A 56,455-nucleotide genomic window follows, 5' to 3' on the forward strand; every position below is an offset into this window, starting at 1 on the left:
GCGACAGCGTGCGGATCTGGGGTCCGGCGGTGGCGACCACGACCGGCGCGGTGGTCGCGGTGTCGGTGTTGCCGCTGCCCGGCCCGCTGGCGCTGTACGTGCTCGCGCTGGCCGCGTTCGCGTGGTGGCACTGCGCCGGACGCCCCGGCGCCATCGAAACCGTCCGCATGCTCGCCTACGCCCTGGCCGACACCGGGGCCAGGATCCGCCGTCACGTCGAGCAGCTGGCCCGCCGCCGCGCCGCGATGGAGACCCGCCGCACGACAAACAACCCCATCAAGAAGGAGAAGTGACCATGTCCGACACCAACACCACCCCGGGGCACGTCACGAAAGCAGAGATCACCGTCGCCCGCGGCTACCTGCGGGCCTGCGTCGAGTACGTCAGCGCCGATCCCGAACGCAGCGCCCGCATCGAGGCCCTGGACTCCGATGCTGTCTACCAGCGAATCCTGCGAGTGTGGCCCGAAGGCTGGGATCACTTCCGCGAGGTCTTCGCCAACGACATCGCCGACGCCGAGGCTGACGAGCGCGCGGCGTGGTTCGCCGAAGCCTCCCAGGCCGCCCGCGGGCACCTGTTCGCCTCCCGGCTTCCTGCCGCCGCGCTGAGGTGGGGCCGCTGCTCGCTCACCGCCACCGAAGCAGTGACCACGCTCGGCGCCGATATCGCCGAGAACCGTCGCGAGGCCGCCGAATGGCACTGGATCGCCGAAATCCTCGGCGTCCCAGTCCCGGTCGCGATGGCCTGGGCCGTCGAGGGCCGCACCCGCCAGCTCGCCGCCGCCATCTTCCGCCCGTTCCACACCACCGAGAAGGAGAACTGATCATGTCCGACACCAACTACGGTCCCGCTGTCGAAGACGAGATCGTCGCGCAAGCACGCCAGTTCAGTGCCGCGATGCGCACGGCGATGCAGCGTCATGCCCAGGCCGCGAACTGGCTGGAACGGCGCCGGGCCCGTAAGGAGATCAGCCGCCTGGTCCGCGCCGAGCGCCGCGAGCAGCAGAAGTCCCGCACCAACCACCTGACCTGGACCAATCAGGCCGTCGACCGCTACCGCGTGCACGCCCAGGCCGTCGCGGCCCGCGCGAACGATCCGCGGGTGGATCACGACCGCCGCGCCCGCGACGCCCGCGCCTTGGCCGAGCACCGCGACCGGCTGGCCGTGCAGTTCATCGGCAACGAGCATCTGACCCGCACCGAGCAGGGCATCGCCCTGGACGGTCTGGACGCCGCGACTGTGTTCCCGGAGTACAAGACCGGCAACCTGTTCGCCCGCGCCCACAAGGTCAAGGGCCTGGAAGCGCTGCACTACCGCGCCCGCGTCGCCCGCGAGACGGTCAATATCAACCGCTACGCCGACTGGGAACGGGCGGAGTGGCAGCAGGGCCTGGACGCCGCGCACCGCGCCAACGCCGAGGACGCGCTGCTCGCTCGCATCGACGCCGCCCAGACCGATCGTCACCGCTACACCGCGCAGATGACGTGGACCGATCCGGACGGCGGGAAACTCACCGAATCCCGGTCGTTCGCCACCGAGCACACTGCCACCGAATGGTTGCAGCGCAACATCGGCCGCACGTCGTGGTCGGACGGCACCACCCTGGCGGTGCAGACCCGCGACACCCTCAACACCGCCAAGCAGTACGTCGACCACGGCCGCCCCGAAACCGTCGCCGACCAGCTGGCCGCCCGGGAGGCGGTGCTGCGGGAGCGGACGCTGGCCGGGCAGGTGCACCACGAACAGGCCACCATGGAGCAGGCCCTCCAGGCCGAGCAGCAGCAGGAGGCGCTGCCGTTCGGCAGCACGATCACCTACCTGCCGGAAAACGCCAACCAGGTGGTGCACGAGCGCGGTGAGCACGCCACCGAGGCGGACTCGGCGCGCTGGACCGCGCAGCAGCTGACCGAAATTCGGCCGGCACCCGGCACGACCGTGCATGTGGCTGCCTCGGAGACCTCCAGCGAGGGCCACGAAGATCCGGTGTTCCGCGCCGAGGGCGGCCGATCGATGGTCACCGACGAAGTGACCCAGTGGTGCGAGAGCATCGAGCGCGCCTCCTCCGCACCCGAGCGCGATGCGCAGCAGCCGCCCGTGTCGGTGGTGCAGATCGTGGCCGAGCGACACCGGCTCGCCGAGGATCTCGCGCAGCGCGGTCGCGAAATCGCGCAGCTGTCCGGCGATCTGGTCGACGCCACCGAACGCAACAACCAGCTGGCCCGGCAGCTCACCGCGCGGGACAAGAAGCTCGCCGAACTCACCGCCCGGCACGGGCTGTCGATCGAGCACAACAACCAGCTGACCGAGGCCAACGCCCGACTCACCCAGCAGCTGACCGCGATCACCGCCGAGCGCGACCAACTGCGCGGCGAACGCGACGAGGCGGTGCAGAAACTCGCCGAGCGCACCCCCGCCGACCAGCGCTACGGCAGCCCCGAACGCCGAGCCGAGCAGGCTCGCCAGGCCGCAGGACGGGATCGGTTCGGCGGTGGCCTGTCGAAGGAGATCGCCGACGCCACTGCGGTTTTCGAGGCCGTGCGCAAAGCCTCTGAACGGGGCCTGGTCGAGCACGTGCTCGATCATGCGCGCGAGGCTGCCCGCGCTCATCAGGAGCGCAGCACCTCCGACGAGTCCGGTCGCCCGGCCGCGCAGCGGCAGGCCGAGCAGGCCAAGGCGTCGGTCTCGAGCAGCCGTTCCGCTCTAGCCGACTACCAGCCCAGCAGCAGCCTGGCCGACGCCATCGCCCGCAACGGACACGACCGGGAAGGAATCGATCGATGAGCAGCAACGACCTGGATGACCTGTACATCAACCGCTACGCCGGGCGCGTCGAGAACCCGCAGGAGGTGTTGATGCGGGCGGACTTCGACCGCGTGAAGGACCTGAGCGAAACCGCGTTCCACGCCACCGGCGACGACGCCGAGCGGATCTTCGGCAAGGTCGATGAGATTTCCGCCCGCTGGTCGGACCGCGATGACGAACTGGGCGCGGCCTACCGGTACCTGGAGGACGCGCACAGCGACTGGCGCTCGGCGCCGGACACCATGCGCCGCATGCACGAGCAGATCACCGCGGATCGGGCTCAGGGCTTCCACGCGATCAGCGAGATCGACTGGCGCAGCCAACTGCACGCCCGCGAGCTGACCGGACACGGCGCCTGGGTGGTCGAGCCCCGCTCGATCGAGCAGGCCCGCCAGCAGCTCGCCGCCGCCGAACGCCGCGAGGGATGGTCGGATCCGGCCGAGGCCCGGCCGGCCGCGGGGCCGGTCCCGGTGTCCAGCTCGTTCGCCGCTGCTCGTATGTCCGCGCTGGCGGACTACCGGCCCAGCAGCCTGGCCGACGCGCTCACCCAGGGCGCCGAGCGGGAAGGCATGGACCGATGAGCACCGATGACCAGAGCACCGATGACCGGACCATGGAGGATCTGATCGGCGAGCTCATCCGCTCCGACGGCCTGGACGCGGCGGTCGCCGACTACTACGCCCGCCGGGTCCCCGACCCGCAAGAGGCGTCGTGGCGCACCGATTACACCCGCGCCTACATCCTGCGGGACCGGGCCGAAGACGCCCCGTGGCCCCACCACCCCCGCGCAGAAGAGCTGCGGGCCCAGGCCCGCGCGATCCAACAGCGGTGGACCGCCGATCCGGCCGTCGCGCCCCGCTGGGCCGAGCTGGACGACATGCTCGCGCACACCGTTTACGCGGGCCTGTTTCACCCGGAGCCGCCGACCATGCCGAGCGAGGCACCGCCCGGCATGGACCCGACGACGTGGCGCAGTCAGTTGCAGGCACGCGACATGACCGGCCACGGCCGATGGCCCGACACCACAAACATCCAGCAGGGAGCCGAACCAATGACCGACACTACCCGCGCCACCGCCACCGGATCTGCGTTGGCGGACTACCGATCCGGCAACGCGCTGGCGGCGTCGCTGGCGAACACTGAGCGTGACGGAGTGGAGCGGTGAGCGCCCCGTCGGTCGAGGCGACGATGCCCGCCCAGCCCGCGGACTGCTTCGACGTCGAGTTGGCCGTCCGGCCGATGCCGCTGCGGTCGCGGTCGCAGTCGGTGTCCCTGGTCGCGCCGTCGTCGCCGGTGAGCCCGGCCGGGCCGTCGTCGGCCGGTTCGGCCACCGGTGATTTGGAGGCGCGGTTGATCGCGGCGAATGAGCGCGCCGCGGATCTGGCGCAGCGGCTGGCGGTCGCGCTGGCGGCGTTGAATGCCGCCGAGCATCAGGCCGCTCAGCTGGAAGACCGTAACCGCGAGCTTGCCAGCGATTTGGACAACGCCTTGGACCAGCTCGCCGGGCACGCCCTGCACGCCGAGCAGGAACGGCTGATCCACACCCCCGTCTACGGCCTGTGGGCCGTGTCGGACTCCAACCGAGAGGACTACGAACGATGAGCGACACCCTGTCGCACTCCGGCGACACCGCGTCGCCGTCTGGCGCCGCCGCGTCGCCCGCTCCCACGACCACGGCGACGCAGGTGTCGCCGCCGTCGTGGAACGCCGCTGAGGCTGTCGCCTTGCTGTCGCTTGCGGCAGTGAGCATCGCGGCGTTCTTCTGGTCGGCGATCGCGCTGCACGGTGTGGCGGTCATGTCCGGTATCGACTCCCGATTGGCGTGGGGCGCCCCGGTGATCGTGGACGGCCCGATCGTCCAGGCCGCGTTCTCGCTGGTGGCGTTGAACCGGCGCGAGAAGATCGGCGTGGTGGTCCCGGCCGCGACTCGCCGGTTCTTCTGGGCCGAACTCGCCGCCGCTGAGCTGGTGTCTTTGATCGGAAACGGTGTCCACGCCTGGAAGGCCGACGATCTGCTGCTGCCCGCTCCCGCTGCCGCGGCGGTGGCAGGAGCCGCCCCGATCGCCGCGCTGGCGGTCACCCACGCGCTCACCGCGCTGATGGAGGTCCCCCGCACCCCGGCCCCGCAGGCGACAGCACCCGTCGCGGCGGCGACAACCGGCGACACCGCCCCGAAATCGGGCGACACCGAGGCGACACCCGCCGACGTGGAGGCGACACCGGTCGAAATGGATGCGACAGCAGCACGCGACGCGGAGATCCTGCGGCTGCATCAGGCCGGTCTTTCCTACCGCGAGATCGCCCCGATCGTCGGGTTGCACCACGGCTCGGTCGGCAAGATCCTCGCCCGCCTCAAGACCGAAGGCGACACCCACTGCGAGCAGCTGGCGTCGCCCGCACCCCATAGCGTCCGGCTGATCGCCGGATAAACCACCCAATAACCGAGGAGTAACCGAAATGACCAACGCACTGACCGATCTGGACCAGATCAACGCCGAGCTGATGAGCCAGGGCGCCCGCAACCCGTTCGGCCGCGACGTGGAGCCGAACACCACGGTGTCCGGCGAGATCGTGGCCGTGGTGCGGCGCCACCGCCACAACAGCTCGGGGCAGCCGCTGTATTGGGTCAACCGCAAGCCGATGGTCGCCCAGGCCGGGGATCCCGTCATCGATTCGGCGCTGATCCTCGAGACCGACGAGCGCGTCGACTCCGAGGACGAGGGCCTGCGCTCGATCACGCTGGATCGTGATGTGCAGCGCGCGATCGCCGCGGGCGTGCGCCGGTCTCGGGCCGGCGGATTCGCGATCGGTGGTCGTCTCGATCAGCTGGTCTACGTCGGCCCGGTCGAGGGCGGTGGCTACGGCCGCGTCTACGAGCTGGTCGCCTACGTCCCGCCCGCCGATTGACCCGACCAACCGACAGAAGCCCGGCCGTGAATTCGGCCGGGCTTCGTCGTGTCTACAGCCGGTCTACAACTCGGCTGTCCATCCCCTGACCTTTCCCCTGGCCCCTTCCTCCGCAGGTACAACGAGTCCGGAGCGGTGGTTGCTCAAGGGTGGCCGTATGGCCATCGCCGTAGGCGACGCGACGCAGGAGCGCCCTTGAACAACCGCCGAGCCGGGCTCACGCTATCCGGCCGAGGAAGGGCCTTCTCGCCATAGTCTCGACGGGTCGAGATGTCGATCTTGTCGGTCATCAGGTGTGCGAGAAACGCGCAACTTTCGAGCGAATCACGCATACAAGCGGGTGCGTGGTTCTCGCGCCTCTCAGCCACCACCCCAACCCTCCGTGAGCTGGGTAAAGGGCGGGATTTCTGCTCACTCCCCCACCCCCTCCCAGTCCGACATCTCATCGCCCACTGCGTGTTCAACGAGATGTCGGACTGGGAGGGGGTGGGGGAGCAATCAGAAATCAAAAGATCAAAACAGGGAGGGTTGGGGTGGTGGTTGAGAGAAAAAGAAGTGGTTGCGTTGGGTGGGCATCGGAAAGTTCGCGAGTGGGTTGCGTTGGGAGACGGTGACGGTGGTGGCGTCGTCTGCATCGGCTGCGGTCTACTGCACGCGGCTGTGCGTGTGTCGGGTCGCGTAGCGCGTGTTCGGTGGGGTGCGTGGAGCGCGGGCTCGTGCAGCTGCACAGTGGTGCAGCGCGCGACGCGATCCGTGGGTGGTCCCGCGACCTGGCGGTCGCGCGGTCCGACGCGCGGTGTGCTGGGTGTCCCTCCGGCATGGCCTTCTCTGGGGGCTATCACGACGACAACGACCATCAAGGGCGCTTCGCGTCGCCTGCGGCGATGGCCTGGCGGCCACCCTTGACGGCCGCCGCCGTCGTGATCGAGTAGCCCCAGGCCATACCGGAGGGACACCCAGCACAAACCCAAGGCGCGCGCTATGGACCGGGAAAGCTGCGCAGCCGCGGGCTGCGAGGCGGGGCTCTGCCCCAGCACCCCGCCCTCGCCGGGAGGCAGGCCACCCAGAGGGGCGCGGGTGCGCACGCAGAAGTCGTATTGGTCTACCGCAGCTCCAAAGCAGGCAGGCAGACCAGTCCCGGGACTGGGAGTTAATCAGCCAGCAGCAACTTTACAGCGTCGAAACTAGCTATCGATCTGCGATCGGTCAGCGTGAGATACCGCGGTCGCGCTTCTGGGGCGGCTTGGGTGGCGTGGGGATCCCGGTGTCTGGCGCCGCAGTGCCTGTGGTGTTTCGCCGGGTGGCATAGCGCTGGCGCTCTTCCGGAGTGGAGCGGCCCGCAGCGACCGCGCGAAGGACCGCACGAGCGTCATCGATCCAGGCGCGGTGACCTAGGTGGCCGCGGGAAGCCGGGCAGGTAATCGACACTGCCTGGCTTCCGGCTTCCGCGCTCTTGCGGTTGGACAGCGTCGCCAAGGCTCGTTCGGTCGCGTTCTGAGGCCCCCCTGTCACCCCTGGCAATGCGGGAACCCCACCCCGGCCCAAAAGCAATCCTGCATCCGGCACGCTGTGTTAACCTGCTTGTGACCTGCTGATTGACCGGTTTTGAACAAAATATTGAGGCGCACCGGAGGTATCAAGACCTTGAGCCAGCCACTGCCCTTTCATCACCCGATCATCATCGAGCCTCCCGACGCGCCGGCGTACCTCGCCCAGATGGACATCGCCGTCTCTGATGTGCACGCTGCCATCGCAACGGGCGAGATCTGGGCCGGAAACATGAATGGACATCACCCGGTAACCGCCGCCGGTCTCATCCGGTGGATCTACGTCGTCGGCACGCTGCGGGAACGACTGGCCGGAACGAACCTCTGGTTCGGCGACGATCCCAAGAACCGACCGATCTCCCAGCGCACGGACGGCGCATACACGCTGTCCACCGTCGGTGGAAACGAGATCACCGGCATCATCGACCACCCAACCGGTCCTTTCGCCGCACGTCGCAGGGGAAAAGCCACCGCAGAGGCGGTCAACGGTACAGCGCCGCTCATCACGATCGAAGCATTGCGTGCGGGCAATGTCGACCGTGATGTCGACGCCGACCTCCGTGCACGGCCACCTCACGGGCCGTGGTTTCTCGTCTACTTCCGAGACGAGGAGTCGGTGCGAATGGAAATATCACTGCCGCTAGGCTTCGAAGACGGTCAGTTCACCGGTTGGAAAGTGCGAGTCATCCTGGATGAATGGAGGCCGGAACGTGTCAGCGCGAGGCCGCGCGATGTCGGAGGACAAGACGTCGACTTCCAAGTCATCGAGGTCGGCTGAGGCGTACCTCGACCCAGACAGGATCCGGGTCGCGCGTATGCGTCGGGGAATGACGAAAGTCGATCTGGCAAGACGGCTTTCGGTCATTCCCCGCACGATCGCTCGGTACGAGGCTGGTGAAGCGCCCCGGGAAGTCGCTGAGGAACTCGCGACAGCATTGGATTTCCCACCCGGGTATTTCGAGCGTGGCGGTGCACCAGCGTTCGACTCGGCTGAGGTCCGATTCCGCGCCGCGCGACGGGCGACTGCCCGTGAACGCGATGCCGCGGCGGCTGCAGGAGTGTCGGGTGTGGAGATCGACCGCTGGATCTCCGCTCGGTATGTTCTGCCTGCAGTGTCACTGCCCTCATTTGCGGGCAACGATCCCAAGACCGCCGCGCAACTGTTGCGTGGGGTCTGGGGGCTCGGCACGAAACCGCTACCGAACCTGATTCAGCTGTGCGAATCTCGTGGCATCCGCGTCTACAGCCTTCCGCCCTTCGCCGATGCGGTCGACGCGTACTCGATGTGGTGGTCAGGGACTCCTTATGTGTTCCTCGCGCGCCGTAAATCTCCGGAGAGGATTCGGTTCGACCTGGCCCACGAGGTGGGCCACTTGGTGTTGCACGACGCCGAGCCTTGCGCGACCACGGCCGTCGAGCGTGAAGCCGACGCCTTCGCCTCGGAGTTCCTCATGCCAGCGGCGAGCATCGTGGAGTACCTGTCACCCACCCCGTCGGTCAACGACATCCTGGCGGTGCGCAGCCAGTTCAAGGTGTCTGCGATGGCACTGGCCTTCGCAGCACACAAAGCTGGCCGGATCAGCGACTGGACCTACCGTCAGGTGTGCATTGAGCTATCGACCAGGGGATTCAGGACATCTGAACCTGGTGGAATGCCGAACTACGAAATGTCACGTGTGTTTCCCCAGGTGCTCAGCCGATCGAACACGAGAAGGGTAACCGCCCGGGGCATCGCCAAGGATCTGGATCTTCCACTGAGCGATGTCCACGCGCTGACGTTCGGTACCGAGTTGCGATTCGCTCAAGAAACCGAGGTCACCAGCGAGGGCAGCCACGATCGGCCCACCGGCCAATACCGCCTACGCGCGGTTTAAATGGGTACGCGAGCCAGGCTCGCCCGGGGCGCTGGGAGCGGGAAGGCTGCGCAGCCGCAGGCCGCGGGGCGGGGCTCTTCCCCAGCGCCCGCCTTCGCAGGGAGTCAGGCCTCTGGAGGGGCCGGGTGCACACACAGATGTTCAGGTACACCGCATCGGCCACCTGCAGTCGCTGGCGTCACGATGCTGCGCCAGTCGATTCGTATCTCTTGGGACATGAACTCAACGGCAGATGCCGAATGTCGACCAATGTCGGTTACCACATATCGGCACTCCGCTCGGAGGACCAGTCGATTAGCGCAAGGAGCGGGCCGCAAATGCAACTTCAAGAAGTACTCGCCCTCATCGCCTCAGGGGAAGGCCAAACCGTCGAGTTCAAGCAAACGACAGGTACATCCGAGGCTGCGACAAGAACCCTCGCCGCTTTCGCCAGCCAGCCCCAAGGTGGGGCGGTCATTTTCGGGGTGAACAGCGACGGTTCGCCTCACAGAGGGTTCCAACTCGGCTTGGAGACATCGGCACGTCTAGCCGGAACCATCAAGGCCAAGACGCTATCGATGACCACCGGCCTGCCGCTCGCGGTGCAGATGTTCGAATTTCGAACCCCCGATCGCCTGGTGGCGTGCGTACCTCCAGGCGCGGACACCGGCGGCCCATATCTTGCCGATGGCTTTCGCTGGCAGAGGGTCGGTTCAAGTACGAACAAGGTTCAGATTGACTACCAGCACCTCGCGCGGGTGTATCAGCAGCACCTGCGAGATGACTCCTCGTACTTCGGGATCAAGTTCTGTCCAGAATGCGGCAGCCAAGACTTCCAGACCGCCTCGCAGGTTGCCCCGCATGACGTCCTCATTTACATAATTCGATGTAAGCGATGCGACTGGAGCGACTGGTCGGAGTAGTTTATGGTGCCATCAACCTCATGAGGCAGCGAACTGGGGCCTCGCCACATAGCTTTGCGGCACCGTTGTTGGTCGGTGGACGCGTGCTCAAGAACTGGCTCCTAGCGCGCCGCCGAACGTGCCGCACGCCTGGCGGCGATGCGACACATACCCGAGTAGCACGCGACCGTAAACAGGTAGGGGGGACGTGTGTACGGGCGCGGCCACATAAGTTCGGTGTGCTGGACTGGGTGGCATGTTCGGGGACAGGTGTGCGGCGACGGTCGTCAGCCGCCGCATACCTTTGCAAGCGTGGTACCTGTGGGGCGTGGCACCCGCAGGCGGAGGGGCACGGGTGAGCGAGCGCGAGTCGTGTTGGTCTACCGCGGCTTGAATACAGGCGGAGCGGTACCGAGCTGCTGAATTGACCAGTGGGGCAGTAACTCCACAGCATAGAGAGCTATCAATTTACGATCGGGTGAGCCGCCACGGTCGGCTTTAGGGGCGGCGCGGGTGGTGTGGGCATCTCGGTGTCGGCCATTCAAGAGCAATTCCCTTGTGCACAGCTTTAGGATGTACTCTGCTTGAGAGGAAACCCTTCGCGTTCCAGATAAGCCTCGACTGTCGCGGTGAATTCTCCATCTGTGGCATCTATTCGGATCGCGGTTGCGAGCACGCTGCGCATAGGTTCCACCGCGACATACCATCGTTCAAGCATCTCTTTGATGCTGGCTAAACGACGCACACGCGCTGTGACGAGGTCAATGCGGTTCAGCTTCAGTTGTGTGACGGTTATTTCTCCCCTATTCGCTCCCAGGCGTGATGAGGCGAAGTCGCCATGAAATCGGAGATGTTCCTCTATTTCATCTTCATACGGATTCAGTAAGCCGTCAGTTGGATGGTAGAATTCCCCCTTGTTGGTGTTGCATACTGGACATGCCCAGGTAAGGTTATGCCACCTATGAGCGAGTTCGGGCTGAAGGCCTTTGGGGATAATATGCTCTACGTGCGGATAAGCAACATCTGCCACAAATTGCTCACAGTAGGCGCATCGCTTCCCGGTTTCTTCACTCAATGCCTGTTGTATCTCGGGATGCCGCCACTTTTCATACTTTTTCTCGGTGCCAGCGCGCTTCGCCGTGACGTAGTCTGTCGTCCATTTATCTTCATTTTTTGACAGAACGTTGGGCTTGTCTCCCTTTATCAGACGTCTCATCCGTGCGGGTCCTGCTTGCGGCGGTCTGCTACGGAGATTACTGCATCAGAGAATTCTGGCTCTAAGCCGTTAGCCTTCAACTCGTTTCGCAATCGCCGCAGGCTCGATTCATCGAGTCCCTCTGCCGCGTAGCGGCTGACGATGGAATCGAACAAGGTCTCCGCCCATTTTGGCATTGTACTTTCTACTCCCAAGACCTGCCGTAGGGTCTCATCAGCGCTAGCAGCCTTGTTCGAATAGTTGAGCCATCTTGCCTCGACGCGCCGTTGTTGGTTGTAGTACAACGCGTAGACTGCCGAGTCGGCGGCAGAGGTTACAACGAATGGGCTGTGTGTCGCAACGATGAACTGGACACGTGGAAAAGCCCGCAGAAGACTTGGAATGATCTCCCGCTGAAGACTCGGGTGTAGATGATTCTCTGGTTCGTCGAGCAGCACAGTGAACCGCTCTTCTGTTCTTGACCGAAGGAATATTTGCCAAGCTACTTCCAGGATTGCGCTTAGACCTCCTGAAGCGTCATCTAGAATGAAGTCCCCAGTTTTAGTATGAAGAATTACGTCCGGCGTTCTAATTCGCATTCTGATGTACCCAAGAGTTGATGGCATGACCTGCGTCAGAATATTATGGAAGCCTTCCCAAATCTCTGCTGCGTTTTCGTTGAACTCTACATTCGGGTTGCCTCGCGAACCGAATACGGCTGCTGAAATCAAAGATTCTTTAAATACCATCTGAGGAGACTTTTGTGTCCAGCCGCCGGACCATCGAGTACGGATTTCTCCAGTATATTGATCGAACAGTGTATTCGGGTCGCTGAAAACCGTCGGAATGTTTGCGATACTCGAATAGGCACCAGCAGACGCTCGATGAGAAGTAAGAAACGCTCCGGAAACTTTCTGGCGGTGCGGCATGAGCAAGTTGTACTGAAACCGATTGCTATCCGCTGGACGCATCGGCACGCTAATGGGGGTGGAGCCTCCCGAACCGTACACAAGCTTTCCTATGCGAGCCCATTCTCCATCGTCCGCAAGCCAACGCTTCCGGGGACGTATGCTGAACCAGCGCCCTTGTTTCCGATCACTTCCCGGAGAGGCGGAAAATTCTCTTTCCCAATTGAAGTGAGTTCCAAGAATTCCTAATATGGTGCTTTTGCCAGTCGCGTTTGCGCCAGTAAGGATGGTAAGTCGGGGGTGGAAATCTATATAAATCTCGTCGAATTGCCGCCACTCCGTAATCGATAACGTTTTGAACCCTGGTGGCGGAGAACTAGTCGATCGCAATGAGTCGCTCGTCACAGAGATACCTTAGGCGAGATGTAGGCTCTCCACCGGGAATCCGGCAGTCGATGCGATGGGCGCACCGAGCATGCGCTCGCAGCAGTGCCTCAATCCAGGGCTGCGCGAACGCTGTCCCATCGCGACTTGGCGCGGTGCGCATATCTCATCGTCGTCGTGACCGAAGCATGACCAAGCAATCTCGACACATCCTCAATCGGTATGCCCCGCTCGAGGAGTCGGCTTGCGTAGGTGTGGCGGAGATCGTGCAGCCGGACGTGTCCAATCTGATGGCGTCCTCTGCCCTTGCCGACGTAGGCGATCCGTACCGACGCCTCGAATCGGTCACGGAGGTTGCTTGAGTCAAAGGGTCGGCCCTGAGTATGGGCCAGCACAAGACCCGAGTGCACGCGCGCGTTACGGGGATACCGCACCGGCGCCGGCGCCGGCTTGCCCATACCCACACGATCCAAGCGGACTTTGAGCAGTTTGGTCAGCTTGTCTCCGATGGGGATTGTTCGGCGCTCGTAGTCCTTCGGTGGGTTCATCTCGTGTTCCACCGGGTCGTAGGCCCACTCCACGACGAGCTCGCGACGTTTGATGTTCACGCTCTCCCAGTGAAGCCCCATCGCTTCACCGAGGCGGACGCCGGTACCGAGCAGCAGTTCGACTACGACGAGGTCAAATGCATCCAGCGATGCTTCGATAGCCGCGATCTCCTCGTCGTCGAGGTAGCGCTCTGGCATCGGCCCAGGCTTCGGGAGAGTGACGCCTTTGCACGGGTTCACGTCTATGCGGCGAGCGAGGTGGGCCGCCTTCATGGAGGAACTCAGAAGGTAGTAGCACTTGGCGACGGTCGAAGGTGCCATGCCGCTGTTGGAGAGGTCGGTCACCCACTTCTGCACGTCGTCTGTCGTGATCGAGCGCAGCGGTTCCTTCTGCCATCGAGGGCGGACGTGGTCACGCAGCCGGGCTACGTCGGAACGGTTTGTGCTCTTTCTCACAATCCGTGCGGCCGTCCATGTCGGCTCCCACTCGCCCCACGTCATCTTGTCGGCTCCGTCGGGAGTGGGGGACCGGCGTTCCGCGACTTCCTTGTTCCCGGCCTGCCGCTCCGCTTCCGCCTTCCGGGCGAAGGTGCCGGCGCTCCGCTTCTTCCCGTTCGCGTCCCTGTAGACGCCCCTGTACTTGCCGCTGGGGAGCTTTTCCGCCCACGCCATCGACTGGCCCACCCTTCAATCGGTTCGTGCCCCACAGCCGCTGTCAGCTATGCTGTCCAGCCGAGCCCCTTTAGCTCAGTTGGTAGAGCTGGTGACTTTTAATCACTAGGTCGTAGGTTCGAGTCCTACAGGGGGCACCATCACGACGGCGGGGCGTGGAGGCTGCGAGCCCCACGTTTGCCCCACGATTCTAGCGTTTCCGCTGGTAGAAACGCCCCAACCTGTGGATTAAAAGTCCGTAGCTCTACCAACTGAGCTATAGGGGCGCGGAGGAACAGTGTAGTGGGATCGGGGGCGGATGCCCCAATCGGGGGAGTTCGTGTCGGCGGGCGGAGTGGACGGGTGGGACCGGCGCGGCGGGGCCGGGTGGCGGGCGGTGAGGGGGAGTTGGGTAACGCGGCGTGCGCGGGCTGCGATGCAGGCGGTAAACACTTGCCACCCAGCTTTGTTCATCTCAGCTGTATCTGGATATCATTCAATCATGTTGGCTGGCAATGTCTTTGGATTTGCAGGGGGTGAACGGCTCTGGCCGGGGCGGGCGCGTGGGACGGGTTGGCGGGCGAAACGTTGGCGGTGGCCGGTCGTCCGGACTGCTGGTTCACTCGCGTGAACAATCCTGGGCCGCTGTCGAATTCGCGCACCCTCCGGACGGGACGGTGCGGTTGCCGAATATTTGCCGTAACAGAAATCGGAATCGGATGGCTACCTGACTCGTCGGTTTGCCGCGTGTCGGATCGAGATTCCGGGTACGGTGACGCCTTGGTGAATTCCGAAAGATTCGCCGACTCGTTCGGCGCCTTGGAATTCGGATTGTCGTTGCTGTGTCCGAGAGCGCCGCGGTCGGTCCGGCCGGCCACGGTTCGACGGAACTCGATGCCGCAGGAGGAGGCACGTTCGAGACGAAGAAATGCCCGGATGCGCACCCCCTGCGGCGCACCCGGGCAGGCAAACTATACCAGCTGGTGTTGTTCAGGTTTTTCGCGAGTTTTCGTACCGAAGGTTTGAAATCGGTCGAAAACCGGGTTTCACGTATTGATAAAACTCAGGAATTCGCGCCGAGGGTCCGTTCCTTCGGGGGTGGCTGATGGCGGCGAGTAGGCTTCGGAGGCGTTTCGAGCATGGCACGGCAGCAAGAGCGGGCGCGCCGGACACGGGCGGCGATTATCAGGTCCGCCGCCGTTGAGTTCGGGAAGAGCGGCTATGCCGCTGCATCGCTCAACCGCATATTGGAAGGGTCGCGCGCCACCAAGGGCGCGATGTACTTCCATTTCGATTCGAAGGAAGATCTGGCACGCGCGGTGCTGGAGACCGCGGTGGAACGCTACCGCGCGTCCGCCGAGCGCTGGCTGGCCCGAACGGATCTCAGTCCGCTGGACGTCCTGCACGGGGTGGTCGATGAGATCGCGCTGCGGTTGGAGCACGACATCATCGTGCAGGCCGAGTACCGCCTGATCATCGAACCCGACTTCTACCGTGACGTGCAGGCCGGTGGCGGCCGCATCCTGGGTCGCACCACCAGGGTGCTCACCGTCCGCGCCATCGACCACGGGCAGCTGCGCGCGGATGCCGATCCCGACCGGTTCACCCGCACGCTCGCCGCCGCGCTGGCCGGCCAGCGGTACATGGTGGCCCTGCTCGGCGGACAGGTGGACCTGCGGGCGCGATTCGAGGAGGCGCTCGAGGTCGTGATCGAGGCCATGGCCACCATGGAATGGCTGGAGAAGTTCCGCAGCGACGGCTGGCGGGCGCAAGCCCGCTTGGAGGAGCTCGGTTTGAGCCTCTGACCAGCCGGTTTGGGATTCGAGTCCGGTCTGTCATAAGCTATCCCAGCTCCCAACGGACAGCCGTTGAAAGCCGGTCCGGAGAAATCCGGGACGAGCCCCCTTCGTCTAGCGGCCTAGGACGCCGCCCTTTCAAGGCGGTAGCGCGGGTTCGAATCCCGTAGGGGGTACGGTCTACGGATCGTTGGTAGCAGAGCATGGCCCTGTGGCGCAGTTGGTTAGCGCGCCGCCCTGTCACGGCGGAGGTCGCGGGTTCGAGTCCCGTCAGGGTCGCAAGAAAGCGCCGGAGATATCCGGCGTTTCGCGTATGGCATTCACTTCGGGTGCCTGCGGCCAGGTAGCTCAGTTGGTACGAGCGTCCGCCTGAAAAGCGGAAGGTCGCCGGTTCGATCCCGGCCCTGGCCACTCCACTCGTAGGCGAGCCCTGTTCACGGAGAGCGTGAACCGGGCTCGTTTCGTCATTTCTTGTGGGGTGCAACCCCCACGCCCCGCCCGGAGGGCTTCGCCCCGGACCCCCTCGGTGGTGGTTGCGTTCGGGGGGATCGTCCGGATTGGATTCGCGGTGTGGTCCGGGTTTTCTCTGCTCCCGGTCATCGGTTCGTATCGTTTCTTCGCGCTCCTGGGTCCATGTCGCCTCTCGTTCGGGCTGAGTCGGCCCGCTTGATGCCAGAGTCGAGGGCTGCTGGGGGTCCTTCAGTAGTCGGCGGGTGTGGTTCGGTGTGGTTTATTCAGGGTGGCCTTCATTCGTAGGGGCGTTGGTCGAGTGAGTGCCCGCTCGGTCGCTGTCGTTCGAATTGGTGGCCCGGGTTCCCGGCGGGTCGGTCTCCCGGGGCCGTCGGTCGGGGCCATAGGGTCGGTTCTTCGCTTGCGGCGGGAATCGCCGTCCTGATTCCCTCCCTCAGCTGCCCGCGGGGCGTGGAACAGCCCCTTCGCCTTCCACGGCGGGTGTTCTCTGGAGTCGGCCGAGCGTCTACGTGTGGTGAATCACACAGTGGCGCATCCGAGTTCGGGCTCGGGTGGTGGTCGGTGGGGTGCGGGTAGGCTGGCGCGGCCATGCCGACCCTTCTTCTCGCGCTCGCGGCGTTCGCCTTTCTCGACTCGCTCGACCTGCTGCTCATCGGCGTCACCACGGCCGTCGTGTACGACAGCAGGCTGAGCCGCCGGTCGCCGCTGGTGGGCGGTCTGAGCCTGCTGGCGGGCGTCTTCGCGGTCACCACCGCGTTCGGGATCTGCACCGTGCTGGGAATCGGATTCCTGACCGATCTGTTCGACTTCCAGATCACACCGGCGGTGCGGTACTGGGGCGAGCTTTCGGCGGGCGTGGTGTTGCTCGCTCTCGCATGCATTCGGATGACCGGAACGACGGCCCCGGAGCGGGCGACCGCATTGCGCCGCCGACCGTGGGTATTGGCGGGCATCGGCGTGGCGATCGGCATCGCCCAGGCGCCGACCGCGGTGCCGTATCTCGCCGGACTCGCGATGATCTCCGCCCGGAATCCACTGCCGACGTTGTGGCCGCTGATCATCATCGCGTATTGCGCGCTCGCATTGCTGCCGCCGTTGGTGATACTCGGCCTGGCGATGCGGCGAACGACCGGGGCGCGGCGGATGTATCGAAAAGTTGTTCGCATTATCACTACTTACGGGCCGATCTCGGTGCGCGTGCTTTTCGCGATCTTCGGTGTGGCTCTCCTGTGTGACGCGCTCGTCCATTACCGCAGCCTCTGGTGGTGAATTGCGGCCGCCGTAAGTCCGGCAATGGTGGGCGAACGGGAAACGCGGTTTGCGGGGCGGTGTTCGGTGGGATGCTGGAGGTATGGCTGAGCGCTGGTATTACTGCTTGAAGCACAATCGGGCCGAGCAAGGACGGCAGTGCTGGTTCCGCGACCGGATGGGCCCGTACCCGGACAAGGCGACGGCGGAGCGGGCCCTCGAGATCGCACACGCGCGCAACGCGCGGGAAGACGCGCGCGACCGGGCTTGGCGGGACGGGGACTGAGCCCGCCCGAACTCGGCCCGGGCAATCCTTCCCCGGGCCGGTGAAGTTGATCTTGAGCCGCAGGTCGGAGGCTCGGGCGGGGTCACACCGGGTGCGGCCGCTCAGCCCGCGATCAGGTGTATCGAGTACGGTTCTCCAGAACTCGACGAATGCTCGGAGGTCCTGGCGTGGGCTGCGAGCGGAAACCAGGATCAGCAGGGAGGGCGACCCTTGAGGGTTACCGTTGTTGTGCCGACCTACAACGAGCGGGAGAATCTGCCGGTTGCGGTGGAGCGGCTGACCGCGCTGCCGGTGCCCGACCTGCACGTACTCGTGGTGGACGACAGCTCGCCGGACGGCACCGGCGAAGTGGCCGACAAGCTCGCCGCCGAACTGCCGAACGTGGTCGGTGTGCTGCACCGGACCGAGAAGGACGGGTTGGGCCGCGCTTACGTGGCTGGTATCACGCGCGCTCTGGACGAGGGCGCGGACGTGGTCATCCAGATGGATGCCGACCTGTCGCATCCCGCCGAAGTCATCCCGGCCATGCTGGAGAAGCTCACCACCACCGACGCGGGCGTGGTGCTCGGGTCCCGCTACGTGCCCGGCGGCTCGACGGCCGCCGAGTGGAAGTGGTACCGCAAGGCGTTGTCGGCCTGGGCCAACTTCTATGTGAACCTGATCCTGCGCCTGGGGGTCAAGGACGCCACCGCGGGCTTCAAGGCATGGAAGGCCGACACCCTGCGCGCCATCGACGTGGCCTCGATCCGCAGCAACGGCTACTCCTTCCAGGTCGAGATGAATTACCGCACCATCAAGAAGGGGATCGCGATCGCCGAGGTGCCGATCCGGTTCGAGGAGCGGACGCTCGGGGCGTCCAAGATGAGCCTCAAAGTGCAGCTCGAATCGGCGCTCATGCCGTGGAAGCTGCTGTTCGGCCGGGCGGTCTGAGCGCGCCCCACGAGCCACGGGAACGGGGCCCGGCGCCCAGCGGCTGACGACGCCGGTTGTGCCCCGCGACCGAAACGAGCACCGCGGCCAGCGGAGGGCGCCGCCGCCGTCACGGCGACTTACACCTGGGCCGCCCGCTGCACCCTGCTCACCGGTCGGACAGCAGCGCGCGCGGCGTCATGCCGATGACCGGCGGTGCGGTGGAAGCGGCGACGACGCGTGGGTGAGCCGTCGCCAGGCCGGACAAACCACTGCCGCAGGTCGACCCCACCGAATCGGCGGCGCTGCCGACGTGCGATCGGCCGGTCAGCGCGGCCAATCCAGGAGCGTATCGACGAACAGCTGGCGCACCCGCGCCACGTTGTCGTCCAGGTCACCCGGATCCCATGCGCTGACGTCGATCGGGTCGAGGATCGCCACGTCGACCGTTCCGGGCCGGGCGACCATCGCGTTGCGCCAGCAGATCTCGCCCGCGTTCCGGATCACGACCGGGATGACGGGCACCCCGGCCTGTATCGCGATGTGGAACGCGCCTTTCTTGAACGGTCCGATCTCGGGGGTGTAGGAGCGGGTCCCTTCGGGAGCCACCGCGACCGACAATCCGCCGCGCAGGGTCTCGACCACCGGCAGCAACGCCGCCTTCGCCTGCGCGGTGTCCGCGCGGTCGATGAACGTCACTCCGACGAAGCGCATGAGCGGGCCGAAGACCGGATTCTTGGTCAGCTCCTTCTTGCCGATCGCGGTGACGCCGCCGCCGAGCACCTCGGGCACGATGATGATGTCGAACTGGCTCTGGTGGTTGAACAGGAAAACCGCGGGCCGCGGCGATTTCGCGTGCTCCGCGCCGGTGACGCGCACGTGCACGCCCGCGATGCGCAGTGTGTTGCGCGCGGCGTGCGCCATCAACGCGTCGGCCATTTGCTGCCGGTCCTTCGTGGGCGCTTTCGACGCGACGCCGAACAGCGCGCCCCCGAGCAATCCGGCGAAGCCCGCGGCGGTGCGGGCGTAATCGCCTGCGCGCGGCGAGCGGCGCGGCCGGAACGTCAGCCGGGCCCACTGCCGCCGGTCGGCGGTGTCGGCCAGCTCGTCGTCGGGGTTCACCGCCACCGGATGCCCCACCAGCGACAGCATGGGCGCGTCGGCGATCGCGCCTGCGTAGGCGTAGCTGCGTCCGAGATCCACCCCGTGCGCGGCGGCGAACTCCGTGACCGCCTCGGCTTTGCCGTTGCGCCACAGAGTTCTGCCGTCGGGATACCCGGTGAGCACACCGTCGGTGGTGGCCATGGGCGTGTACAGCAGGTGTTCGATGCCCAGCTGCGCCGCGGCGGGCGCGACGTGGAATCTGGTCAGCGAGGTGGCCAGCACGATCGTGTGCCCGGCCGCTCGGTGGGTGCGGATCAGCTCCCACGCTTCGGGATACAGGTATCCGTACCCGGTGCGCTTGAACTGGCGCCTGCCCAGCTCGTCCAATTCCTGTTCGGAGCGACCGGCCAGCGTCGCGGACAGCTCGCGGAGGAACCGGCTGTATTCGCCGTCGGTCATGTGGTTGTGGAGTCCGCCGAGTAGCACGTCGGCGGGCTTGCGGCGGGGCCGGCGCCGGGAGCCGGGACCGTCGACGACCGCGCCGCCGAAGTCGAAGACCGCGGCGACCGCGGGGCCCTGCGGCCCGGAGCGGATGGCGGCGAGCGCGGCGTCGAGGTCAGCGCGCGCGTCGGTCATCGATCCTCCTGAGTACCGCGATGTTTTCCGGGCGATCGTTCACCGCGCCTCCCGATTGGACGGGTCCAGTGCGGCGGCCTGCGCGATGCGGGCGCCGATCACGCGCAGGCGTTCGGCGAATTCCCTTCGTCGTGCGATCAATTCCTTCCGAGCCGACTCCGGATCGTCCTCGGACACCGTCTCCAGCAGGCCGTAGTTGTCGGCGAGCTTCAGGGCGCTGGTGAACAACTCGGTGGAAACCGACTCGGGGCTGTGCAGCCGTTGCTGCAGCATCATCTGTTTGCCGACCGCCACGCATTCGGTGATGAGCCCCTTACGGTCGATCTCGTCGCTCGCGTCGCGATCGGCCAGCCGCTCGGCCACCACCAGCTGCGCGTCGACGAACGAGCGCAGCACGCGGTGGGCCATGGTGAAGCCGGAGGCGGTGAGCTTCGCCAGGATGTCCGAGCCGTCGGTGTCCCGGCGGGAATGGCTGTACCAGTCCGGATCCACCAGCAGCATCTCCGCGACCATCTGATCGGCGAACTCGCCGCGATCCGGGAAGAAGAACTCGAACTTCAGCAGATCGCGCAGCCGGAATGCCTCGTCCCAGCCGGTTCGCAGGGCATCGGCGTCGTCGCTGTCGACCGCGGCCAGGATGGACAGCTCGAGGATGGCGCGATTGACGAACCAGTGCACGGCACTGTTGCGGTAGAAGGCGGCCTCCAGGTGCGCGCCCGACTCGATCGAGTACACCGGCTCGATCCCGCCGCGATACACCGTGACCACCTTCGTCAGCGAAAGCTGTTCCAGCACCACGGCCAGGCCCTGTTCGTCGCGGAGGGCCTCGAGTTCGCCGCGCGGCAGTTCGCGCTTGTCGATGTAACCGAGGACGGGGTTGAGCACCGTGCGCACCTCGCCGAGGGTCAGGGCGCGCCCGTCCACCCCCAGCAGCGCCAGGGTGACCAACGCGTTGACCGTCACCGGGGTGACCGCGTTGATACCGACCGCGACTTCGAATGCCAACCGCTGCACGGCCCTTCGCTCCAGTTCCGCGATCTCGGGTGGTTCGTTGTCGACGACCCCGGCTTCGGTGCGCGGCGGCGGAATCGGCTCGGTGTGGTGTAGCGGGATGGTCAGCGGCGGGGCCGTGAGCGGATCGCCGTGTGCGGAGAGCCGGTCGCGGGCCGACAGCGGCTCGCCGAAACGGACGTACACGTGCCCGGCGGAATGCTGCTGGCTACGGATGTAGCGCGCCAGCCAGGTCAGGCCCTCCGGTTTCTTCTTGCCGCCCTCCTGCTCGGTGGCGATGGCGCCGAGTTCGTTGAGCCGCTCGTAGGTGATCGAGACCGGCACCAGCATGACGTCATCGATGCGGTTGGAACGGACCGCCGCGGAAAGGTAGTTCAGCAAGCCGTAGCGCGGCGGCCGCAGTTTGCCGGTGCGGGTGCGGCCGCCCTCGAAGTACCACTCCAGGTTGAAGCGCTTGGCCAGCAGATAGGCGAAGTACTCCTCGACGACGGCCTTGTAGACCTCGTCGTCGCCGAAACTGCGCCGGATGAACACAGTTCCGGTGCGCCGGGCGACCGGGCCCATCGGCCAGAAGCTGAGGTTCGCGCCGCCGATCACGTGGTTCGGCGGGAAGTCGTTGCGGGCCAGCACGTCTCCGAGCACGAACGCGTCGACGTAGGAGCGGTGCGAGGGCAGGAATACCAGCGGGAAGCGTCGGTTGAGATCGCGCAACCCGGCCAGGCCGGAATCGTCGGAGTCCACCTTCCAGGTCGAGGCGTGCACCGGGCGCATGGCTTGGGTGAACAGGTCGGAGATCAGCCTGCTCTGCGCGGCCACGAGCTCGTTGAGCGCTTTCTCCGCGCGGCGGTACACCTCGTGCGGGCTCGCCCCGATCTGGTCGGCGATGAGTTCCAGCCTGCGCAGGAAGTCGGGGGAGTCGAGGATCTCCTCCGCGACCAGCTTGGGCACCTTGTACCGGTCGCCGATGATGGTGCGCTCGGCGCGTTCGAGCGCCACCACCGCCGCGCGCACGACCGCGCGGGCGAACGGCTCGGCGGTGCCCTTGTCGAACAGGGCCGAAGCTTCCGGGTTGTTCGCTCGCAACTCGCTGAGACAAGCCGGCGCACCGGTCAGCACGACGTACCGGTCCGGTGACTTGGCCAGCAGTCTGCGCTGCGCCAGCCGATTCGGCTTGCGCGGGTTGGTGAGCAGAGCCAGATCGGCGAAGGTGACGCGGCGCACGCCGTCGCGTTCGGGCGGCAGCCACAGCACGCGGATCGGCACCACCAGCGGATCGTCGCGCCTGCCGACCAGCCGGGCGGCGACGGCGCCCGCGTCCAGGTCCAGCTGCGTGACCGGCGCGTCGGTGCCGAACTCCGCGCTGATCCCGCCGTCGGCAAGCCACTTGCCGACGAGTTCGCGTTCCACCCCCGAGGCGGCGTCGATCAGGGCCACCACCGATCGTGGTGCGGTCCCGGGCCGGGCTGTCGCGGGTGAATCGCCGCGGTGATCGATCATCCCACTATTCAATCCCGGAGGGTCTATTCCGCGCAGGCAGTCGGCGCGGCGAGTTCGTTGCGGACGCGAATGGCCTGTCCTCGCGAAGTGGGTTGGCGAAAGTGCTTGCCGCTGTGGCCGCGAGCACACCCGCACGGTGATGCAGGTAATGCTAACCTTACCTGCATTAGTTAGGCCAGGGTAACCTTTGGAGGATCGTTGTCGACCACGGAACGCCTGCGGGTTGAGTATGTGACCGATCCGGCGGCAGCGATGTCCCGGCTGGCGGGGGCGGATCGGTTCGGCGAGTACGTGATGTACGAGCGCCCCGGGGAGTGGGTGTTCGCCGCCGATCCGATCGGCAGTGTCGAACTGGACGTCCGCGAACTGCGCATCGCCTGGGAAGGGCAGACCACCACCAGCCCGTGGGAAGGCAATCCCGCGGGAGTGATCGACCGCGCGCTCGGCAGGTTGCCCCTCGACGGGCGGAACGCCTACGGCTGGATCGGATTCGAGTTCTGCGCCTGGGCGCTGGACGCCACCGAGCACCTGGACCCGCGCACCACGCTTGCGCACCTGATGGTTCCCCGGATCGAAGTGCGGATGGGCGAATTCGGCGTGCGGATATCGGGCGCGACGCCGACGGAGACCGGAGACATCCACGACCTGATCGCGCAGTCGCAGAACACCGAACTGCCGCGAGCGCATCCGGCCGACATCCGCATCGACCCCACCGGCTACCGCGACCGGGTGGCCGAGGCGGTCGGCGAGATCCGGGCCGGGCGATACCAGAAGGTCATCCTGTCGAGGAAGGTCGATCTGCCGTTCGCCGTGGACATTCCGGCCACCTATCGGCTCGGACGCGCGCACAACACTCCGGCGCGGTCGTTCCTGCTGCGGCTCGGCGGTCTGGAGGCGGCGGGCTTCAGCCCCGAACTGGTCGCGTCCGTGGACGACGACCGAGTGGTGACCACCGAGCCGCTGGCGGGCACGCGCGCGTTCGGCCGCGGCGCCGCGGCCGACTCGGCCGCCAGGGCCGACCTGATCACCGACCCGAAAGAGATCGTGGAACACGCCATCTCGGTGCAGACCTCGTTCGCGGAGATCGCGGCCGTCGCCGACCCCGGCACGCCCGCGGTGTCGGATTTCATGGCCGTGCGCGAGCGGGGCAGCGTGCAGCATCTGGCCTCCACGGTGCGCGGCCGGCTGGCGGCGGGCCGGTCCAGCTGGGACGCGCTGGAGGTGCTGTTCCCGTCGGTGACCGCCTCCGGGATTCCGAAGCGCGAAGGCGTCGACTCGGTGTTCCGCCTCGATCACGACCCGCGCGGGTTGTACTCCGGTGCGGTGGTGACCGTTTCGCCGACCGGCGCGCTGGAGGCGACCCTGGTGTTGCGCGCGGTGTACCAGAACGCCGAGGGAGCCTGGCTGCGCGCGGGTGCGGGCATCGTGGGCCAGTCCCGGCCGGAGCGCGAGTTCGAGGAGACCTGCGAGAAGCTGGGCAGCATCGCGCCCTACGTCGTCAAGGCGTAACGGAAGGCGTACGGGCAGCGCGCGATCGGTGCGCTGCCCGTCGGTCTTCCAGCCGCACTTACAGGTCGGCGCGCAGCAGCGCCTTCTTGTCGATCTTGCCGACCGCGGTGACCGGCAGTTCGTCGCTGCGGCGCAGCACGTCCGGCAATTTGTAGGTGGCCAATCCGCGTGCGGCGAGGAAGGTCTTGATCTCGGCCAGCGTCGGCATCTCGCCGTCGACGACCAGCACGGCGCAGACCTTCTCGCCCAGGGCCGCGTCGGGCAGCCCGACGGCGGCGGCATGCCGGACGGCGGGATGGGCGAGCAGATGTTCCTCGAGCTCGTCGCAGGAGACGTTCTCGCCGCCGCGGTTGATCACATCTTTGATCCGGCCGGACACCACCAGATGCCCGCTGGGCAGGCGGCGGACCAGATCACCGCTGCGATAGAAGCCGTCCGGGGTGAACGCGCGCGCGTTGTGCTCGGGCGCTCGGTAGTAGCCGCGAATCGTGTACGGACCCCGGGTCAGCAGCTCGCCCTCCGCGCCGGGGGCCACCTCGTTGCCGTCGCCGTCCACCACGCGGATCTCGTCGGCGGGGGAGAGCGGACGGCCCTGACTGGTGTGCAGCAATTCGGCCGGATCGTCGAGCCGGGTGTAGTTGAGCAGACCCTCGGCCATGCCGAACACCTGCTGCAAGGTCGCGCCCAGCGCCGGGGTCACTTCCTTCGCGTTGACCTCCGCCAGTCGCGCGCCGCCCACCTGCAGCAGCCGCAGCGAACTCAAATCGGCCGCTTCCCATTCGGTGGCCGCGCACCAGAGCTGGGCCAGCGGCGGCACGACGGCCGTGACCGTGACCCGGTGCCGCTCGATCGCGGCGAACGCGTTCTCCGGGCTCGGGTCGCCGACGAAGGCCACCGCACCGCCGACCGCGACGGTGCCGAGGATCCCGGGGCAGGCCAGCGGGAAGTTGTGCGCGGCGGGCAGCGTCGCCAGATACACGTCCCGCTCGGTCAATTCGCACACCGCCGCGCTGGCGGTGGCGTTGTAGGCGTAGTCGTCGTGCGTGCGCGCGATCAGCTTCGGCAGGCCGGTGGTGCCGCCGGAGACCAGCATCAGGGCGATTTCGCCCGGATCGATCTCGGGCAGCTCGCCGCCGTCGCGCGGGATCGAGGCGAGGTCGGTGAACGGACCGGGATCGCCGAGGACGAGGACATGGCGCAGCGACGGCACCGCGTCCCGCACGGTCGAGGCCAGTTCCCGGTAGTCGAACTCGCCCGTCCGGTCGGCGACGATGTAACCGACCGCGTCGGAAAGCCGTGCCAGATGCTCGATTTCGGCCCGTCGATGCGCGGGCAGGCTCAACACGGGAATGATCCCGGCGCGCAGCAGGCCGAACAGCACGGTCAGGAACTCGGGCACGTTCGGCAGCTGGACCACCACGCGGTCGCCGGGCGCGATGCCGAGCGCGAGCAGTCCGTGGGCCATCCGGTCGGCGGCGGCATCGATGTCGGCGTAGCTGCGCGTGCCCGTCGCGTCGACCAGTGCGGGGCGCTCGCGATGCCGCTGTGCGGTCGAGCGCAGAAGGTCTCCCAGCGGGCGTCCGGCCCAGTAGCCGGCCGCTCGATACTCCGCGGCCTTGTCCGCGGGAAAAGGTACGTAGCCGTCGCGATGCGCGGACTCGGTCGGAGTGGAAGTCACGGTCAGCCTCACAGTTCGAGCAAAGGGTTCCCTTATATAGGTTAGGCAACCCTACTTGGAATGCCCTCGCCCGGAGTAGACCGCGGCGTGTCCGAAGCTGCCGCGCCGGGCCGCCGAGCACTAGACTTTTCGTCATGACCAGGTGGGACACCTCGAACATCCCCGATCAGAGCGGTCGGAAGTTCATCGTGACAGGGGCCAATAGCGGCCTGGGGGCCGAAACGGTGCGCGCGCTCGCCGCCGCGGGGGGTGAGGTGGTGCTCGCCTGCCGGAACGTCGCCAAAGGGGAGCGGGTGGCCGCCGGGCTCGGCGACCGGGCGCAGGTACGCGAACTGGATCTGGCCGATCTCGCTTCGGTGCGCGCGTTCGCCGAGGGCGTCGACGGGGCCGATGTACTGATCAACAACGCGGGCGTGATGGCTCTGCCCGAAGGGCGCACCGCCGACGGATTCGAAAAGCAGATCGGCACAAACCATCTCGGCCATTTCGCGCTCACCGGGCTGCTGCTGGGCAAGATTTCCCACCGGATCGTCACCGTATCCAGCGGTGCGCACCAGATCGGCAAGATCGACCTGGACGACTTGAACTGGGAGCGGCGCAAGTATCAGCGCTGGGCCGCCTACGGGCAGGCCAAGCTGGCCAACCTGATGTTCGCTCGCGAGCTGCAGCGCAGGTTGACCGCGGCGGGATCCGCGAAGATCTCGGTCGCAGCGCATCCCGGCTACGCCTCCACCGAGTTGCAGTCGCACACCGAGTCGTTCCTCGACCGGGTGATGTGGGTAGGCAACCGGGTGTTCGCGCAGAACGCCGCGATGGGCGCGCTGCCGACGTTGTACGCCGCGACCGCCGACGTCCAGCCGGGCGCCTACTACGGGCCCACCGGACTCGCGGGCATGCGCGGATATCCGGGGCCGTCCGGCTCGTCGAGGGCGTCCCGGGACGAGAAGGTCGCCGCCGACCTGTGGCAGCTGTCCGAGAAACTGACCGGAGTCACCTACGACTTCACGAACTGAAAAGCTGTGACCCACGTCTCATAACCCGGTGTCACACTCCGTCTTTCCGCGTCGTCCTCTTGATGAACCACAAGGAACGGCAAAGGACGGAAATCATGGAACAGCGCTTCAACCTCTTCGCCAACCCGGTCGGCGGCAGCTTCATCAAGCGGCTCACGATGGCATCCAAGGTGATCAACGACTCCACGCTGGACGCCGCGACCTACGAACTGGTGAAGATTCGCGCCAGCCAGATCAACGGCTGCGGCTACTGCACCGATATGCACACCAAGGACGCCGCGCACGCTGGTGAGACCTCCGTGCGGCTCAACCTGATCGCCGCCTGGCACGAGGCCACCGTCTTCACCGAGGCCGAGCGCGCCGCACTGGCGCTCACCGAGGAGGCCACCCGGATCGGCGACGGCCGCGCGGTCAGCGACACGGTGTGGCAGGAGGTCCGCAAGCACTACGACGACGACCAGATCGCCGCCCTGATCGCCGCCATCGCGATGATCAACGCCTGGAACCGGATGAACGTCATCGCCCGTACGCCCGCCGGTGATTACGTGCCCGGTCAGTGGGGGTGAGCCGGCTCGGGCACGGGCCGCGCCGTTCGCGGCCCTTCCGGCTCGACCGCGAACGGCGCTCGCGCGCAACCGCACTGGCCGATCAACTGTTTCCGGGCGCACGACCGCCACGAGACTTTCGTTCGCGGCTCGATATGCATGCCGACGGCGGCGAAGACCGCCGGTACGCGCTCGGCGGCTGTCGGTGGCGTACCGGACACGGGCGGTCGACCACTTCGGCCAACACGCCGTGCCGATACCGTGGCCGATGACACAGTTCACCGATCGGTTGCAGGCTGGTACTGTCCCTGACGTGCAGCACGTGTATTTCTGGTTTAGCAAGCCGGCCCAGGGTGGGCTGGTCTGCGGCTACCACGTGCGCTGACGAAACTTCCACCCCGAGCCGGACGATGGACCGGCTCGACGGGATTCGCATCCGTGGGTCGGCCTCGAGAATAGGAACCCACGACATGACAACCGCAGCCGACGTCGACGCGCGGCATTCCGATCTGGATGATCAACGCACCCTCAACGTGAGCCCGCTGCGCTCACCGGCGGAGGTGCGTCGCGTGCATCCGATCACCGACGCGCTCGCCGACACCGTCCGTGCGGGACGCAAAGCCACCGTCGACGTGCTGAACGGCGCGGATGATCGCCTGATGGTGATCGTCGGTCCGTGCTCCGTGCACGACCCCGCCGCGGCGCTGGACTACGCGCGCCGTCTCGCGGCGAAGGCCGCCGAACTCGGCGACCGGCTGCACGTGGTGATGCGGGTCTACTTCGAGAAGCCGCGCACCAGCCTGGGCTGGAAGGGCCTGATCAACGACCCGCACCTGGACGGCTCGTTCGACGTCAACACCGGGTTGGGCTTCGGCCGCAAACTGCTGGTCGACATCACCGCCCTCGGTCTTCCGGTGGCCTGTGAGTTCCTGGATCCGATCACTCCCCAGTACATCGCGGATCTGGTGTCCTACGGCGCGATCGGGGCGCGCACCGCGGCCAGTCAGGTGCACCGCCAGCTCAGCAGCGCGCTGTCGATGCCGGTCGGCATCAAGAACGGCACCGACGGCGACGTCCAGGTGGCCGTGGACGGCGTGCGCGCCGCGGCGGCCAGTCACGTGTTCCCCGGCACCGACCTCGACGGTCGCTCCGCGCTCATCCGCACCACCGGCAATCCGGACTGCCACGTGATCCTGCGCGGCGGCAGCACCGGGCCGAACTACGACGCGGCGTCGGTCGCCGAGGCGTGCCTGCGGCTGGAGAAGGCCTCGCTGCCGCAGCGAATCGTGGTGGACGCCAGCCACGGCAACAGCAACAAGGACCACAACAAGCAGGTCGACGTGGTCACCGACATCGCGCGGCGGCTGGCGGCGGGCGAGCCAGGTGTCGTCGGCGTCATGCTGGAGAGCTTCTTGGTCGCCGGACGCCAGGATCTCACCCTCGGCCACGCCGACGAACTCACCTACGGGCAGTCGATCACCGACGCGTGCCTGGACTGGGAGACCACCGCCGCGCAACTGGACCACCTGGCCGACGCGGTTGGGCGGCGGCGCGAATCATCAGCAGCCGAGCACACCCAGTAAGTCGCCGGAGGAGACGGTCCGGACAGCGAAGCCTGCCTCGGTCAGGTGTTTGGTCAGCCGGGCGAGCGGCGGCTTCGGACCGGCCGGATCCGCGGCGTCCGGTGTGCCGTATCCGTAGAACAGGCCCAGCGTCGCGCCCGGCGCCAGCAGTCGCCGGATCAGCGCGAGTTCCGCGGTGGGGCGCTTGGTCCAGAACAGGTTGACATTGACCGCCAGTATTTTGTCGAAACCCGCCGCGCCGGCCCCGGTCGCGCGCAGCAGCTGATCCGGGTCCAGGTCCGCGAGGTCGGCGTGCACCAACCGGACCCGGCCCGACTCCAGGTGCGCGGCATGTCGTCTGCCTGCGCGGGAGACGGCCGTAGCGGAGCGCTCTACGCCGACGACCATGCCGTCGACCGCCTGCTCGGCGAGGTAGGCGATCGAAGCGCTGGCACCGGGACCGATTTCCAGCACCCGGTCGGCGGGCCGCACCGCCATGGTTCGCACGATCCACGCGAATCGTGGGTCGGTCGTCATCGTGCGCGAGCTTCGCCGGACGCCTGGGCGCTCGACGCCCGGCCATGGCGGAATTCGACGGGCCAGTCGTCCGCCGGACCGGGCGGGTCGGTGCGCAGGCGGGCGGCGAGCCAGTGATCGCGGCGTCGACCGCGCTGAACGCTGCCGAGCCGGGACAGGCCCTCGTAGTGGAACCCGGTGCGCCGCGCGACCGCGGCCGACGCGTAGTTGCCCACGAACGCGCGCCAGGCGATCCGCTCCAGGGCCAAGCCGTCGGCGCGGAACCCGAATTCGCACACCAGATCGACCGCCTGCGTCATCAGGCCGCGCGACCGCTGCGCCGGGACGAGCCAGAAACCGATCTCGGCCGCGCTCTCGTCACGTTCGCTCAGACCGATCATGCCGACCACCGGTCCGTCGGCGCGCAGCCGGAGCGCCCAGGTGGGGCTGCGCGCCGCCCAACCCACGACCATCTCGTCGATGAAGGTCACGGCGCTGTCGCGGACGTACGGCACCGGGATGGTCACCCACTCCGCGATGGCCGGGTCCTGACAGCACTCGGTGATCGCGTCGACATCGGCCGCCGTCGGAGCCGACAGCCAGATCGTTCCGTTCGACAGCGCGTGGTGCTTCATCGCGCCATGCTGTCACGGAACGGTCCGGCGGATCATCCGGAATTGCCTGCCGCCGATGCGGCGCGGGGCGGCTATCGACCGGACCGTAGACTTCCCCTCGATGGTTGCCGCGCTGCTTTCCGACCTGTTCGAGTCACATCGGGCGCATCTGCTCTCGGTCGCCTATCGGCTGACGGGCAGCGTCGGCGATGCCGAGGACGCGGTTCAGGAAAGCTGGTTGCGCTTGGCGGGCGCGCACCAGTCCGAGATCGACGATCTGCGGGCTTGGCTGACCACCGTGGTAAGCCGGATCTGCCTGGACCGTCTGCGGAGTGCGGCGGCGCGGCGAGAGAGTTACGTGGGCCAGTGGCTGCCGGAACCGGTGGTCACCGCACGCACTCCGTCGAGCACGCCAGATCCGTTGGAAGCCGTGGTGCGCAAGCAGGAGTGCAGGTTCGCGGCGCTGGTCGTGCTGGACACCCTGACGCCGCCGCAGCGTGTGGCTTTCGTGCTGCACGACGGGTTGTCGGTGCCGTTCGACGAGATCGCCGACATCCTCGGCATTTCCGCCGATGCCGCGCGGCAGCTGGCGGTGCGCGCTCGCAAGGCGGTGACGCAGGCGCCGCAACCGGTGCCCGATGCCGAGCACGAGGCCGCCGTGCAGCGCTTCCTCGTCGCGCTGAGTTCCGGTGACGTGGCCGCCGTCGCCGCGGCGCTGCACCCGGACGCGGTGATGATCGGCGATGCCAACGGCACCACCGCCACCGCGATCAACGTCCTGCACGGTGCGGATCGCATTGCCCGCTTCTACCTGGGCCTGGTGCGCAAGTACGGGCTGGCGGAGGCGTCGCCGGTGTACGAATTCGTCTCGGTGAACGGGCAATTGGGTCTGAAAGTCGCGGCGCGTCCGGCGGACGAGGGCCGCAGCGGTTATCCCGCGCGGGTGGTCGGCTTCACCGTGCGGGACGGGTTGGTCTGGGGCACGTACGATGTGGCGAACCCAGCCAAGCTGGGCGGCATCCGGCTGGGTTGAGTCCGGCGGTGACCACCCGCACGCTCACCGAACGGCTCGGGCGGACGGGGGGCTACTCTCCGGTTATGCCCTCGCGACACCAGACCGTTGCCCGCCTGCGTCCCTTCGCGTCCACCATCTTCGCCGAGATGACCGAGCTCGCCGTCCGGCACGACGCGGTCAACCTGGGCCAGGGGTTTCCGGACACCGACGGGCCCGCGAGCATGCTGGAAGCAGCGCGTCGCGCCATCGCCGACGGGCTCAACCAGTACCCGCCGGGGCGCGGCATGCCGGTGCTGCGCCGAGCCGTGGCGGACGACCGGGCACGGCGCTACGGGACCGACTACGACCCCGATTCGCAAGTGCTGGTGACGGTGGGCGCGACCGAGGCGATCAGCGCGGCGGTGCTCGGCTTGGTCGAACCCGGCGAAGAGGTGGTGCTGATCGAGCCGTATTACGACTCGTACGCCGCGGCCGTCGCGCTGGCCGGAGCTCGGCGGCGCACCGCACGCCTGGTGGCCGACGGGGATCGGTTCGTCCTCGACCTGGACAGCCTGCGCGCCGCGATAACCCCGGCGACCCGGATGCTCATCGTCAACTCGCCGCACAATCCGACCGGCACGGTGCTCGGGCGCGCGGACTTGCAGGCGATCGCCGACATCGCCTGCGAACACGACCTGCTGGTGCTCACCGACGAGGTGTACGAGCACTTGGTCTACGACGGCGCCGAACATGTCAGTTTGGCCACCATGCCGGGCATGGCCGAGCGGACGGTCGTGGTGTCGAGCGCGGCGAAGACCTTCAGTGTCACCGGGTGGAAGACCGGGTGGGCATGCGGGCCCGCCGAGCTGATCGAGGGGGTGCTCGCGGCCAAGCAGTTCCTGACCTTCGTAGCGGGTGGGCCGTTCCAGCCCGCAGTGGCACACGCGATAGCTCATGAGCTGGGCTGGGTCGCCAAGCTGCGGGAAAGCTTGTCGGAGAAGCGTCTCCGGCTCTCCGCCGCGCTCGCCGACACCGGGATGCGGGTGTACCGGAGCGCGGGCGGCTACTTCGTCGTCGCCGATATCACTCCGCTCGGCGCGGGCGACGGCCTGGCGTTCTGCCGTGCACTGCCCGAGCGGCTCGGTGTGGCGGCGGTGCCGGTCATCGCGTTCGCCGACGACACCGCCGCGTGGAGTCATTTGGTGCGTTTCACCTTCTGCAAGCGGGACGAGACGCTGGAGGAAGGGGTGCGGCGGTTGCGTCTCGGCTGATCGCGGAACCTTGCCGTGATCTGTCAGGTTTCGCTGGCATCGTGCGTGCCATGGCAACCCAGTACTACACGGCGACCAGTCTCGACGGATACCTCGCCGACACGGAGAACTCGCTCACCTGGCTTTTCGAGGTGGACGGAGCGGAGGAAGCGCAGGCGGGCATCGCGGGCTTCCTCGCGCAGGTCGGCGCCATGTGCATGGGCGCGACCACCTATGCGTGGATGGCGGCCAACGAGCCGCCCGAAAGCTGGCACAAGAACTACGGCGATCTCCCCTGCTGGGTGTTCACCCACCGGGAGCTGCCCGCCATACCCGGCGCGAATCTCCGGTTCGTCTCCGGTGCGGTGGAGGCGGTGCACCGAGAGATGGCCGAGGCGGCCGGTGCGCGCAATATCTGGATCGTCGGTGGCGGCGATCTGGCCGGGCAATTCGCCGACGCGGGACTGCTCGACGACATCATGGTGAGCGTCGTCCCGGTGACGCTGGGCGCGGGCGCTCCGCTGCTGCCGCGCCGCATCCTGTCCACCCGGATGCGGCTCGTCGGCGTCGAGCGGGCCGGTCAGTTCGCCGAACTGCACTATCGCCTGACTTCCGGCCCGAGCTGAGCGGTCCGGCGTCAGGCCGGTATCGGCCGGGCGCGGTCGGTGGCGAGGAGCGCGGCGACGGCGCCGAGCATGGTGCCGGTGACGTAGCGCTGGGTGCGCAGCCACAGGGGGCGGCCGGTGAGGAAACTCGCCAGACCGCCCGCACCCAGGACGATCAGGCCGTTCACGGTGAGCGCCACCGCGATCTGCACCGCGCCCAGGCACAGGCTCTGCAACCACACCTTCCCGTGCTCCGGCGTGACGAACTGCGGGATCAGCGCCATGTACATGATCGCGATCTTCGGGTTCAGCAGGTTGGTGACCAGTCCCATGGTGAACAGCCGCCGGGCGGGATCCGCGGACAGCGTCGTGGGCGTGAACACCGAGACGCCGCCCGGCCGCACCGCCTGCCAGGCCAGCCACCCCAGATACGCGGCTCCCGCCAGCTTCACTGCCAGATACAGGCCCGGAACCACCGCGAACACCGCCGTGATACCCGCCGTCGCCGCCGTCAGATAAACCCCGAACCCCGCCGCCACCCCGGCCAGCGACACCAGGCCGGCCCGCCGCCCCTGCGACACCGTCCGCGATACCAGGTACATCATGTTCGGCCCGGGCGTGAGCACCATCCCCAACGCCGCCACCGCCACCCCGACCACCGCCGCCATCTCGATCATGACCCGATCGTCGCCCACCCCCATCCCCTTTGTCGCGGTCCACTCGCCACCCGCTGGACGTGAGCGAACGGGTTGGCTTTACGCCGGTTGGAAGTACCCGGTGCTTCCAGGTGATCGCGGTGGCACCGGCTCCAGGCGGGTGTCGGGGCGCAACACGTCGCCACTGCGGTATCGGTGGAAGTACTCCTTGCTCGTGTCCGTGCGGATCGATTGCAGTGGCCTGCCGCCGTCGAAGAAGACGTAGAACACTTGCGCAGGCCCGTCGCTGCCGACTGCGGTCGGGAGGTTCGGCCAGCAGTAATCCTGGAGGCCGCTGGCTTGATTCATGCGCTCCCGGGTGATGCCTGCTTTGGCGACCACGACCCGATCCCAGGTAGCCGACCAGCCTGCCGCGTGCGTCAGATCCGCTACGCTCACCTCCTCGGGCCTGCCGAGGGCTTCGGAAACCGCACGGTCGAGGCCGCTCCTCGCGCCCAACGGCTCGGCCGTGGACAACATGTCGAACGAGCCGGTGCAGGTGGCGCCGATACCGTTGTCGTGTCCGGTCTGCGATGAAGAACACGCTGTCATGGTCGCGACGACGACCCCGAGAGTGGTCAACGAGGCCGTACGTAAGGCATTCATCAATTCGCTCCTGGAAGAGGAATGTCCGACGGGTTCGGCGAGACGGTGTCGCCGATCGGAACGCGATTACTCCACTCGATCTGCTGCCGGTTGTCGATCACGATCGCCTGCCCCGCATCGATTCGTCGGCGGACCAGGCGTTGCAGTTCCTCGGGTGAAGCGTCGGGATGATCGACCGCGATTTTGCGGCCTTGCTCGTTGTTGTAGAGATCCATGGCTTCACGCGCTGGGGTGTTCGCGCCCGTTCCCTCGTGGGCTGTGGCGAACGATGCGGTCCATTCTTCGCCGTATTTCTGGGTCATCAAGGCGTTCCAGTACATGTGCCTATAAGCATCGCCATGATCGTCTGCCCAAGCCGAGGGAATATCGGGGTATGCGGCTTTCGCCGCATTCTCGGCCTGTGACTTGAGTTCGAAAAATTCGGCGACGTCCGCCACGCCGGTGGGTTTCGTGAGAAGCGTCGAGACGAGTGCCGCCTCTTCCGGTGTCATGAGTGTCGGCTGGAAGTCGGGGTAGAGCAGGCGGATTTCGGTCAGCAGCAGGCCGGAGGGCCATAGACTGGCACCCGACTTCGACGGTGCGGTCTGGTATTTGTTGAGAATCTGGGCCAGTTCGGGATCTTCCGGCATCGCGGTGGCGCCGCGTTTGACTTCGTCTGACAGCTCTTCCAGCCAGCGTCGCACCTGATCGGCGCCTTCCTTGTCCGCCTGCTGTACAGCCGTGAGCGCAGCCCTGATCTGGGCGGTGAGATACGCCTCGTAGCCCTCTTTCTCGACGAGACCGGAAGGGCCGAATTTCAAGAGGACTTCCCCACTCGACATCCGGGAGTCGACCCCGCCGTCGTCTCTGACGAACAGATCGAATTCCGACTCCTCCGCCTCGGTCTTCTTTTCGCGAATGACATCGATGTAGTCGATGATCGACGCGATGTGCTTGTAGATTTCCTGTTGGATTCCGACGAGCACTTCTTTTGTGCGGCGGGCACGCTCACGATCCTGATGTCCCCGGTCGCGCGCCGACTCACCTGATTTTCCTCGATAGTACGTATATGACATGTCTATCGACACTGCGGCTTTGTGGGTATGGTCGTCGAGCTGGGAGGCTGCCTCTTTGAACTTGTCCGCGATCGTGATCGCGGCACGTGGATCCCAGGACAGGACCAATGGAACAGTGAGCGCGTCGACATAGTTTCCTCCGCTCACTTCTGTCCCGCCTGCTTCAGCCTGGACGCGAATTCGGCGTCCTGCGCCAGGAAGGCATCGACCGCAGCGTCCGCGCTGTCGGCGAAACCGCGCAACTGACGCGTGTGGTAGTCGATCACCTTCTCCAACGCTCCACTCAAAGAGTCGATCGTCGCCGCGATGTCCGACTTCGGGAGCGTCGGCTCCGCGCGCAGCCCTTGGGCCAGGGGTACCAACTGCGCGGTCGCATCGGCATGGCCACGGACTATACGAGCGAGTTCGCGAGTTTGTTCCGGATCAAGGTCGAAATCGCCCATGACGCCCCCTCTTTCGGTCTGGCCCTCGAAGCCAGGAGCATACCTGCCGGCGCTGTGCCGGTGCCGCTGCGACAGCGATGGAGAGGGCCGAAGACGCAGGCGGAGGCGCGTGCCGGGCGGCGAGTCGGCGGGACTTGCCCGGCCGGACCGATGACAATGCTGCGCATGGCGGCCACGGTCAGCGGGTTGGGAAATCGGCGGGCGGAGCCGATGGAAGGAGTGTCGCCGGGGGCGGCATTTCGGCGGGATATCGAGGGAATGCGGGCGGTCGCGGTGCTGGCCGTGGTGTTTTTCCATGCCGGTGTGCCGGGGATCGGTGGTGGATTTGTCGGGGTGGACGTATTTTTCGTGATTTCCGGTTTTCTGATCACGGGAATGCTGTATCGAGAAGCGGCGGCCGGTGGCACTGTCGGGCTCGTCCGTTTCTACGGCGCGCGGGCGCGCAGGCTGCTGCCCGCCGCGGGTGTCGTGCTCGTCGCCACGGCGATCGGCGCGGCCGTGCTGCTGTCGCCGCTGCAGGCCCGCCAAGCGCTCGGCGACGGGATCGCGAGCGCGCTGTACGCCGGGAACTACCGGTTCGCCTGGCAGGGCACCGACTACCTCGCCGCGGACGCGCCACCGTCGCCGTTCCAGCACTTCTGGTCCCTCGGTGTGGAGGAGCAGTTCTACCTGATCTGGCCGGCGCTGGTGCTCGTGACGGCTCGGCTCGTGCGACGGCGCCGCAGCGGTTCGGCCACCGCGCTGCCGTACCTGATCGTCCTCGCTGTGGTCGCCGCGCTCTCCTTCGCGATCGCGCTGACCTGGACCCGCACCATGCCGCCGTGGGCGTTCTTCGCACTGCCCGCGCGGGCCTGGGAGCTGGCGGCGGGCGGCGTGGTGGCGCTGTCGGCCGTCTTCTGGTCCCGGCTGCCGAAATCGGTGTCCACCTGCGTGGGGTGGACGGGAGCCGGGTTGATCGTCATGGCCTGCGTTCGGCTCGACGAGAAGACCCCGTATCCGGGCATCGCGGCGCTGCTGCCCGTGCTCGGCGCGGTCCTGGTCATCGGGAGTGGCTGTGCCGCGGCGCGGTCCGGCGTCGGTCGCGTCCTCGCGGTGTCCCAGATGCAGGCCGTCGGCAGGCTGTCCTACTCCTGGTATCTGTGGCACTGGCCGGTGCTGGTGCTGGCCCCGCATGCGCTCGGCCGGCCCCTCGGGCTGGTCGGTGCGCTGGGCGCGGTCGCCATGGCCGGTGGGCTGGCCGCGCTCACCCAGCGGGTGATCGAGAATCCGGTTCGCTTCGCCGCCCGTCTGCGCGGTTCGGGCGGGCTCAGCCTCGCCTGCGGTGGTGTGAGCACCGCGCTGGCCGTCGGTGTTGGGCTCGGGCTGCTGGTGCTCGTGCCTGCGCCGGTCGGGCGCGGCACGGCGGCGCAGAGCCTCACGCTGACGACACCGGTCGCGCCGGCCACTCCCACCGATCCCTACGATGCGGCGATCGAGCAGTTGACGGCGCAGACCCAAGCGGCGGTCGCGGCGTCGGCAGAGGTCCGTGCGGTCCCGTCGAACCTCACGCCCGCGCTGTCGAACGCGCGCGGCGACCGGGCCGAGGTGTTCGACAACGGTTGTTTCCGTTCCTGGCACGACGTGGGCCAGGGCGAGTGCGCCTCCGGTGACACCGGTTCGGCGACCACCGTCGCCTTGGTCGGTGATTCGCACGCGGCGATGTGGCAACCGGCGTTCGAGGAGATCGCCGCATCGCGCCATTGGCGGTTGGAGACGATGGCGAAGGTCACCTGCCCACTGCTCGATCTGCCCATCACCAGCCCCTATCTGGGCCGCGAGTACACCGAATGCGAGCAGTGGCGCGGGCAGATCATGACCCGGCTGCGGCAGGATCGTCCCCGGCTGGTCGTGGTGAGCATGTCCCGGCGCTACGGCGGCGACTTCGGCTTCGTCTCCTACGACCCGGCATGGATCGACGCCGTGCGCCGCCTGGCCGCCGAGCTGCGCGCGATGGGCGCGGCGGTGCTGGTGCTCGGCGGGATACCCGATCCGCATGCCACCGTGCCTGCGTGCGTGGCCGAGCATCTCGACGACGCGTCGGCCTGCGCGCCCGCCCGGACGGTCGCGGTCGACGACGCGGGCATCGCGGCCGAGCGCGCGGCTGCCACCGCGGGAGGCGGGCAGTACGCCGACCTGACCGCGCTGTTCTGCACGGCGGCCCGCTGTCCGGTGATAGTCGGGAACGCCTTGGTCTACCGCGACGACAATCACCTCACGATCGGTTACGCCACGACGCTGGCGCCGGTCATCGGCACGCTCGCCGAACGCGCGCTCGCGCACGGCTGAGGCGTGCGCGCGGTCGCGGGAAGACATCGCACGTCTCCGGCGTTACACCCGGTCGCTGCCGACCGCGTTTCGCGGGAAGGGCCGGTAACCTGCGAGGTTGTCGGAGGGGTCGGGGAGAATGGCGGGGAATCTAGCTGAGGAGGGACTGTGAACGACGGTCCGCTGATCGTGCAGAGCGACAAGACGCTGCTGTTGGAGGTCGACCACGAGCTGGCCGATTCGGCGCGGCAGGCGATCGCGCCGTTCGCCGAGTTGGAGCGGGCGCCGGAGCACGTGCACACCTATCGGGTGACGCCGCTGGCGCTGTGGAACGCGCGCGCGGCGGGTCACGACGCCGAGCAGGTGGTGGACGCGCTGGTCAGCTTCTCCCGGTACGCGGTGCCGCAGCCGTTGCTGGTCGACGTGGTGGACACCATGGCCCGTTACGGCAGGTTGCAGCTGGTGAAGCATCCCGCGCACGGGTTGACGCTGGTCAGCCTCGATCGCGCGGTGCTGGAGGAGGTGCTCCGGCACAAGAAGATCGCGCCCATGCTCGGCGCGCGCATCGATGACGACACGGTGGTGGTGCACCCGTCCGAGCGCGGCCGGATCAAGCAGATGCTGCTGAAGATCGGCTGGCCCGCCGAGGACCTCGCGGGCTACGTCGACGGCGAGGCGCACCCGATCGAACTCGACTACGCGACCGATGGCTGGCACCTGCGCGACTACCAGCAGATGGCCGCCGACTCGTTCTGGGCGGGCGGCTCCGGCGTGGTGGTGCTGCCCTGCGGCGCGGGCAAGACGATGGTCGGCGCTGCGGCGATGGCCAAGGCCAAGGCGACCACGCTGATCCTGGTCACCAACACGGTGGCGGGCAGGCAGTGGCGGCGCGAACTGCTCGCGCGCACCTCGCTCACCGAGGACGAGATCGGCGAGTACTCCGGCGAGCGCAAGGAGATCCGCCCGGTCACCATCGCCACCTACCAGGTGATCACGCGTCGCACCAAAGGTGAGTACAAGCACCTGGAACTGTTCGACAGCCGCGACTGGGGCCTGGTCATCTACGACGAGGTGCACCTGCTGCCCGCCCCGGTCTTCCGGATGACCGCCGATCTCCAGTCCCGTCGGCGGCTGGGCCTGACCGCGACGCTGGTGCGTGAGGACGGGCGCGAGGGCGACGTGTTCTCGCTGATCGGCCCGAAGCGCTACGACGCGCCGTGGAAGGACATCGAGGCCCAGGGGTGGATCGCGCCCGCCGACTGCATCGAGGTCCGGGTCACCCTGACCGATGCCGAGCGGATGGCCTACGCGACCGCCGAGCCGGAGGCGCGGTACAAGCTGTGCTCCACCGCGCACACCAAGATCGCCGTGGTCGAATCGATCCTGGCTCAGCATCAGGACGCGCCGAGCCTGGTCATCGGGGCCTACCTGGATCAGCTGGACGAACTCGGCGCCGCTCTCGACGCCCCCGTGATCCAGGGCTCGACGAAGACCAAGGAGCGCGAGGAACTGTTCGACGCGTTCCGGCGCGGCGAGATTCCGGTGCTCGTGGTGAGCAAGGTGGCGAACTTCTCCATCGATTTGCCGGAAGCGTCGGTGGCCGTGCAGGTTTCGGGTACCTTCGGCTCGCGGCAGGAGGAGGCGCAGCGTCTCGGCCGGCTGCTGCGTCCGAAACACGACGGCGGCCAGGCGCATTTCTACTCGGTCGTCGCGCGGGACACCCTCGACGCCGAATACGCCGCGCATCGTCAGCGTTTTCTCGCCGAACAGGGGTATGCCTACCGCATCACGGATGCCGACGACTTGCTCGGCCCCGCCATCGGATAAGCGGAGGCAATTCCTCCGCAAGCTGTGCTAGGAATGAGGGCGTGCGACGCTTCGAATTCGCGGTGGACCGCAAGCACGCCCACGCGGTCAACGAAGTCTTCGCCGACCTTCGCCGGCTGCGTCTCCTGGCGATCGCCGCCGCGGTCGTCGCGGCGACCGGGACGGCGTTGCTCATCTGGCTGGATCATCCCTGGGCGTATCTGCTCGCGGTCGCGTTCGCGCTCGGGGCGGTGACGGCGTTGTGGGTGGCCCTGTGGACGCCGTGGCATTCCAGCATCGACAAGCTGTACGCCGACGGTGAGCTGGTTCCCGCAGTGGTCTCGGAGGCGCGCCCCTCCGGTGTGGTGCTGCTCGCCTTGGTCGATGTGTCGACGCCGGACACGAGCGATCCGCGCTACGCCTTGGTGACCAGGAAAGTCCGCGACCTCCCCGGTCACAAGGCCAGGGCCGGGGAGCGCGTGCCGTCGGTCGCCGTGCGCACCGACCGCGCGCCGCGGCAAGTGGGTCAGCGCTGGCAATCGGTGAGCGCCATGCCGATCGCCTGGGGCACCACCGACGGCTCGGTCATCGCCCGCGCCCGCGCGGCGATCAGCGAGGCCGAGTGGCGACTGCTCACCGACAACCTGGCCCTCGCCGAGAAGGTGCGGCGCACCGCGACGAAACGGTTGCTGCTCGACCCGCACCACCTGCCCGGCGACCTCGGTTCCTGAATCCGGCTGCGTTCGCGCGCTTTACCGGTTGCGACGGCGCTTAGACTCGAAAGATGGTCCCAGCGTCCGATCTGCTGGCTTTCGTCGCCGCCGCGGTCGTCATCATCGTCGTGCCCGGTCCCGGGGTGCTGTTCACCATCGGTCGGGCGCTCACGCTCGGCCGCCGCGCGGCGCTGCTCTCGGTGCTCGGGCACGCGGCGGGCGTCTACGCGGCTCTGGTGCTGGTCGCCTTCGGTCTCGGGACGCTGCTCACCGCGTCAGCTCTGGCGCTCACCGTGGTCAAGTTCGCGGGCGCGCTGTATCTGATGTATCTGGGGATCCAGGCGATTCGTCATCGTTCGGCGTTGCGCGAAGCGCTGGGCGCCTCGATCGAACGGGAGCCGCACACGCGGGTGCTGCGCCAGAGCGCGATCGTCGGGTTGACCAATCCCAAGGCGATCGTCTTCTTCTCCGCGGTGCTCCCGCACTTCGCCGACCCGGCGGCGGGTTCGCTGTCGTGGCAGTTCCTGCTGCTCGGCACCGTCTTCCTGGCCATCGCGCTGGTCTCCGACAGCGCATGGGCGCTGCTGGCCGCCTCGGCGAGGTCCTGGTTCGCCAAGTCGCCGCGCAGGCTGGAGGCGGTCGGCGGCGCGGGCGGAGTGATGATCTTCGGCGTCGGCGCGTCGGTGGCGCTCACCGGAAGCGGCGACTGAAGCCGTTACCATCCAGCGAAGTCGGTGCGCCGGCACCGGCAAACAGGCGGGGTGGAAAGGGGTGGTCGTTCGTATGAGGTTGTCCGGCCGGATGTGCGCCGCGGTCGCGTGCGTGGTCGTCGCGGGGTCGTGGGTGCCCGCGCACGCCGACCCGCCACCGGACCCGCTGGTCGGCGCGCCGGGACTGGGCGACCCGTACTACCCGCTCGACGGCAACGGCGGCTACGACGTCCACCACTACGACGTCGGGATCGACTACGACCCGCCGAGCCGTGCGCTGGCCGGCACCGCCACGATCACCGCTCACGCCACCCAGGCCCTGCGCGTGTTCAACCTCGATTACGCGGGACCGGAGGTGCGCGCGGTATCGGTGAACGGGCTTCCCGCCGGTTTCGAGCGCAACGGCGAGCACGAGTTGACCGTGACGCCCGCGCTCGTCCTGCTGCCCGGGCTGCCGTTCACCGTCACCGTCGATTACGCGGGCCCCGCGGTGAACACCAACGGCGAGGGGTGGACCTTCGCTCCCAGCGGCGGCGCGTTCGTCGCGGGCGAGCCGCACTCGGCGACGAGCTGGTACCCGCTCAACGACACCCCCCTGGACAAGGCCACGTTCAGCCTGAACGCGACGGTTCCCGCGGAGTGGGAGGTGGTCTCCAACGGCGTGCGCGTCGAGAACGTGGTGCACGATGCGAAGCGGACGGTCCGCTGGATCAACGCCAAGCCGGTGCTCGGCTACCTGACCACCGTGGCGATCGACAAGTTCGACTACCTCGAGCAGCGCAGGGCCAACGGCATTCCGTTGATCAGCGCGTTCGCGCCGAACGCCGAGGAACGCCAGCGCGAGCTGGAACAGCGCCTGCCGGAGATCCTCGACTTCGCCGAAAACCTCTACGGCCCTTATCCGTTCGAGGCGGCGGGCGGCGTCCATCTGGACGCCGACATCTCCTTCTCGCTGGAGACCCAGACCCGCCCGCTCTACGCGCCGTCGATCGACCTGCAGACCGTCGTGCACGAGATCGCGCATCAGTGGTGGGGCGACTGGGTGTCGGTGCGCCAGTGGTCGGACATCTGCCTGAACGAGTGCTTCGCCAGCTACACCGCCGACTATCTGTGGCCGGAGCGGATGGAGGGCAAGAACGTCGACGACGACTACCGCGAGACCATCCAGAAATACCGCGACAATCAGAAGTTCTGGAACATTCCGCTGGAGAACCCCGGTGCCGGGAAGGAGTTCACCTCCGTCTACTACCGCGGCCCGCTGTTCCTGCACGCATTGCGCAAGCAGATCGGCGACGAGGTGTTCTTCGGGGCCGTCCGGGACTTCCTGGCCGTGCACGCCTATGGCAACGCCTCGATGCCGGAGTTCCGTGCCTTCGTGCAGTCCAGGTCGCCCATGGATCTGACGGGTTTCTTCCACGCGTGGCTGAACACCACCGCGACGCCGCCGGAGGAGTACCTGTTCCCGGGCGCGTTGCGCAGCTGATACCTCAGTCGTCCTCGACGCGCTGCCCGGCCTTCGCCACCCTGCGTTCCGCTCGCTCCACCTGACGGCGCGCCGCCTGCAGTTCGTCTTTCGCCGACCGCTCGGCCGACTTTCGGAACTGCCGTTGCTGTTCGGCGTGTGCGAGCTCGTCCCGCAGCGCGGCCACGCGTTCCTCGGCCGAGGACAGTTCTCCGGTCGCTTCCGCGAGCGCGGCGCGTGCCGAATCCTCTTCGGCGCGAGCTGTTTCGAGCGCCTCCCTGGCCTCCGCCAGCTCCCGGCGGGCACTGTCGTCCGGTTCCTGCCGGGATGCGGCCCGTCCGCGCCGCGCGGCCGGTTCGGGAACCGCGAGCAGATTCGGGCCGCTCGGTCCGAAGCCTTCGTAGCTCGCGGCCGTGACGAGCGTCCCCGCGCGCAGCCGGTCGGCCACCTCCGCGTCGGCGAGTGCCGCGGTCAACGTCTGGCCGAGCTCCCGGACGACGCTCTCGCCGACCGGATGCCCTTGTTCGGCGGCGAGCGCCCCCGCCTTCTTGGCGAGGGCGTTGACCAGTTGCTGCCGCTGCGCGGTCAGGTCGCGCAACTGCTCGGCGGAGAGTTTCCGCTGAGCGGCGGCCAGGGCGGCGCCGAGCCGCAGCAGTGCGTCGACGTCGTCGGGCGCGGCGCGGGACAGCAGATTCGCGGCCCACGCGGTCAGCGTGGGTTTGCGCAGCTTGCCGATGGCGGCCGCGAGCTGCTTGTGGCCCGCCTGCTTCGCCGCGGCCGCCCGATCCGTGCGCGCCGCGACGAACTCCGTGGGCGCCAGGCCGTACAGGTCGCGCGCCACGTCCTCGACCGTCATACTGCCCAAGCGTAACGACCCGGTCTCGGGCGACGACACACTCCGCATACCGGACATCGGTCCAGTTGCATAGAAGATGCGAAAGGCGTTGCTAGTGAATTACTCTGCGTTCCTGCTGCTCGGCCGTCTGCTCCCCAGCATCCTGGGTTACGCGCTCATGGGGCTGTACGGCACGCACGGCATCTAGCGCGCGCCGTTCGCGGTCACCCGGCGAGCTGATGCGGCCGCCGTGGTCGTACGGGTATCCTCACCGCGTTCACGAGCCCGTGAACGTGTTCGGTGAGAGAGGTTTTCAGGTGAAGTTTCCAGGAGCGAGGCTGCTGGCACGCATCGTGCTCGCCCTCGTCGCGGTGGCCGCGGCGGTGGTCGCGGTGGCCGGCTGTTCGATGATCGAGGACGCGGGCAAGTCGGACACCGCCAAGGCCAAGGTCGGCGACTGCATCAACGTCATCGAGGGCTCGGCGTCCGATTCCAAGACCGAGCCGGTGGACTGCTCGTCGGACAAGGCCGTCTACAAGGTCGCGCAGTCCTACGACAAGAAGACCGACTGCGCCGCCGACTACACCTCCTACGAGGAGACCCTGGCCGGCGGTACCACCGCGTTCCTGTGCCTGGCGCCGAACTTCAAGGAAGGCAGCTGCTACAACGAGAGCAGCACGACCGGATACAAGCACGTGGACTGCTCGTCCCCGGACGCCACCTTCAAGGTGCTGAAGCGGATCGACGGCCAGGCGGACGAGTTGCTGTGCGGCGAGGACGCCGACAGTTTCCGGCTGATCGAAACCGACCCCAAGGCCACCTTCTGCACGGCCAAGCCGAAGGGCTGATCATTCCAGCAGGGCGACCGACGCGATCCGGTGCAGCGTGAAGTGCCGGACCGCGCCGGTCACCGGGTCCAGCGCGTCGAGCTGACCGTTGCCCACCTTCAACGGTTCCACCACCCGCTGCGTGGCGACTCCTTGGGCGTCGACGTAGCCGATGTTCACCGACCGCCGCACCCGCGCCGCGAGCTGGAGCAGGGCGAGGGTGGCGGCGGTGTTGGTCCGGGTGCCGTCCGGGCGCACCGCCTGACCGGACCTGGCGCTGGCGGCGCGTTCGCCGGCGCGCAGCTCGGTGACGAGCAGTTCGAGCTGTTCGGTGCTGGGCGGAGTGGGCCGGTACGGCTGCCGTGCGGCGGGGCGCACCGAGATGCGCGCGCCGCGCGGCCGCAGATCGACGATCGCCCCGGCCGAGTCCTCACCCGCGGGCGCGAATCCCGCCGCGCGCAACCGCTCCAGTAGTTCGCCCAGCGGCGCTTGGGCGATGGCGACGGTGGGCGCGATGGACCGCAGGGCCAACTCGCTCGCCACCGGCGCCGAGAGCACCTGGGCCAGCAGCGCCGGATCGTCGCTGCGGATGAAGGACTGCGCCATGCCCGCCCGCAACTGACCGTGCCGCCGGGCCACGTCATCGATCAGATAGGTCAGCGCCTGCGGGATCGGTGTGCGGGAATGCGTGGCGAACAGCGCGTGCAGCTCGGCCGCCGTCGAGCCGGCGTCCAACGCGCGACGCACCGAGGACTCACCGATCCGATACACCGTCGCGGCGCCCGCGGACTCGACGTCGGCGACGAGAGCCACGCGCCGTTGGAGGTCGGCGGTCAACGGGCCCGGTGCGATCACCGTCAGATCCGCCTGCACCAGTACGTGATCCACCGGCTCCGGCAGCGCCGCCTCCATCTGCGCCTCCGCGTCGGCCACGCTGGTCGGCGCCGCGTGCAGGAGCGCCCGCGCCGCCGAGCCGACCGCGCCGCGGCCGACGAACCCGAGCGCGGCCGCCTCGGCCAGCGTCTGTTCGACCACCTCCGGCCGGAAATTCCTGCGCCTGCGGGGCTGCTGCCAGGCCAGTATCCGGCCGATGTCCGCGGGCTCCAACGCCGTGCCGGACGGGTACTCGGCGAGCAGGGCGAGGATCGCGCGCCGATCGCGCGGCGCGTTCGGGCTGCGCAGCTCGAGTGACAACGCCGCCAGGGGCTTGTCGTTGGCATCGCGCATGCCGATCATCCACGGCATCCGATCCAAGTCCAGCCAGGTCGATCCGAGCGTGGCCCAGCGCCGGGCGGGCGGTGACTCCAGCCAGGAGTCCACCAGCGGTGTCGGCGCCCAGAAGTCGTCGGTCGTGTCGAAGTCCGGCGGCGGGTCCGGCAAACCCTTTTCGATCAGTTTCGCGGCGGCCAGCAGCTCGACCAGCAAACCCGCGCGCGGCTCGTCCACACCGGCCAGCTTGGCGATGCGGCGCAGCTCCCGCACGCCCAAGCCGCCCGCCCGCAGCGCGGGAGCGGGGGCCTGGCCGAGCACATCGAGCACGGCGGCGCAGTGCCGCAGCAGCTCGCCGACCTCGCCCGCCGCGACCGCGTTCACGTCGGCGGGCGTCTGTTTGACGGTCCGCGGTTGCGGCGGAGTCAGCGCATGCGGGTGGGTGACCGGTTCCCGCCGCAGCACCTGCCCGACGGTGACGGGAAGCTCGACGGTCTCGTCATCGATCCGGTGCAGCAGCCTGCGCGCCAGCAGCCGCTGAATCGGCCGGTCCGGCGGCGTGCCCGGTGCGGCGTCTTTGGTGCGCCCGCGCGGTCCGGTCGTAGCCAGCTTGTCCAGCAGGGCTCGTTCGGCCGGGGCGAGCTCGGGCAGTGCCGCGACAACCTCGGGTTCGGTGAGGGCGTCAGGGATCTCGGTCGCGGTGCCGATCGGCCACGGCAACGCCTCGGCGGCCGCCGGAATCAGGTGCAGCCCCTCGTCGGCGTCGAGCCAGACCAGCGCGCGAGCGGTCAGTCGCTCCAGCGCGTGGTCGATCGCGGCGGCCGGTACCCGTTCGCACAATTGCACATGCAGTTCGGCGCGGCGGAGCGGACCGCCGTCGGTGCGCGTCACCCCATGCATCGCAAGGGCTTCCACGATGGCGAATTCGAGGGTGTTCAGGTCTTCCGTGGCGCGCAGCACCGACGCGCGCTGTTCGATGCGGGCGGCGAGCACGGCCATGGAGGAGGGCAGCGGCACGGCCAGGTCGGGCCGAAGCTGCAACAGCGTCACGAGCTGGGCATCACTGCGGGCACCGAGCCATCCGGCGAGGGAGTCGGTCGCGGTCATCCGATCCAGCCTACGATGCTGGGCGGTCGCCCGCCGGAGTCCGGCGGTGCGGGCCGCGCGCTGCGGGCTGCGGCGCGTCCGGGGAGAACGGCCCATGCCACAATGAGGTCGTGGTGAACAAATCGAAGAAATCCTACGTCGACAACGGCTGGCCGAAGGTCGCCGACGGTGACCACGCGGTCACCGAACTCTCCTCGGCCCGCTCCGGTGGTCTCTCGCCCTACGGCGAGGACACCGAGTTTCCGGTCCCCGCTGAGCAGTTGCCCTACATGCACCCGAACACGGTGATCAACCGCTGAGCGCGCGAACGGAACGTTCTCGGCTACGGAGAAGGGCCCCGCATCCATAGTGATGCGGGGCCCTTCTCGACGTCGCGTGGTGATCAGGAGGGCAGCAGGCCCTTGTTCGCCTCGTAGAAGTTCACGATCGCGGGGTCGAGGGTGACTCCGCTGGACTTGGCGGCATTGAAGAAGTCGAGAGCTTCCTTGGGCACCTGGACGCCCTGGCTCTGCACGACCTCGAGGGCGCGGTCGACGGCCGAGAAGATCTGCTGGGTGTCCGCCGGCGCGGCCTGGGCGGCCTGCGGCGCGGGGTTCCAGCGGGGGGTTTCGGCCTGGGCGGGCGCGGAGCGCGGGGTGGGCGCGCTGCTGAGGCCGAGCTTGGACGAGCAGGAGGGCCAAGCGCCCCAGCCCTGCGAGGCGAGCACCTTCTCTGCGACCGCGATCTGCTGTTCGCGGGTGGCCTGGTTGGCGCTGGCGGCGTACTCCTGGCCGCCGTGGGCGCGCCAGGTGCTGGGCGAGAACTGCAGCCCGCCCTGGAAACCGTTGCCCGTGTTGATGCCCCAGTTGCCGCCGGCCTCGCACTGAGCGAGTCGATCCCAGTCGGAGTCGGGTGCCGCGCTGGCGTTGCCTGCGAAAGCCACACCAGCGGTGCCGATGATGGCGCCGGTGACGGCGACCTTGGCTACCGTGCGGCCGGTCGAGCTTGGCTTGCGATGGCGTCCACTCATATCGGGTTCGTCTTCCTCTCGACGCACCTGCGACGTCTTCGGTTCTGGTTCGGACTGAGAGGTCGTCCGTTCCGCCCTCGCCCCTACGTTTCCGTCGGGGGTCCGGTACCCGCGGGGCGAGGCTCGGTGCGGCGGGCCGGTGGTTCGCCGGGTGTCCCGGCTGGATAAGACCGTACGTCGAACCGCGGGAAAAATCACTATTTGGTAACCGGCGTGTACCAACGGGTCTCGACGCGGTCTCAACTGGGCAAGAGGCCTTCGCGCAGCTAGAGACGCTACGGCGGGGCCCGGTATGTGCCGTCACCGCGCCGTGACCTTCCCCTAATGTGATGAGGATCACACATCCGAGTGGGTAACGGTCGCGTCGGGTAACCGGTTGACGCCGCTTCGGAGGCCCGTACTCCGGTGCTATCGGGACCGGCGGCCCGAGCGCAGTGCGAACACGAGCGCGAGCACGAACCCGAGCGGCGCGAGCATCGCACCGAAATAGAGCCACAGCCCCGGCTCGCCGTCGGTCAGCACGGGGATGGCGAAGATGACGACGACGGCCAGCAATCCGAGCGCGAACAGGGCGAGCGCGAGCTGCAGCAACCAGTCGCCGCGCCGCTTGGGGGCGCCGCCGGATGGGGTCGGAGCGGAAGGGTTCGTCACGGCTCGACGGTAAAACTGATGTGCTTGCGTTATTCGCACCGGGGTAGACTCGATAGCAATCGCGTCCTGCAATCCTGCTGGGCGCGTTCTTTTCGCACAGGAAAAGGGCCGGTCGCGGGATCGGCCCGGTAGACGGATGTGCTCGGGCCGTAGGGGTCCGAGTTTTCGATGATGAACGGGTGAGCGCAGTGCCGACCGGCAGGGTGAAGTGGTACGACGTCGAAAAGGGCTTCGGCTTCCTTTCCCAGGACGAGGGTGAGGACGTCTACGTCCGCTCGTCCGCGCTCCCGCAGGGTGTCGAGGGTCTCAAGCCCGGCCAGCGTGTCGAATTCGGCATGGCCGCAGGCCGTCGCGGCCCCCAGGCGCTCAGCCTCAAGTTGCTCGAGGCGCCGCCGTCGGTCCGGCAGGGCCAGGAACGCAACGCGCGCAAGGAACCTGCCGCGCGCAGGCACACGCCGGACGAGTTGCACGGCATGGTCGAGGACATGATCACCTTGCTCGAGGCGAAGGTGCAGCCCGACCTGCGCAAGGGCAAGTACCCGGATCGCAAGACGGCGCAACGCATCTCGGAGGTCGTCCGCGCGGTGGCGCGCGAACTGGACCGGTAGTCGCCGAGGCGTTCGCGGCGCTGCGCGTTCACGCGGCCGTGCACGGTGGCCGTCCGGAGGTGCGCGCGCCGTGGCGTCGATCCCGGGGAGGCGGCCAGGGTGGGCACCAGATCGATGTGCGAAGTGAGTGCGGCCGTGGTCGTTGCGTGCGTCGCCGCGTTACGTCGATCGGCGATGATCAAGGGGACGCGACGGCGTTGTGCCCCATCGCATTCGGCAGGTGCTGGAAGCATCGCTGCGCGCCGGGCGGCAGTCCGGGGACATCGCCGCGGATCTCGATCCACGCGACACCGCGATCGCGCTGGAGGCCATTTCACGGCGGTCGTGATCACCGCGGTGCAGGTGGGCGGCAGCGGTTCCTCGGAACGCATCGATGCCGTCGCTCGCTTGGGTGCGCGCCGCGCTCGCGAAGTTGTGCTCGCCGCTACGCGGTACTGATCGACCAGGTGGCGTGCGGCACGTAGAACTCCCGGCCGGTTTCGTCGCGGGCGAGGATCGGCAGCTGGAATTCGACGCCGATGAGGCGCAAGTCGGGCTCCGGCTTGGAGTCGATGGTCAACGCCAGCGCGCGGTCGGGATAGTCGTTGCGGCTGATCACCTGGTCGACTTTCTCGCCGTTCGGCAGGAGGTAGACCAATTGCGCGAGCCACGGCGCGTCGGCGACCTGCTTCGGCAGCGACAGCTGCAAGGGGTAACCGGCGGGAACGTCCAATTCGGCGGTGCGGCCGCGATGGCAGTCCGGCGTGTCGGGAGCGCAGGTCAGCGTCGAGAACACCGTGCCCGGCACGTTCTCCTCGGGCAGGACGCTGCAGTGCTGCATGGTCACCGCGCAGTAGCTGAACGGCCGCACGGTGATCGTCTTGCCGTGCGCGTAGGCGGTGAGGGTGACGTCGGGTTCGTCGGCGTTGCGGATCAGCACCGCCAGCACGCCCGCGAAGGCGACGGTGAGCACCAGCAGGGCGGCCGCGACCAGCGCGGCGATCGTGCGTGCGTTGAGCTTGCTCACCAGATCGGGTCTCCTTGCCCTCGTCGAAAGCGTTTGGTGTCGCCGCCGCGCGGCTTCGGGTCCGGCGCCTGCGGCGCGCTCGCCGGATATCCGTGCGGCCTCGTCGGCACCTCTTGGTCCGCGTGCTGGGGGCGGTTGCCGCCGAGGCCGGGCAGCAGCGAATGACCTCGGAAGCTGAGGAAAGTCTGCACCAAGCCCAGCACGAGGATCGCGGTGACCACCGCGAAGCCCTTCCAGTAATCGGTCGGCAGCAGCACCCCGGCCGCGCCGCCGACCACCCAGCTCAGCTGCAGCACGGTCTCCGACCGGCCGAAGCCGGAGGCGATCGACTCCGGCGGCAGGTCGTCCTGGATCGAGGCGTCCAGCGAGACCTTGGCCAGCGCGCTCGTCGCGGATGCGACCAGGGCGGCGGCCGCCGCGCCGAGCAGATTGTTCGCGAACGTGGCGAACAGCGCCACCAGCGCGCACGCCGCCGTGCAGCCGAGCACGATCAGCGCGGGCCTGCCGAGCTTGAGCCGGGCGCCCGTCGCATTGCCCGTGAAATTGCCGATGGCGGCGGCCGCGCCGACCGCGCCGAGCATCAGGGCCTGCTGCACCGGCCGGTGCTCGGTCGCCTTGGCGACGAACGCGACGTAGAAAGTGAGGAATCCGGTCAGCACCCGGATGGCGCTGTTGCCCCAGAGTCCCGTCACCACGGCCCGGCCGAGCGGCTGCCTGCGTTTGCGCGGCGGGACCGACGACTCGTTGCCGGACGCGAGCACCTCGGTGCGCGCGTCCGCGCCGTGATAGCTCAACGTCGCGGGCACCTCGCCCTCGGTCACTTCGACCCAGGAGGGGATGCGCAGACTCAGATAGGTTCCGGCGCAGGCGATCAGCGCCGCGAAGACCAGCGCGCCGTTCGAGCCCGCGATCGCGGCGGCCAGACCGGCCAGCGCTCCGGCGCCCATGGTGCCGCCGACCAGCCCGAACACTGTCAGGCGGGAGTTGGTGCGGACCAGATCGATGTCGGGCGGCAGCACCCGGGGCGTCACCGCGCTCTTGAGCACCGAGAACGATTTGCTGCCGATCATCATGCACAGCGCGAGCGGATACAGCGCCCAGCTGTCGAACTGGAAGATCAGCACCAAAGCCACCACTGTGCGCACCGCGAACGACGTCGCCAGCGCCAGGCGGCGACCGCGTTGCAGACGATCGAGCATCGGTCCGATCAGCGGGGCGATCACCGCGAACGGCGCGATCGTGATCAGCAGGTAGAGCGCGACCTTGGTCTTGCTCTCCGCGGTGGCGCTGGCGAAGAACAAGGTGTTGGCCAGCGCCACCGCGATGGCGGCGTCGAGGGCGAAGTTCGCCATGGTCGCGTAGGTGAGCGCCGTGAGGCCCGACTTGTCCGCGCCGTCGGCCTTGGCCGCGCGCTGGAAAGTCGCGATGCCTTTCTCGGTGAGCTCCCGGCCGCGCATGGCGGCCACCCGGGTGACGGTGAGTTTGCGCGGCATCCGACGCGCGCCGGAGGGCGCGTCGCTTTCGGGAGGCCGGCCCTGACCCTCGGCGGCGGTCTCGGGAGAGCCGGGTTCGGCGCGGTCCGGCGGGTCGGTGGGACGAGGTGGTTCCGCGCGGTGCGGGAAGACGTGCCGAGGCGCGCGGTCGGAGGACTTCGGCTGTTCGCCATCACCTCCGCGTGGGAACGGTTTCGTCCGCGGAGGTTCCGGTGACGCTTCGGGCCGCGGGCCCGGTTGCTCGTAACGCTCCGGAGAGCGTCCTGGTCGCGGTCCGAGCGGTGGCAGTGACCCGCGGCGTCGCGGCGCGTTGGGTGGCGGGTATCGGTCGAAGCCGGGATGCCGGTCGAACGGCGGGACCTCCTCGCCTGCCCACCGATCACGGTCGGGACCGGAGGGTTCGCGGGGAGTAGTCACGACTCCAATTCTGGCGCACTCCCGTGCTGGGCGTTCATCCGCGCTCCGGGGCGGCGGAAAGTGGCCCGTCGTCGTGACCGCCGGGTCGCGCTCAGGCGGGCGTGAAGCGGACCTCGAACATGGTGGGCCAGTTCTTGCCCGTGATCAGGAAGCGGTCGGTGCCGGGCAGTTGGGCGATGCCGTTGAGGGCGTCCGCGTCGGCCCGCGCGGTCGCGGGGAGCAGACCGGCGGCGTCGGCGGTCGCCAGCACCGCGCCGGAGTCCGGGTCGATGCGCAGGATCGTGTCCGTGGGCCAGTCGTTGGCGTAGACCGACCCGTCCGCGGCGCACTCGAGTTCGTTGAGGCGGGCGCCGTTGCGGCTGGTCAGTTCGACCGAGCCGGTCGGCTCGAAGGTGACCGGATCGCGGAAGGTGAGCCGGTCGGTGCCGTCGCTCATGACGAGTCGTCCATCCCCGGCGCACAGACCCCAGCCCTCGCCGTCGTAGCGCACCCGGCCGCGTTCGGCGAGGGTGGCCGGGTCCCGGGCGATGGCCACGCCGTCGTGCCAGGTCAGCTGCCAGAGCGTGGCGTCGGTCACGGTGATGCCCTCGCCGAAGAACGGGGCGGGCAACTCGGTCCTGGCCAGCTCCTCACCGGTCGTCAGCCGGGACGCGCGCACGCTCGACGCGCCCGCCAGACCGGTGCCCTCGTAGAGGACGTCGCCATCGACCTCCAGCCCCTGGGTGAACGCCTTCGGATCGTGCGGCCGGGTGCCGAGCACCTCGATGTTCATCCGCGGCGCCGGGTCCGCGACGCCGCCGCATCCACCCACGACGAGCAGACCGACCAGCACACCGATGGCCAACGCACGGCGATTGCGCTCCATACGGCAAAATGTAGGCCGTGAGCGCAGTTTCTGTTTCGGAGTCCGGCGTGCGGCCGATTCTGGCTGATGCCGTCGACCTGGCCCGCCGTGCGCTCCTGGAGTTGGAACCGTCGGGCGTCGGTGCGCACCTAGGCGTGATCGCCGAGGACGAGAGCGCGGCGACCCACCGCTTCGAGGCCACGCTGCCCGGTTACCGCGGGTGGCAGTGGGCGGTCGTGGTGGCCGCCCCGCCCGGCGCCGGCTATGCGACGGTCAGCGAGTCGGCGCTGCTGCCCGGGCCCGACGCCTTGGTCGCACCCGAGTTCGTGCCCTGGGAGCAGCGCGTTCGCCCGGGGGACCTCGCGCCCGGTGACCTGCTCGCCCCGCCCGCCGACGATCCGCGCCTGGTGCCGGGATACGTCGCGACCGGCGATCCGGTGGTCGACGAAGTGGCCTACGAGGTCGGTCTCGGCCGCACCAAGGTGATGAGCAGAGAAGGCCGCGAAGAGGCCGCCGAACGCTGGTACGCCGAGCGCGGTCCCGACGCGGAGATGGCCAAGGCCGCGCCCGCCACCTGCGGGAGCTGCGGGTTCTATCTTCCGCTTGCCGGATCGCTGCGCGCCGCGTTCGGTGTCTGCGGCAACGCCATGGGCGCCGACGGGCGCGTCGTCCACGTGGCCTACGGCTGCGGCGCGCACTCGGATACCGAGGTCCCCACCGGCAACGGCTCGCCGCTCTACGAGGCGTACGACGACGCGGCCATCGATCTGATCTCGCTCGAAAACGACCAGGCCCCGAAGGATGTGGCCGGTGCGCCGGCGTCCGCGGGCGATCGGTTCGATACGGCCGCGCAGACCGAGGGCGCCACGGCGACCGCTGAGGTAGGCGCGGTGGCGGCCGAGGGCGCCGAGATCGTCGGGGACGCCGAGGGACGTGCGGTGGTCGCCGAAGCTGCGGCGGACATCGCAGACGCTACGGCCGTCGAGGGAAGCGAACGCGTGGACGCCGCAGTCGACCAGGACGCCCCGGTTCGCCGGGATCCCGGCATCGGCGAGGCTTCTGCCGTGCCCGAGAACATCGCGGGTGCCGAGACTTCCACGGCTGCCGCGTCCGCTGCGGGTGACGAGCACCCAGGGTTCTCCGCGGATGCCGCAGTGGCCGACACCGGTGTGGCGCCCGAGGCGGTCGCTGCCCCGGACGCCATCCGCGCGCAACGCACGACCGAGGAACCGGCCGTCACCGAGCGGGTCGCCGCTGACGAAGGTGTCGGGTCGACGGAGAACGGCGCCGTCGCGGACGAACTCACCGTCGAATCCACGAGCGCGACCGACGCCCAGTCCGCCGACAGCACGGCCACCGACACCGACGCGGTGAGCGCCGCCGAGGTCGGCGAAATCGACACTTCCGCCGCGTTCACCGAATCGAACGTTCCACCCGCTGCGCGGACGGCACCGAGCGCGGACGCGCCCGCTGTCCACGACAGCACGTCCGATGCCGCTGCGGGCGCCACGATCGGCACTCCGGACGAGCAGAGCGTGGCGAAGGAAGACACCGGCATCGACCCGGCGCTGGGTTCCGGCGATGCGGCGGACACCCCCGCGGCTGCTGGAGAAAGTGGTTCGAGCATCGCGGATCGCACCGCACCGCTCGATACGCAGAGCTCCGATGTCTCCGCGAGCAATTCAGTGGAGTTCGGCGCGCGGACGGGTCCGGTCGAAGCCGCTACCGACCAGACGGGCGACACCGAATCGCCCGAGCACGTGACGAATGTCGAGGAGCACGCTCCCGGCAGCGCTACAGACGTGCCGGTGGCCGAGCCGGGCGACACCGGATCGGCGGTCGACGACGGGCCCGGCGAACGGTCGGAGTACCAATCATCGCCGCGGAGCTGAGCGAGGCCGCCGATCCGTTCGGCACTTCGGCGCTGCGGGCTGCGGTTCTCGCCGCATGGCGTGATTCGCCGACGCGGTTGCGGGAGGACGCGGCCACCGAGAACGACTTGGTGCGCGCCGGTTACCGCGACCGACTGCTGACCGAGCTGGCGCAGAACGCCGCCGACGCCGCGCGCAAGGCGGGCGTGGCCGGTGCCGTCGTCGTCCGGCTCGACGGCCGTGACCTGTACATCGGCAATACTGGTGCGCCGCTGGACGTCTCCGGTGTGCACGCGCTCACCGCCCTGCGCGCCTCGGGGAAATCCGCGGGCGAGATCGTCGGCCGGTTCGGCGTCGGATTCACCGCGGTGCTTGCGGTGAGCGAAGACATCGAGCTGCGGTCGGTTTCCGGTTCGCTGCGCTTCTCCCGTGCCGAGACCCGCGAAGCGCTGCGCCGGAACGGGATCCGGATACCAGAGGGCGCTGCGGGCGAGTTCGTCCCGCCCGCGTTGCGGCTGGCCTGGCCCACCGAGGCGCGACCGCCGGACGGTCTCGACACCGAGGTGGTGCTGCGGCTGCGCGCGGACGTCGACGCCGACGCGCTGCTGGCCGCGATGCGCGCCGAAGCCGTCGACCTGCTGCTCGAACTGCCCGCGCTGCACCGCATCCGCATCGGCGCGGACGAACTGGTCAGCAGCGCCGAGGACATGGGCGGCGGCATGCACGAGGTCTACGTCGACGGCCCCGGCGACGTGCAGCGGACCTGGTGGCAGTACCGCACGCCGCGCGCCCGCTGGCTGCTGCCGGTGCGCGACGGCAGGCCGGTGGCGGCCGCCCCGGACGTGCTGCGGGCGCCGACCAGATCCGACGAGGAACTATCCCTGCCCGCGTTGCTCGTCGCGGACATCCCGATGCAGCCGGACCGCCGCAGGCTGTTGCCCGGCGCCCGGCTCGCCGAACTGGCGGACGGCTACGCCGAGTTCGCCCGCGCCCTTCCGCCGCGCGATCGTCTCGTACTGGTCCCTGCCCCCGGTTTCGCTCGGAGCGAGGCCGATGGGCTACTGCGCGAAGCATTGCTGCGTGAATTGCGAACGCACCCATGGCTGCCGGTGACAGCCACCCATCGGCGCACTGATCGGGAAGGCTCGTATGACACGTCGCCCCTCGCTGTTGACCTCGAGCCCTTCACCGCGGCCTATGCCGAATCGGCGTCGCTCGCCGACCACGAACCCCGGCAGCGAGATGCGGAAGCCGCGGCTCACACGGGACCGCCGGACGTGCCGGTCGTCGAACCTGCCGATGCGTCCGGCGGTCGGGCGCGAGCGGCGATCCAGGCGTCCGACAGGTCGAGTGCCGGATTCGGCGCCGAACCGGGCGATATCCGGACCGCCGAGCCGATCGACGCTTCGAGCGGCATATCGGCACCCGCCGAACCGGGCACGTCCGGCATATCCGAGCCACCGTCGGCCCCCGCACCGCCGCACCCCCGGGACGTCGCCGTCCCCACCCGCGCGTATGTCTTCGCTGGTCTGACCTCGGAATTGGCCGACCTGCTCGACGAGGTGGTCGGTCCTCTGGTGATCCCGGACCTCTCCGGGCGGCCGCACACCGAGGCCATGGCTGTGCTCGACGTGCACCGCCTCGGTCTGGCACGGCTCGCGGAATTGTCCGGAGGCTTGGATCGGCCGCCGAGTTGGTGGCGGTCGTTCTACGCGGCGCTGGAACCGTTCGCCGGAGATCCGCTCGCGGCGGAGGAACTCGGCGCGCTGGCGGTGCCGCTGGCGGACGGCAGGCTCGTCACGGGGCCGCGCACCGTGGTGCTGGACGATCAGCTCGAGGTCGC

The 56,455-nt window shown here is 68.1% G+C and carries 53 protein-coding genes, 4 tRNA genes and 1 pseudogene (2 of these 58 running past the window's edge); 37 read left to right on the top strand and 21 right to left on the bottom strand.

What is annotated here, in order from left to right; genetic code table 11:
• From QMG86_RS01655 to QMG86_RS01705, 11 genes are all read left to right on the top strand, one after another.
• Positions 1-293, top strand: partial view of a hypothetical protein gene (locus tag QMG86_RS01655; RefSeq protein WP_281877248.1) — the 3' portion only. It extends 226 nt beyond the left edge of the window; the window shows 293 of its 519 coding nt (coding positions 227-519); the start codon falls outside the window, past its left edge; it ends in the stop codon at positions 291-293.
• A 2-nt stretch (positions 294-295) separates the two neighbouring features.
• Positions 296-823: a hypothetical protein gene (locus QMG86_RS01660; RefSeq protein WP_281877249.1), complete on the top strand. Its 528-nt coding sequence runs from the start codon at positions 296-298 to the stop codon at positions 821-823.
• Positions 824-825: 2 nt separating this feature from the next.
• Positions 826-2,781, top strand: a complete 1,956-nt coding sequence (locus QMG86_RS01665) for a coiled-coil domain-containing protein (RefSeq protein ID WP_281877250.1) — start codon at positions 826-828, stop codon at positions 2,779-2,781.
• Positions 2,778-3,383 (top strand): hypothetical protein, encoded by a 606-nt coding sequence (locus QMG86_RS01670; protein ID WP_281877251.1) that lies wholly within the window; start codon positions 2,778-2,780, stop codon positions 3,381-3,383. The genes QMG86_RS01665 and QMG86_RS01670 overlap by 4 nt, the downstream gene beginning before the upstream one ends.
• A complete protein-coding gene (locus QMG86_RS01675; RefSeq protein ID WP_281877252.1) occupies positions 3,380-3,967 on the top strand; it encodes a hypothetical protein in 588 nt (195 codons plus the stop codon). The genes QMG86_RS01670 and QMG86_RS01675 overlap by 4 nt, the downstream gene beginning before the upstream one ends.
• A complete protein-coding gene (locus tag QMG86_RS01680; protein ID WP_281877254.1) occupies positions 3,964-4,404 on the top strand; it encodes a hypothetical protein in 441 nt (146 codons plus the stop codon). The genes QMG86_RS01675 and QMG86_RS01680 overlap by 4 nt, the downstream gene beginning before the upstream one ends.
• Entirely contained in the window at positions 4,401-5,231 is an 831-nt protein-coding gene (locus QMG86_RS01685) for a DUF2637 domain-containing protein (protein WP_281877256.1), read from the top strand. Before QMG86_RS01680 ends, QMG86_RS01685 begins: the two co-directional genes overlap by 4 nt.
• Positions 5,232-5,259: 28 nt before the next feature.
• Entirely contained in the window at positions 5,260-5,709 is a 450-nt protein-coding gene (locus QMG86_RS01690; RefSeq protein WP_281877258.1) for a hypothetical protein, read from the top strand.
• 1,644 nt (positions 5,710-7,353) lie between these two features.
• Positions 7,354-8,034, top strand: coding sequence for a hypothetical protein (locus QMG86_RS01695; protein ID WP_281877259.1), 681 nt, complete (start codon positions 7,354-7,356; stop codon positions 8,032-8,034).
• Between the two features lie 49 nt (positions 8,035-8,083).
• Entirely contained in the window at positions 8,084-9,130 is a 1,047-nt protein-coding gene (locus tag QMG86_RS01700) for an XRE family transcriptional regulator (RefSeq protein ID WP_281877260.1), read from the top strand.
• A gap of 317 nt (positions 9,131-9,447) precedes the next feature.
• The gene (locus tag QMG86_RS01705; protein ID WP_281877262.1) at positions 9,448-10,032 is read left to right on the top strand and encodes an AlbA family DNA-binding domain-containing protein; all 585 of its coding nucleotides are present in this window, start codon (positions 9,448-9,450) and stop codon (positions 10,030-10,032) included.
• Positions 10,033-10,579: 547 nt separating this feature from the next.
• Here QMG86_RS01705 and QMG86_RS01710 read toward each other — a convergent pair.
• The 4 genes and pseudogenes from QMG86_RS01710 to QMG86_RS01720 all read right to left on the bottom strand — a co-directional run bounded on the left by QMG86_RS01710 (position 10,580) and on the right by QMG86_RS01720 (position 13,718).
• A complete protein-coding gene (locus QMG86_RS01710; RefSeq protein ID WP_281877264.1) occupies positions 10,580-11,227 on the bottom strand; it encodes an HNH endonuclease in 648 nt (215 codons plus the stop codon).
• Entirely contained in the window at positions 11,224-12,135 is a 912-nt protein-coding gene (locus QMG86_RS01715; RefSeq protein WP_281877265.1) for an AAA family ATPase, read from the bottom strand. The genes QMG86_RS01710 and QMG86_RS01715 overlap by 4 nt, the downstream gene beginning before the upstream one ends.
• 237 nt (positions 12,136-12,372) lie before the next feature.
• Positions 12,373-12,519, bottom strand: a pseudogene (locus QMG86_RS33515) (hypothetical protein); the annotation flags it as partial.
• An 89-nt stretch (positions 12,520-12,608) separates the two neighbouring features.
• Positions 12,609-13,718, bottom strand: coding sequence for a tyrosine-type recombinase/integrase (locus QMG86_RS01720; protein ID WP_281877266.1), 1,110 nt, complete (start codon positions 13,716-13,718; stop codon positions 12,609-12,611).
• Between the two features lie 64 nt (positions 13,719-13,782).
• Between QMG86_RS01720 and QMG86_RS01725 the strand changes: the two genes are divergently transcribed.
• The 9 genes from QMG86_RS01725 to QMG86_RS01765 all read left to right on the top strand — a co-directional run bounded on the left by QMG86_RS01725 (position 13,783) and on the right by QMG86_RS01765 (position 18,428).
• A tRNA-Lys gene (locus QMG86_RS01725) sits at positions 13,783-13,858 on the top strand.
• A 681-nt stretch (positions 13,859-14,539) separates the two neighbouring features.
• Complete coding sequence (locus QMG86_RS01730; RefSeq protein WP_281877267.1) at positions 14,540-14,803, top strand: hypothetical protein; 264 nt, start codon at positions 14,540-14,542, stop codon at positions 14,801-14,803.
• 33 nt (positions 14,804-14,836) lie between these two features.
• The gene (locus tag QMG86_RS01735) at positions 14,837-15,502 is read left to right on the top strand and encodes a TetR/AcrR family transcriptional regulator (protein ID WP_159843254.1); all 666 of its coding nucleotides are present in this window, start codon (positions 14,837-14,839) and stop codon (positions 15,500-15,502) included.
• Positions 15,503-15,596: 94 nt separating this feature from the next.
• Positions 15,597-15,669: transfer RNA gene (locus QMG86_RS01740), tRNA-Glu, on the top strand.
• A gap of 29 nt (positions 15,670-15,698) precedes the next feature.
• Positions 15,699-15,772 (top strand) — tRNA-Asp (locus tag QMG86_RS01745).
• Positions 15,773-15,830: 58 nt separating this feature from the next.
• A tRNA-Phe gene (locus QMG86_RS01750) sits at positions 15,831-15,904 on the top strand.
• A 648-nt stretch (positions 15,905-16,552) separates the two neighbouring features.
• The gene (locus QMG86_RS01755) at positions 16,553-17,233 is read left to right on the top strand and encodes a GAP family protein (protein WP_281877268.1); all 681 of its coding nucleotides are present in this window, start codon (positions 16,553-16,555) and stop codon (positions 17,231-17,233) included.
• An 82-nt stretch (positions 17,234-17,315) separates the two neighbouring features.
• Complete coding sequence (locus tag QMG86_RS01760; protein ID WP_195085694.1) at positions 17,316-17,498, top strand: hypothetical protein; 183 nt, start codon at positions 17,316-17,318, stop codon at positions 17,496-17,498.
• Between the two features lie 228 nt (positions 17,499-17,726).
• Complete coding sequence (locus tag QMG86_RS01765; protein WP_281880727.1) at positions 17,727-18,428, top strand: polyprenol monophosphomannose synthase; 702 nt, start codon at positions 17,727-17,729, stop codon at positions 18,426-18,428.
• 148 nt (positions 18,429-18,576) lie between these two features.
• On the opposite strand, the gene QMG86_RS01770 is transcribed toward QMG86_RS01765, so the two are convergent.
• From QMG86_RS01770 to QMG86_RS01780, 3 genes are read right to left on the bottom strand one after another with little or no spacing between them, the layout of a single operon-like run.
• Positions 18,577-18,747: a hypothetical protein gene (locus tag QMG86_RS01770; RefSeq protein WP_281877269.1), complete on the bottom strand. Its 171-nt coding sequence runs from the start codon at positions 18,745-18,747 to the stop codon at positions 18,577-18,579.
• Positions 18,735-20,147: a 1-acylglycerol-3-phosphate O-acyltransferase gene (locus tag QMG86_RS01775; RefSeq protein WP_281877270.1), complete on the bottom strand. Its 1,413-nt coding sequence runs from the start codon at positions 20,145-20,147 to the stop codon at positions 18,735-18,737. The genes QMG86_RS01770 and QMG86_RS01775 overlap by 13 nt, the downstream gene beginning before the upstream one ends.
• Before the next feature lie 39 nt (positions 20,148-20,186).
• Entirely contained in the window at positions 20,187-22,655 is a 2,469-nt protein-coding gene (locus tag QMG86_RS01780; RefSeq protein ID WP_281877271.1) for a glycerol-3-phosphate 1-O-acyltransferase, read from the bottom strand.
• 198 nt (positions 22,656-22,853) lie between these two features.
• On the opposite strand from QMG86_RS01780, the gene nbtS reads away from it, so the two are divergent.
• Positions 22,854-24,164: a nocobactin biosynthesis salicylate synthase NbtS gene (gene nbtS, locus QMG86_RS01785; RefSeq protein ID WP_281877272.1), complete on the top strand. Its 1,311-nt coding sequence runs from the start codon at positions 22,854-22,856 to the stop codon at positions 24,162-24,164.
• Between the two features lie 58 nt (positions 24,165-24,222).
• On the opposite strand, the gene QMG86_RS01790 is transcribed toward nbtS, so the two are convergent.
• Positions 24,223-25,842, bottom strand: coding sequence for a (2,3-dihydroxybenzoyl)adenylate synthase (locus QMG86_RS01790; RefSeq protein WP_281877273.1), 1,620 nt, complete (start codon positions 25,840-25,842; stop codon positions 24,223-24,225).
• A 134-nt stretch (positions 25,843-25,976) separates the two neighbouring features.
• On the opposite strand from QMG86_RS01790, the gene QMG86_RS01795 reads away from it, so the two are divergent.
• From QMG86_RS01795 to QMG86_RS01805, 3 genes are all read left to right on the top strand, one after another.
• A complete protein-coding gene (locus tag QMG86_RS01795; protein ID WP_281877274.1) occupies positions 25,977-26,855 on the top strand; it encodes an oxidoreductase in 879 nt (292 codons plus the stop codon).
• Between the two features lie 95 nt (positions 26,856-26,950).
• On the top strand, positions 26,951-27,421 hold the full coding sequence (locus tag QMG86_RS01800; RefSeq protein ID WP_281877276.1) for a carboxymuconolactone decarboxylase family protein: 471 nt from the start codon (positions 26,951-26,953) through the stop codon (positions 27,419-27,421).
• 449 nt (positions 27,422-27,870) lie between these two features.
• Positions 27,871-28,983, top strand: coding sequence for a 3-deoxy-7-phosphoheptulonate synthase (locus tag QMG86_RS01805; protein ID WP_281877277.1), 1,113 nt, complete (start codon positions 27,871-27,873; stop codon positions 28,981-28,983).
• On the opposite strand, the gene QMG86_RS01810 is transcribed toward QMG86_RS01805, so the two are convergent.
• Both QMG86_RS01810 and QMG86_RS01815 read right to left on the bottom strand, forming a co-directional pair.
• Entirely contained in the window at positions 28,960-29,499 is a 540-nt protein-coding gene (locus QMG86_RS01810) for an SAM-dependent methyltransferase (RefSeq protein WP_281877278.1), read from the bottom strand. The two genes, QMG86_RS01805 and QMG86_RS01810, sit on opposite strands and share 24 nt — an antisense overlap.
• Positions 29,496-30,113: a GNAT family N-acetyltransferase gene (locus QMG86_RS01815; protein ID WP_281877279.1), complete on the bottom strand. Its 618-nt coding sequence runs from the start codon at positions 30,111-30,113 to the stop codon at positions 29,496-29,498. Before QMG86_RS01815 ends, QMG86_RS01810 begins: the two co-directional genes overlap by 4 nt.
• Positions 30,114-30,213: 100 nt before the next feature.
• Between QMG86_RS01815 and QMG86_RS01820 the strand changes: the two genes are divergently transcribed.
• The 3 genes from QMG86_RS01820 (at position 30,214) to QMG86_RS01830 (ending at position 32,962) form a co-directional block, all read left to right on the top strand.
• Positions 30,214-31,125, top strand: a complete 912-nt coding sequence (locus tag QMG86_RS01820) for a sigma-70 family RNA polymerase sigma factor (protein WP_281877280.1) — start codon at positions 30,214-30,216, stop codon at positions 31,123-31,125.
• A 65-nt stretch (positions 31,126-31,190) separates the two neighbouring features.
• Positions 31,191-32,357: a pyridoxal phosphate-dependent aminotransferase gene (locus QMG86_RS01825; RefSeq protein WP_281877281.1), complete on the top strand. Its 1,167-nt coding sequence runs from the start codon at positions 31,191-31,193 to the stop codon at positions 32,355-32,357.
• Positions 32,358-32,407: 50 nt separating this feature from the next.
• Entirely contained in the window at positions 32,408-32,962 is a 555-nt protein-coding gene (locus QMG86_RS01830) for a dihydrofolate reductase family protein (protein ID WP_281877282.1), read from the top strand.
• A gap of 11 nt (positions 32,963-32,973) precedes the next feature.
• Here the strand turns inward: QMG86_RS01830 and QMG86_RS01835 are convergent, their stop codons facing one another.
• The 4 genes from QMG86_RS01835 to QMG86_RS01850 form a co-directional block, all read right to left on the bottom strand.
• A complete protein-coding gene (locus tag QMG86_RS01835) occupies positions 32,974-33,618 on the bottom strand; it encodes a LysE family translocator (protein ID WP_281877284.1) in 645 nt (214 codons plus the stop codon).
• A 78-nt stretch (positions 33,619-33,696) separates the two neighbouring features.
• Positions 33,697-34,242: a hypothetical protein gene (locus QMG86_RS01840; RefSeq protein ID WP_281877285.1), complete on the bottom strand. Its 546-nt coding sequence runs from the start codon at positions 34,240-34,242 to the stop codon at positions 33,697-33,699.
• Positions 34,242-35,444 (bottom strand): DUF6973 domain-containing protein, encoded by a 1,203-nt coding sequence (locus QMG86_RS01845; protein WP_281877286.1) that lies wholly within the window; start codon positions 35,442-35,444, stop codon positions 34,242-34,244. The genes QMG86_RS01840 and QMG86_RS01845 overlap by 1 nt, the downstream gene beginning before the upstream one ends.
• Positions 35,441-35,740, bottom strand: a complete 300-nt coding sequence (locus tag QMG86_RS01850; RefSeq protein ID WP_281877288.1) for a hypothetical protein — start codon at positions 35,738-35,740, stop codon at positions 35,441-35,443. Before QMG86_RS01850 ends, QMG86_RS01845 begins: the two co-directional genes overlap by 4 nt.
• 210 nt (positions 35,741-35,950) lie before the next feature.
• On the opposite strand from QMG86_RS01850, the gene QMG86_RS01855 reads away from it, so the two are divergent.
• The 5 genes from QMG86_RS01855 to QMG86_RS01875 all read left to right on the top strand — a co-directional run bounded on the left by QMG86_RS01855 (position 35,951) and on the right by QMG86_RS01875 (position 42,756).
• Positions 35,951-38,065 carry an acyltransferase family protein gene (locus QMG86_RS01855; RefSeq protein ID WP_281880729.1) on the top strand — a complete coding sequence of 705 codons (2,115 nt, stop codon included), beginning with the start codon at positions 35,951-35,953 and terminating at the stop codon, positions 38,063-38,065.
• A gap of 147 nt (positions 38,066-38,212) precedes the next feature.
• Positions 38,213-39,871, top strand: a complete 1,659-nt coding sequence (locus QMG86_RS01860) for a DNA repair helicase XPB (RefSeq protein ID WP_281877290.1) — start codon at positions 38,213-38,215, stop codon at positions 39,869-39,871.
• Positions 39,872-39,912: 41 nt separating this feature from the next.
• Positions 39,913-40,581, top strand: coding sequence for a DUF3239 domain-containing protein (locus tag QMG86_RS01865; RefSeq protein WP_281877291.1), 669 nt, complete (start codon positions 39,913-39,915; stop codon positions 40,579-40,581).
• A 53-nt stretch (positions 40,582-40,634) separates the two neighbouring features.
• Positions 40,635-41,273, top strand: coding sequence for a LysE family translocator (locus tag QMG86_RS01870; protein WP_281877292.1), 639 nt, complete (start codon positions 40,635-40,637; stop codon positions 41,271-41,273).
• Between the two features lie 73 nt (positions 41,274-41,346).
• Entirely contained in the window at positions 41,347-42,756 is a 1,410-nt protein-coding gene (locus tag QMG86_RS01875) for a M1 family metallopeptidase (protein ID WP_281877293.1), read from the top strand.
• Between the two features lie 4 nt (positions 42,757-42,760).
• Here the strand turns inward: QMG86_RS01875 and QMG86_RS01880 are convergent, their stop codons facing one another.
• Positions 42,761-43,591 carry an efflux RND transporter periplasmic adaptor subunit gene (locus QMG86_RS01880; RefSeq protein WP_281877294.1) on the bottom strand — a complete coding sequence of 277 codons (831 nt, stop codon included), beginning with the start codon at positions 43,589-43,591 and terminating at the stop codon, positions 42,761-42,763.
• A gap of 296 nt (positions 43,592-43,887) precedes the next feature.
• Here QMG86_RS01880 and QMG86_RS01885 point away from each other — a divergent pair, with 296 nt between their 5' ends.
• Positions 43,888-44,418, top strand: coding sequence for an LppU/SCO3897 family protein (locus tag QMG86_RS01885; protein ID WP_281877295.1), 531 nt, complete (start codon positions 43,888-43,890; stop codon positions 44,416-44,418).
• On the opposite strand, the gene QMG86_RS01890 is transcribed toward QMG86_RS01885, so the two are convergent.
• Positions 44,419-46,713, bottom strand: coding sequence for a helicase-associated domain-containing protein (locus QMG86_RS01890; RefSeq protein ID WP_281877296.1), 2,295 nt, complete (start codon positions 46,711-46,713; stop codon positions 44,419-44,421).
• Positions 46,714-46,823: 110 nt separating this feature from the next.
• Here QMG86_RS01890 and QMG86_RS01895 point away from each other — a divergent pair, with 110 nt between their 5' ends.
• A complete protein-coding gene (locus tag QMG86_RS01895) occupies positions 46,824-47,012 on the top strand; it encodes a hypothetical protein (protein ID WP_039795086.1) in 189 nt (62 codons plus the stop codon).
• 83 nt (positions 47,013-47,095) lie between these two features.
• Here QMG86_RS01895 and QMG86_RS01900 read toward each other — a convergent pair whose 3' ends face one another.
• Together QMG86_RS01900 and QMG86_RS01905 are read right to left on the bottom strand one after the other, a co-directional pair.
• Positions 47,096-47,722: a resuscitation-promoting factor Rpf1 domain-containing protein gene (locus tag QMG86_RS01900; protein ID WP_281877297.1), complete on the bottom strand. Its 627-nt coding sequence runs from the start codon at positions 47,720-47,722 to the stop codon at positions 47,096-47,098.
• A 408-nt stretch (positions 47,723-48,130) separates the two neighbouring features.
• Positions 48,131-48,373 carry a hypothetical protein gene (locus tag QMG86_RS01905; RefSeq protein WP_281877298.1) on the bottom strand — a complete coding sequence of 81 codons (243 nt, stop codon included), beginning with the start codon at positions 48,371-48,373 and terminating at the stop codon, positions 48,131-48,133.
• Positions 48,374-48,561: 188 nt separating this feature from the next.
• Here QMG86_RS01905 and QMG86_RS01910 point away from each other — a divergent pair, with 188 nt between their 5' ends.
• Positions 48,562-48,981 carry a cold-shock protein gene (locus QMG86_RS01910; protein ID WP_063023190.1) on the top strand — a complete coding sequence of 140 codons (420 nt, stop codon included), beginning with the start codon at positions 48,562-48,564 and terminating at the stop codon, positions 48,979-48,981.
• 424 nt (positions 48,982-49,405) lie between these two features.
• Here QMG86_RS01910 and QMG86_RS01915 read toward each other — a convergent pair whose 3' ends face one another.
• The 3 genes from QMG86_RS01915 to QMG86_RS01925 form a co-directional block, all read right to left on the bottom strand.
• Positions 49,406-49,987, bottom strand: coding sequence for a DUF2771 domain-containing protein (locus QMG86_RS01915; protein WP_281877299.1), 582 nt, complete (start codon positions 49,985-49,987; stop codon positions 49,406-49,408).
• A complete protein-coding gene (locus QMG86_RS01920; RefSeq protein ID WP_281877300.1) occupies positions 49,984-51,897 on the bottom strand; it encodes an MFS transporter in 1,914 nt (637 codons plus the stop codon). The genes QMG86_RS01915 and QMG86_RS01920 overlap by 4 nt, the downstream gene beginning before the upstream one ends.
• 91 nt (positions 51,898-51,988) lie before the next feature.
• Positions 51,989-52,762: a glutaminyl-peptide cyclotransferase gene (locus QMG86_RS01925; RefSeq protein ID WP_281877301.1), complete on the bottom strand. Its 774-nt coding sequence runs from the start codon at positions 52,760-52,762 to the stop codon at positions 51,989-51,991.
• Positions 52,763-52,779: 17 nt separating this feature from the next.
• Between QMG86_RS01925 and QMG86_RS33680 the strand changes: the two genes are divergently transcribed.
• The gene (locus QMG86_RS33680) at positions 52,780-54,633 is read left to right on the top strand and encodes a DUF3027 domain-containing protein (protein WP_434086147.1); all 1,854 of its coding nucleotides are present in this window, start codon (positions 52,780-52,782) and stop codon (positions 54,631-54,633) included.
• Positions 54,630-56,455, top strand: the 5' portion of a protein-coding gene (locus QMG86_RS01935; protein ID WP_281880730.1) for a sacsin N-terminal ATP-binding-like domain-containing protein. It continues 1,297 nt past the right edge of the window; only the first 1,826 of its 3,123 coding nucleotides appear in the window; its start codon is at positions 54,630-54,632; its stop codon lies beyond the right edge, outside the window. The genes QMG86_RS33680 and QMG86_RS01935 overlap by 4 nt, the downstream gene beginning before the upstream one ends.

It is taken from the genome of Nocardia sputorum (assembly GCF_027924405.1).
Classification (GTDB): domain Bacteria; phylum Actinomycetota; class Actinomycetes; order Mycobacteriales; family Mycobacteriaceae; genus Nocardia; species Nocardia sputorum.

Bases quoted from the DNA above. Each gene is read 5' to 3' on its own strand.
- QMG86_RS01795 (WP_281877274.1), top strand. From the start codon at position 25,977: ATGACCAGGTGGGACACCTCGAACATCCCCGATCAGAGCGGTCGGAAG.
- QMG86_RS01925 (WP_281877301.1), bottom strand. From the start codon at position 52,762: ATGGAGCGCAATCGCCGTGCGTTGGCCATCGGTGTGCTGGTCGGTCTG.
- QMG86_RS01810 (WP_281877278.1), bottom strand. From the start codon at position 29,499: ATGACGACCGACCCACGATTCGCGTGGATCGTGCGAACCATGGCGGTG.
- QMG86_RS01755 (WP_281877268.1), top strand. From the start codon at position 16,553: ATGCCGACCCTTCTTCTCGCGCTCGCGGCGTTCGCCTTTCTCGACTCG.
- QMG86_RS01715 (WP_281877265.1), bottom strand. From the start codon at position 12,135: ATGCCGCACCGCCAGAAAGTTTCCGGAGCGTTTCTTACTTCTCATCGA.
- QMG86_RS01700 (WP_281877260.1), top strand. From the start codon at position 8,084: ATGACGAAAGTCGATCTGGCAAGACGGCTTTCGGTCATTCCCCGCACG.
- QMG86_RS01685 (WP_281877256.1), top strand. From the start codon at position 4,401: ATGAGCGACACCCTGTCGCACTCCGGCGACACCGCGTCGCCGTCTGGC.
- QMG86_RS01805 (WP_281877277.1), top strand. From the start codon at position 27,871: ATGACAACCGCAGCCGACGTCGACGCGCGGCATTCCGATCTGGATGAT.
- QMG86_RS01900 (WP_281877297.1), bottom strand. From the start codon at position 47,722: ATGAGTGGACGCCATCGCAAGCCAAGCTCGACCGGCCGCACGGTAGCC.
- QMG86_RS01825 (WP_281877281.1), top strand. From the start codon at position 31,191: ATGCCCTCGCGACACCAGACCGTTGCCCGCCTGCGTCCCTTCGCGTCC.
- QMG86_RS01760 (WP_195085694.1), top strand. From the start codon at position 17,316: ATGGCTGAGCGCTGGTATTACTGCTTGAAGCACAATCGGGCCGAGCAA.
- QMG86_RS01820 (WP_281877280.1), top strand. From the start codon at position 30,214: ATGGTTGCCGCGCTGCTTTCCGACCTGTTCGAGTCACATCGGGCGCAT.
- QMG86_RS01855 (WP_281880729.1), top strand. From the start codon at position 35,951: ATGGAAGGAGTGTCGCCGGGGGCGGCATTTCGGCGGGATATCGAGGGA.
- QMG86_RS01830 (WP_281877282.1), top strand. From the start codon at position 32,408: ATGGCAACCCAGTACTACACGGCGACCAGTCTCGACGGATACCTCGCC.
- QMG86_RS01840 (WP_281877285.1), bottom strand. From the start codon at position 34,242: ATGAATGCCTTACGTACGGCCTCGTTGACCACTCTCGGGGTCGTCGTC.
- QMG86_RS01775 (WP_281877270.1), bottom strand. From the start codon at position 20,147: ATGACCGACGCGCGCGCTGACCTCGACGCCGCGCTCGCCGCCATCCGC.
- QMG86_RS01870 (WP_281877292.1), top strand. From the start codon at position 40,635: ATGGTCCCAGCGTCCGATCTGCTGGCTTTCGTCGCCGCCGCGGTCGTC.
- QMG86_RS01705 (WP_281877262.1), top strand. From the start codon at position 9,448: ATGCAACTTCAAGAAGTACTCGCCCTCATCGCCTCAGGGGAAGGCCAA.
- QMG86_RS01665 (WP_281877250.1), top strand. From the start codon at position 826: ATGTCCGACACCAACTACGGTCCCGCTGTCGAAGACGAGATCGTCGCG.
- QMG86_RS01670 (WP_281877251.1), top strand. From the start codon at position 2,778: ATGAGCAGCAACGACCTGGATGACCTGTACATCAACCGCTACGCCGGG.
- QMG86_RS01880 (WP_281877294.1), bottom strand. From the start codon at position 43,591: ATGACGGTCGAGGACGTGGCGCGCGACCTGTACGGCCTGGCGCCCACG.
- QMG86_RS01800 (WP_281877276.1), top strand. From the start codon at position 26,951: ATGGAACAGCGCTTCAACCTCTTCGCCAACCCGGTCGGCGGCAGCTTC.
- QMG86_RS01890 (WP_281877296.1), bottom strand. From the start codon at position 46,713: ATGACCGCGACCGACTCCCTCGCCGGATGGCTCGGTGCCCGCAGTGAT.
- QMG86_RS01835 (WP_281877284.1), bottom strand. From the start codon at position 33,618: ATGATCGAGATGGCGGCGGTGGTCGGGGTGGCGGTGGCGGCGTTGGGG.
- QMG86_RS01710 (WP_281877264.1), bottom strand. From the start codon at position 11,227: ATGAGACGTCTGATAAAGGGAGACAAGCCCAACGTTCTGTCAAAAAAT.
- QMG86_RS01815 (WP_281877279.1), bottom strand. From the start codon at position 30,113: ATGAAGCACCACGCGCTGTCGAACGGAACGATCTGGCTGTCGGCTCCG.
- QMG86_RS01735 (WP_159843254.1), top strand. From the start codon at position 14,837: ATGGCACGGCAGCAAGAGCGGGCGCGCCGGACACGGGCGGCGATTATC.
- QMG86_RS01850 (WP_281877288.1), bottom strand. From the start codon at position 35,740: ATGGGCGATTTCGACCTTGATCCGGAACAAACTCGCGAACTCGCTCGT.
- QMG86_RS01875 (WP_281877293.1), top strand. From the start codon at position 41,347: ATGAGGTTGTCCGGCCGGATGTGCGCCGCGGTCGCGTGCGTGGTCGTC.
- QMG86_RS01780 (WP_281877271.1), bottom strand. From the start codon at position 22,655: ATGATCGATCACCGCGGCGATTCACCCGCGACAGCCCGGCCCGGGACC.
- QMG86_RS01660 (WP_281877249.1), top strand. From the start codon at position 296: ATGTCCGACACCAACACCACCCCGGGGCACGTCACGAAAGCAGAGATC.
- QMG86_RS01720 (WP_281877266.1), bottom strand. From the start codon at position 13,718: ATGGCGTGGGCGGAAAAGCTCCCCAGCGGCAAGTACAGGGGCGTCTAC.
- QMG86_RS01690 (WP_281877258.1), top strand. From the start codon at position 5,260: ATGACCAACGCACTGACCGATCTGGACCAGATCAACGCCGAGCTGATG.
- QMG86_RS01675 (WP_281877252.1), top strand. From the start codon at position 3,380: ATGAGCACCGATGACCAGAGCACCGATGACCGGACCATGGAGGATCTG.